Source organism: Denitrobacterium sp. (assembly GCF_056180635.1).
Window position 1 is genome coordinate 1 of sequence record NZ_JAZZJS010000045.1, and the last position, 57,671, is coordinate 57,671.

Annotated in this window: 45 protein-coding genes, 1 pseudogene and 1 riboswitch (1 of these 47 running past the window's edge); of the genes and pseudogenes, 19 read left to right on the forward strand and 27 right to left on the reverse strand. The window is 57.5% G+C overall.

The genetic code is table 11. The features are described 5' to 3' along the window. Nucleotides 1-137 precede the first annotated feature (137 nt). The 7 genes from AC04P6_RS04170 to AC04P6_RS04200 all read left to right on the forward strand — a co-directional run bounded on the left by AC04P6_RS04170 (nt 138) and on the right by AC04P6_RS04200 (nt 9,344). Nucleotides 138-3,509, forward strand: coding sequence for a RecQ family ATP-dependent DNA helicase (locus AC04P6_RS04170; RefSeq protein WP_475565340.1), 3,372 nt, complete (start codon nt 138-140; stop codon nt 3,507-3,509). Next, on the forward strand, nt 3,509-4,432 hold the full coding sequence (locus AC04P6_RS04175) for a hypothetical protein (RefSeq protein ID WP_475565341.1): 924 nt from the start codon (nt 3,509-3,511) through the stop codon (nt 4,430-4,432). Before AC04P6_RS04170 ends, AC04P6_RS04175 begins: the two co-directional genes overlap by 1 nt. 31 nt (nt 4,433-4,463) lie before the next feature. Next, the gene (locus tag AC04P6_RS04180; RefSeq protein WP_475565342.1) at nt 4,464-5,462 is read left to right on the forward strand and encodes a ComF family protein; all 999 of its coding nucleotides are present in this window, start codon (nt 4,464-4,466) and stop codon (nt 5,460-5,462) included. Between the two features lie 22 nt (nt 5,463-5,484). Next, entirely contained in the window at nt 5,485-6,066 is a 582-nt protein-coding gene (locus AC04P6_RS04185; RefSeq protein WP_475565343.1) for a hypothetical protein, read from the forward strand. 328 nt (nt 6,067-6,394) lie between these two features. Next, entirely contained in the window at nt 6,395-7,021 is a 627-nt protein-coding gene (locus tag AC04P6_RS04190) for a hypothetical protein (protein WP_475565344.1), read from the forward strand. 270 nt (nt 7,022-7,291) lie between these two features. Further along, entirely contained in the window at nt 7,292-8,512 is a 1,221-nt protein-coding gene (locus AC04P6_RS04195) for an LL-diaminopimelate aminotransferase (protein WP_475565345.1), read from the forward strand. Between the two features lie 238 nt (nt 8,513-8,750). Beyond that, the gene (locus AC04P6_RS04200) at nt 8,751-9,344 is read left to right on the forward strand and encodes a GyrI-like domain-containing protein (protein WP_475565346.1); all 594 of its coding nucleotides are present in this window, start codon (nt 8,751-8,753) and stop codon (nt 9,342-9,344) included. A 286-nt stretch (nt 9,345-9,630) separates the two neighbouring features. Here the strand turns inward: AC04P6_RS04200 and AC04P6_RS04205 are convergent, their stop codons facing one another. The 5 genes from AC04P6_RS04205 to ribD all read right to left on the reverse strand — a co-directional run bounded on the left by AC04P6_RS04205 (nt 9,631) and on the right by ribD (nt 14,083). Continuing rightward, entirely contained in the window at nt 9,631-10,302 is a 672-nt protein-coding gene (locus AC04P6_RS04205; RefSeq protein ID WP_475565347.1) for an HAD family hydrolase, read from the reverse strand. A 110-nt stretch (nt 10,303-10,412) separates the two neighbouring features. Continuing rightward, nucleotides 10,413-10,880: a 6,7-dimethyl-8-ribityllumazine synthase gene (gene ribH / locus AC04P6_RS04210; protein WP_475565348.1), complete on the reverse strand. Its 468-nt coding sequence runs from the start codon at nt 10,878-10,880 to the stop codon at nt 10,413-10,415. Between the two features lie 42 nt (nt 10,881-10,922). After that, on the reverse strand, nt 10,923-12,143 hold the full coding sequence (locus tag AC04P6_RS04215; RefSeq protein WP_475565349.1) for a bifunctional 3,4-dihydroxy-2-butanone-4-phosphate synthase/GTP cyclohydrolase II: 1,221 nt from the start codon (nt 12,141-12,143) through the stop codon (nt 10,923-10,925). A gap of 42 nt (nt 12,144-12,185) precedes the next feature. After that, entirely contained in the window at nt 12,186-12,854 is a 669-nt protein-coding gene (locus AC04P6_RS04220) for a riboflavin synthase (protein ID WP_475565350.1), read from the reverse strand. Next, complete coding sequence (gene ribD / locus AC04P6_RS04225) at nt 12,854-14,083, reverse strand: bifunctional diaminohydroxyphosphoribosylaminopyrimidine deaminase/5-amino-6-(5-phosphoribosylamino)uracil reductase RibD (protein WP_475565351.1); 1,230 nt, start codon at nt 14,081-14,083, stop codon at nt 12,854-12,856. Before ribD ends, AC04P6_RS04220 begins: the two co-directional genes overlap by 1 nt. Before the next feature lie 158 nt (nt 14,084-14,241). Further along, nucleotides 14,242-14,375, reverse strand: a riboswitch (FMN riboswitch). 166 nt (nt 14,376-14,541) lie between these two features. On the opposite strand from ribD, the pseudogene AC04P6_RS04230 reads away from it, so the two are divergent. Together AC04P6_RS04230 and AC04P6_RS04235 are read left to right on the forward strand one after the other, a co-directional pair. Further along, nucleotides 14,542-14,604 (forward strand): annotated as a pseudogene (locus tag AC04P6_RS04230) (zinc-ribbon domain-containing protein); the annotation flags it as partial. A gap of 174 nt (nt 14,605-14,778) precedes the next feature. Beyond that, nucleotides 14,779-15,591 carry a hypothetical protein gene (locus AC04P6_RS04235; RefSeq protein ID WP_475565387.1) on the forward strand — a complete coding sequence of 271 codons (813 nt, stop codon included), beginning with the start codon at nt 14,779-14,781 and terminating at the stop codon, nt 15,589-15,591. A 122-nt stretch (nt 15,592-15,713) separates the two neighbouring features. Here AC04P6_RS04235 and AC04P6_RS04240 read toward each other — a convergent pair whose 3' ends face one another. From AC04P6_RS04240 to AC04P6_RS04260, 5 genes are all read right to left on the reverse strand, one after another. Next, a complete protein-coding gene (locus tag AC04P6_RS04240) occupies nt 15,714-16,247 on the reverse strand; it encodes a flavin reductase family protein (RefSeq protein ID WP_475565352.1) in 534 nt (177 codons plus the stop codon). 176 nt (nt 16,248-16,423) lie between these two features. Next, nucleotides 16,424-17,302 (reverse strand): NrfD/PsrC family molybdoenzyme membrane anchor subunit, encoded by an 879-nt coding sequence (gene nrfD, locus AC04P6_RS04245; protein WP_475565353.1) that lies wholly within the window; start codon nt 17,300-17,302, stop codon nt 16,424-16,426. Between the two features lie 6 nt (nt 17,303-17,308). Continuing rightward, the gene (locus tag AC04P6_RS04250) at nt 17,309-17,848 is read right to left on the reverse strand and encodes a 4Fe-4S dicluster domain-containing protein (protein ID WP_475565354.1); all 540 of its coding nucleotides are present in this window, start codon (nt 17,846-17,848) and stop codon (nt 17,309-17,311) included. Then, nucleotides 17,848-20,007 carry a molybdopterin-containing oxidoreductase family protein gene (locus AC04P6_RS04255; RefSeq protein ID WP_475565355.1) on the reverse strand — a complete coding sequence of 720 codons (2,160 nt, stop codon included), beginning with the start codon at nt 20,005-20,007 and terminating at the stop codon, nt 17,848-17,850. Before AC04P6_RS04255 ends, AC04P6_RS04250 begins: the two co-directional genes overlap by 1 nt. Before the next feature lie 21 nt (nt 20,008-20,028). Next, nucleotides 20,029-20,742, reverse strand: coding sequence for a 4Fe-4S binding protein (locus AC04P6_RS04260; protein ID WP_475565356.1), 714 nt, complete (start codon nt 20,740-20,742; stop codon nt 20,029-20,031). 314 nt (nt 20,743-21,056) lie between these two features. Here AC04P6_RS04260 and AC04P6_RS04265 point away from each other — a divergent pair, with 314 nt between their 5' ends. Beyond that, a complete protein-coding gene (locus AC04P6_RS04265; protein WP_475565357.1) occupies nt 21,057-23,174 on the forward strand; it encodes an aldehyde ferredoxin oxidoreductase in 2,118 nt (705 codons plus the stop codon). A gap of 60 nt (nt 23,175-23,234) precedes the next feature. On the opposite strand, the gene AC04P6_RS04270 is transcribed toward AC04P6_RS04265, so the two are convergent. Continuing rightward, nucleotides 23,235-24,806: a response regulator transcription factor gene (locus tag AC04P6_RS04270; protein WP_475565358.1), complete on the reverse strand. Its 1,572-nt coding sequence runs from the start codon at nt 24,804-24,806 to the stop codon at nt 23,235-23,237. A gap of 206 nt (nt 24,807-25,012) precedes the next feature. Here AC04P6_RS04270 and AC04P6_RS04275 point away from each other — a divergent pair, with 206 nt between their 5' ends. After that, entirely contained in the window at nt 25,013-25,768 is a 756-nt protein-coding gene (locus tag AC04P6_RS04275) for a hypothetical protein (RefSeq protein ID WP_475565359.1), read from the forward strand. 13 nt (nt 25,769-25,781) lie between these two features. Then, nucleotides 25,782-26,372, forward strand: coding sequence for an iron-sulfur cluster assembly scaffold protein (locus AC04P6_RS04280; RefSeq protein WP_475565360.1), 591 nt, complete (start codon nt 25,782-25,784; stop codon nt 26,370-26,372). 27 nt (nt 26,373-26,399) lie between these two features. Here AC04P6_RS04280 and AC04P6_RS04285 read toward each other — a convergent pair whose 3' ends face one another. Genes AC04P6_RS04285 through AC04P6_RS04310 form a run of 6 tightly spaced genes read right to left on the reverse strand, consistent with a single transcriptional unit; the run spans nt 26,400 to nt 32,244 of the window. Next, nucleotides 26,400-27,173 carry an ABC transporter ATP-binding protein gene (locus AC04P6_RS04285; protein WP_475565361.1) on the reverse strand — a complete coding sequence of 258 codons (774 nt, stop codon included), beginning with the start codon at nt 27,171-27,173 and terminating at the stop codon, nt 26,400-26,402. Continuing rightward, nucleotides 27,173-27,958, reverse strand: a complete 786-nt coding sequence (locus AC04P6_RS04290; protein WP_475565385.1) for an ABC transporter ATP-binding protein — start codon at nt 27,956-27,958, stop codon at nt 27,173-27,175. Before AC04P6_RS04290 ends, AC04P6_RS04285 begins: the two co-directional genes overlap by 1 nt. 22 nt (nt 27,959-27,980) lie before the next feature. Then, nucleotides 27,981-29,576, reverse strand: a complete 1,596-nt coding sequence (locus tag AC04P6_RS04295; protein ID WP_475565362.1) for an ABC transporter substrate-binding protein — start codon at nt 29,574-29,576, stop codon at nt 27,981-27,983. Continuing rightward, nucleotides 29,563-30,471, reverse strand: a complete 909-nt coding sequence (locus tag AC04P6_RS04300; protein WP_475565363.1) for an ABC transporter permease — start codon at nt 30,469-30,471, stop codon at nt 29,563-29,565. Before AC04P6_RS04300 ends, AC04P6_RS04295 begins: the two co-directional genes overlap by 14 nt. Further along, the gene (locus AC04P6_RS04305; RefSeq protein ID WP_475565364.1) at nt 30,471-31,400 is read right to left on the reverse strand and encodes an ABC transporter permease; all 930 of its coding nucleotides are present in this window, start codon (nt 31,398-31,400) and stop codon (nt 30,471-30,473) included. Before AC04P6_RS04305 ends, AC04P6_RS04300 begins: the two co-directional genes overlap by 1 nt. 37 nt (nt 31,401-31,437) lie before the next feature. Then, nucleotides 31,438-32,244 carry a class I SAM-dependent methyltransferase gene (locus tag AC04P6_RS04310; RefSeq protein WP_475565365.1) on the reverse strand — a complete coding sequence of 269 codons (807 nt, stop codon included), beginning with the start codon at nt 32,242-32,244 and terminating at the stop codon, nt 31,438-31,440. A gap of 267 nt (nt 32,245-32,511) precedes the next feature. Between AC04P6_RS04310 and AC04P6_RS04315 the strand changes: the two genes are divergently transcribed. The 3 genes from AC04P6_RS04315 to AC04P6_RS04325 all read left to right on the forward strand — a co-directional run bounded on the left by AC04P6_RS04315 (nt 32,512) and on the right by AC04P6_RS04325 (nt 35,948). Further along, complete coding sequence (locus AC04P6_RS04315) at nt 32,512-33,702, forward strand: Fic family protein (RefSeq protein ID WP_475565366.1); 1,191 nt, start codon at nt 32,512-32,514, stop codon at nt 33,700-33,702. Nucleotides 33,703-34,009: 307 nt separating this feature from the next. Beyond that, the gene (locus AC04P6_RS04320; protein ID WP_475565367.1) at nt 34,010-35,356 is read left to right on the forward strand and encodes an AAA family ATPase; all 1,347 of its coding nucleotides are present in this window, start codon (nt 34,010-34,012) and stop codon (nt 35,354-35,356) included. Further along, on the forward strand, nt 35,349-35,948 hold the full coding sequence (locus tag AC04P6_RS04325) for an RloB family protein (RefSeq protein ID WP_475565368.1): 600 nt from the start codon (nt 35,349-35,351) through the stop codon (nt 35,946-35,948). Before AC04P6_RS04320 ends, AC04P6_RS04325 begins: the two co-directional genes overlap by 8 nt. A 475-nt stretch (nt 35,949-36,423) precedes the next feature. Here AC04P6_RS04325 and AC04P6_RS04330 read toward each other — a convergent pair whose 3' ends face one another. Together AC04P6_RS04330 and AC04P6_RS04335 are read right to left on the reverse strand one after the other, a co-directional pair. Then, nucleotides 36,424-38,280, reverse strand: a complete 1,857-nt coding sequence (locus AC04P6_RS04330) for a DUF6020 family protein (RefSeq protein ID WP_475565369.1) — start codon at nt 38,278-38,280, stop codon at nt 36,424-36,426. Nucleotides 38,281-38,489: 209 nt separating this feature from the next. Continuing rightward, complete coding sequence (locus AC04P6_RS04335; protein ID WP_475565370.1) at nt 38,490-40,349, reverse strand: DUF6020 family protein; 1,860 nt, start codon at nt 40,347-40,349, stop codon at nt 38,490-38,492. A 789-nt stretch (nt 40,350-41,138) separates the two neighbouring features. Here AC04P6_RS04335 and AC04P6_RS04340 point away from each other — a divergent pair. Continuing rightward, nucleotides 41,139-41,741: an AlbA family DNA-binding domain-containing protein gene (locus AC04P6_RS04340; protein WP_475565386.1), complete on the forward strand. Its 603-nt coding sequence runs from the start codon at nt 41,139-41,141 to the stop codon at nt 41,739-41,741. A gap of 3 nt (nt 41,742-41,744) precedes the next feature. Then, the gene (locus AC04P6_RS04345) at nt 41,745-41,975 is read left to right on the forward strand and encodes a hypothetical protein (RefSeq protein ID WP_475565371.1); all 231 of its coding nucleotides are present in this window, start codon (nt 41,745-41,747) and stop codon (nt 41,973-41,975) included. Between the two features lie 646 nt (nt 41,976-42,621). Here the strand turns inward: AC04P6_RS04345 and AC04P6_RS04350 are convergent. From AC04P6_RS04350 to AC04P6_RS04370, 5 genes are read right to left on the reverse strand one after another with little or no spacing between them, the layout of a single operon-like run. Further along, on the reverse strand, nt 42,622-44,214 hold the full coding sequence (locus AC04P6_RS04350) for a glycosyltransferase (RefSeq protein ID WP_475565372.1): 1,593 nt from the start codon (nt 44,212-44,214) through the stop codon (nt 42,622-42,624). Nucleotides 44,215-44,232: 18 nt separating this feature from the next. Then, complete coding sequence (locus AC04P6_RS04355; protein ID WP_475565373.1) at nt 44,233-46,734, reverse strand: glycosyltransferase; 2,502 nt, start codon at nt 46,732-46,734, stop codon at nt 44,233-44,235. Further along, nucleotides 46,652-47,776, reverse strand: coding sequence for a non-hydrolyzing UDP-N-acetylglucosamine 2-epimerase (wecB, locus tag AC04P6_RS04360; protein ID WP_475565374.1), 1,125 nt, complete (start codon nt 47,774-47,776; stop codon nt 46,652-46,654). Before wecB ends, AC04P6_RS04355 begins: the two co-directional genes overlap by 83 nt. Continuing rightward, the gene (gene glf / locus AC04P6_RS04365; RefSeq protein ID WP_475565375.1) at nt 47,769-48,893 is read right to left on the reverse strand and encodes a UDP-galactopyranose mutase; all 1,125 of its coding nucleotides are present in this window, start codon (nt 48,891-48,893) and stop codon (nt 47,769-47,771) included. The genes wecB and glf overlap by 8 nt, the downstream gene beginning before the upstream one ends. Beyond that, nucleotides 48,890-50,107: a glycosyltransferase family 2 protein gene (locus AC04P6_RS04370; RefSeq protein ID WP_475565376.1), complete on the reverse strand. Its 1,218-nt coding sequence runs from the start codon at nt 50,105-50,107 to the stop codon at nt 48,890-48,892. The genes glf and AC04P6_RS04370 overlap by 4 nt, the downstream gene beginning before the upstream one ends. Nucleotides 50,108-50,979: 872 nt before the next feature. Here AC04P6_RS04370 and AC04P6_RS04375 point away from each other — a divergent pair. Both AC04P6_RS04375 and AC04P6_RS04380 read left to right on the forward strand, forming a co-directional pair. Beyond that, nucleotides 50,980-53,583, forward strand: a complete 2,604-nt coding sequence (locus tag AC04P6_RS04375; protein WP_475565377.1) for an InlB B-repeat-containing protein — start codon at nt 50,980-50,982, stop codon at nt 53,581-53,583. A gap of 490 nt (nt 53,584-54,073) precedes the next feature. Further along, nucleotides 54,074-54,409, forward strand: a complete 336-nt coding sequence (locus AC04P6_RS04380; protein ID WP_475565378.1) for a cupin domain-containing protein — start codon at nt 54,074-54,076, stop codon at nt 54,407-54,409. Between the two features lie 99 nt (nt 54,410-54,508). Here AC04P6_RS04380 and AC04P6_RS04385 read toward each other — a convergent pair whose 3' ends face one another. The 3 genes from AC04P6_RS04385 to AC04P6_RS04395 all read right to left on the reverse strand — a co-directional run. Then, a complete protein-coding gene (locus tag AC04P6_RS04385) occupies nt 54,509-55,030 on the reverse strand; it encodes a ferritin (protein WP_475565379.1) in 522 nt (173 codons plus the stop codon). Between the two features lie 44 nt (nt 55,031-55,074). Further along, nucleotides 55,075-55,524, reverse strand: coding sequence for a VanZ family protein (locus AC04P6_RS04390; RefSeq protein ID WP_475565380.1), 450 nt, complete (start codon nt 55,522-55,524; stop codon nt 55,075-55,077). Between the two features lie 66 nt (nt 55,525-55,590). Continuing rightward, a protein-coding gene (locus AC04P6_RS04395) for a CDP-glycerol glycerophosphotransferase family protein (RefSeq protein WP_475565381.1) crosses the window boundary here: on the reverse strand, nt 55,591-57,671 show its 3' portion. The gene runs 283 nt beyond the window's last position; only the last 2,081 of its 2,364 coding nucleotides appear in the window; its start codon lies beyond the right edge, outside the window — the gene reads right to left on this strand; the stop codon is at nt 55,591-55,593.

Here is a 57,671-nt window from a genome sequence, read left to right on the forward strand (position 1 = left end):
GAGGAGGGCATCTGCCCGTCCTCTAATGCGTGGTTGCGCGTTTTAGGTTGTCTGGCGACTTGGGTGGATGTCCTCCTCTGTTTCCAGCGCGCGTGGCGTCTGCCCCTCAAACAGGGGAGAGGGACGGTTAACTCGCGATGGAACGCTTTTCTTCGTCTTACGTTTACAAGCAAAGCAACTTTGTCCTACTGGGGTGCGAGGAATTCAAGGGCGCACCCAACGATTGGACGCCTATCGCGTGTGTTGTAGAAAATCTGCTGCAAAGAGGCACGCCGACACATCCCCCCAAACGACTCGTTACCCTGCTCGGCAATCCAACGCGCATTGCCACACATCGACCCGTGCGAAAGCTAATCACCCACGAGCATATCTGGACTCACACGATCAAGGGAAGCCCAGATGGAAGGTACAACCCCGCCGCTGAATTCTTTACGCAGCTACTCCCAAGCGCCCTCCCGCCGGACAAGAAATATATCGTCAACTACATCCTGCCGGAGGCATTAATCAGCGACATCGTCCCTGAATGCAGCTCACGGTTCATTGAGCAATGCGTCGACTTCTATTGCCCGAGGGCGAATCTTGTCATCGAAATCGATGGCTCCCAGCACGATAGAGGGCCGCAATCGTTTCTCGACCGAGAACGTGATCTATACCTAAAAACAAACGGCATCGATAGCATAAGAATCAAAACCGACGAGCTAAGCGCCGAACGAGCCGCTCATTTGCTCTGCAAAAGGTTCGAAGAAGACGAGGAGTCCGAGGAAGATCGGGACGAAAGTACGTCATTCGCCTTTGAGATCGCCCTTCGTACCCAAATAGCCCTGGTCACCCTCATGAAAAGAGGGGCGCTATCCCCAAGCGCTTCGTCCTGGAACCTTGACTTTACCTGTGACAGACCCGACATCGACGCCGATGCCCTCATAACCGCCGCAGTTGAAGACATCTTCGACCTGCTAGAAAACATTTGCATTCTCCTGGATAAGCCATTCGTTCGCCCCAAGCTATCGCTTTCGAACGAACTTCCCGACATTAGGCTAGATATCTCCGCAACCAAGGCATGGTCGGAGCTCGAATCCGCACCCGCAACCGTATACGCCAGAAACGACTACTACGAAACTGAAGACTATTTTTCGGTTTCTCAAGCAGACCCCATTACGTACAACACGACCGACCTCGCTAGACGAAGCGAAGTCGACCGAGCATTGGACTTCTTCCTCAATTACCTTTTCGGCTATGACACATTTAGACCGGGCCAAGCCGGCATAATCAGAAAAGCACTTGCTAGAAGCGCCACATTGGGCATATTGCCAACGGGCTCAGGAAAATCACTGTGCTACCAAATGGCATGTCTGCTACAACCGTGCGTAAACTTTGTCGTATGCCCCATCATTTCCCTCATTCAAGACCAGGAACTTAACTCGCACGAATTCGGAATTGATCGCGTGGGTCGCATTGACAGCCAGATGGAACGCTCCGAAAAGAACGTCGTCCTGGACGCATTTGGCAACGGCAAACATTTCTTCGTCTGGATATCGCCCGAACGATTCCAGACCACCGACTTCCGACAAAGACTCAGTGAGATATCTGCGCATAAGCATTTTGCGTACGCCGTCATCGACGAAGTGCACTGTCTCTCCGAATGGGGACACGACTTCAGAGTGTCTTACCTAAAGCTATACGGGACAATTAAAAAATTCTGCCCCGAAGCAAAAATAATCGCCCTCACCGCAACTGCGTCAAGAAACGTACTTGAGGACTTGTTATGCGAGCTAGAGATAACAAAGGCGAATGTTCAGACCTCAACAAGTCTGGACAGACCCGAGCTCAAATACCACATCGTACGCACCGGCGAACAAGATCGAGAGGAAAAGCTCGACAGCATTCTCGATAGCATTAACCGGCATTTCCAGCAAACGGAAAAAGTCGAATCAATCTTCGAGCAACGGGGCAAAGACTCCATCTGTGGAATCATATTCTCCAACATCAGAAACAGCCCCTACAAGGCGTCTTCGAGCTGCGAAGGAACACTCGTTCACCTAAAGGAACGAGGCATACAGGCGGATTCGTATCATGGAGGCAGAAAAGACGAGCGCTCGCGCATACAGGAAGAATTTCTGGACAACCAATTCACGGTAATCTGCGCCACCAAGGCATTCGGCATGGGCGTCAACAAGAAGAATATTCGTTACACGATTCACAATGGCCTCCCCTGGTCAATCGAGGCGTTTTATCAGGAGGCGGGCCGCGCGGGACGAGATTCCGTGAACAACGATTCCGAATGCTACATTCTCTTTTCCGACGACAATGACGTCAATGACGTGCGGCGCCTATTCGAAGAGTCGACGTCAGTAGAAGAAATCATTGACCTGCAGCCCAACCTCAGCGGCGACTTAGACACCCTTTTCTTCCTCTGGAGCGGAAACCATGAAGACTGGCAAATCGAGCGCTACGCTATCATCGAAACGTTTAAGTGGCTATTCAGAAACAGAAATGCAAGCGGACACGCATTCCCGAAATTTGACCTCGTACATGAACTAACCTGGGAAAAAGCAGTCGAACGCATGAAAAATGGCAAGACGAACAAGGCCGAAGTGCGTATTGAAACCCAAGACGCCCTGTACAAACTGGCCATTCTCGGAATTGTCACAGATTGGACTATCGACTATGCAAAGAGAGTTTACGATGTTGAATTACGGGAAATCGATGGCGAAAGCGAGCCACTCGTAAAAGAGCACCTCGAGACGTACATCAGAAGGCATAACCCGACCTTTTCGTTCAATAATCCCTCCCCCGCGCATCGTAAATACGTGAATGCATACAATGAGGCTCCAGCAGGCAAAAAGCTCATCGGCCTCATTGACGCCCTTCTGCTTTGGACGAACGACAACATCGTCTTCAGCAGGCGCCGCGCGATAGGCAACATGTTGGAACTCTGCGAATCCAAACGCAGCGAGCAAGACATCCGCAATTACATCAACAGCTACTTCCGCCTCGACACCGAAAGCAACGACCAGCTAGACGTTATCGTTCGCGATTCCACGCACATCGAGACATGGCTAAAGCTGTTTATGACATACGAGCTAACCGACGACCCAACCATTCAGGTTGATAAATTAAAAGACGAAGGTGAACTTGCCTCTATCGCTGCACTTTGCGACCGCTATCGCGAGAGTTTTCACGCTAACATCGGCCTAGAATGGTCAACCATGATGGCGAGGCTTCTGTCTAACGGCTTCTCCGATGAAGACATCGAGAGTCAATTTGCATTCATCGCTTCAGAGATGCCTGAGTACGACGAGCTGGATCCCGACAAGCTCTTCGGGCAAACGCTCCGCCTTCTCGAGCGCGCAAGCGATGACGCTAAAGATGCGTTCGGATACGCGGTGATAAAGCACGCACCTAAACGCGTAAGGCAAACATACGACCAGCTTAACGACGCAGTCACATTAACGCGCCTAATCACAATGGCAGACACCAAACTTCGATCGGTCTGGAAAAGAGGAAGATAATGGGTTCAAAGAAGGCGAATATCGATCTACTCGACAGAGCCATAGAGACGCTCTGCGAAGACGCAGACAGCTTACAGGCGCTGATATCAAGCTCGACTAAACAGCTCGAAAACGCGACAACGGCGAGCGAGGAAGCAACGGCAACCGCCTCTCGGCTTCTTGAAACCCTTGACCCAATGGTACAGATTGTCGCCTCGCAACATCGCGCTTCAGCAGCAATGCTCGACAACGCTCAGAAGGCAGCAGACGAACAACGACTAAGTACTACAAAGCAGATTGAGCTGCTTTCAAGCACGGTTGAAAAGGGTCTAGAGCAGATGACCCTGAAAACCCAGTCCGCATGCGATGCCGCAACCGAAAGCACTCGCTCCGCTTCCGAAGAGATACGCCTGGAAACAGCAAAAAGGCTAGATTCGATTGCCAGCTCCGTCGACAGCGGCCTGGAGAAAATCACCGCTGGAAGCGAAGCTGCATGCAACGCGATGATTGATAATGCGAAAAAAGCCTCTGACGAACAGCGACTCGAAACAGCAAAGCAAATGGACGCCAACCTAGCATCCACGCAAGAGGCGCTCAGCGACACATGCGAAAAACTCCGCGGAATAGTCGACGACAGCTTCGCCTCCTTCAAAGAGTCGCAAGCCGCCACGCTGGACGAATTCAGGGCAACAATACAGGAAGACAACAATAAGACCCTGGCAACGACTAACGAAAAGCTATCCGAGCTCAAACAGAATCTTTCCAGTCAGATCGAATCTCTGGAATCCGCAACTACATCATCAATTTCCGAGCTGCAGCAAGCAGCAAACGAGTTCACCGAAAGCACGAATACGAACATCAAGAAATTGCTCATTCCGGCATACGCAGCTTTAGGGATAGGGGCCATCAACCTTATCTGTCTCGTACTGCTACTTGCACGATAGCGCAAGCTCGAAATCTCGGCAGGAGAAAACCATGGACAACGTAGACGGGCTCATAGAGCGCGGCATAACCTTTCTCGAAGGCAGAACAGGGACCAAGGATTACGAGCAAGCCTACTATTACCTCAACGAGGCACAGAAGCTGGGATCTAAAGCGGCAGATGAGCTGTTGACGACCATGAGGGAAAACAGCCTCGGAGTACGCTTCGAAGGAGACGGTTATGCGACATCGAACGGCGACAATGGCCTCGATGATGACCATCTAGTTTCTATTGAGATGGAATCCGCCCCGCAAAGCGAAACGGCAAGCGAGCCCCTCCTCGGCAATCCAAACCGGTGCATTGCGTGCGGTATGGAGACTCTCATGCCGAGCACGGTTATCCATGGGGCAAAATACTGCATTCCCCAGAAGGGAGGATGCGGATCGAACATCTTGCTCCCAATCGAAGAATGCGGCTTGAAGCGAGGCGTTGCGCTTCAGCCGTATACCGAAAAGCGCATTGGCGGCATGGGAAGCGCGTACTCAACATTCGGATCGTTCATCCACACCTTGAAGTACGGCATGGACATAGATGATTCGCTAAAGGAAAACATCCTGAAGGAAATTGCAAAAAGAATAACCGAATGCGACGTAATCAGCACGCTAACGGGAGGGAACACAAGCACGGACATCACAATCGTGCCCGCCCCGTCATCGAAAAAGAGAAAGCTGCAGCCAGTATATAAACTGGCGCAGCTGATCTCCGCATACGGATACCATTACAGCCAGGCACTCACTAAAAGATCTAACGTAGAATCGAAAAACAGACCGAGCGGAACCGAGTTGGCGCCGGGAGATGTTACCTGCAACGACAGCGTTAATGGCAAGATTGTTTTACTCATCGATGACACCTATGGCGAGGGAGCAACCCTTAGAGCCTGCTTGCGAGCACTCAAAGAAAAGAATGCGCATGAGGTATATTTCCTCTCGCTATGCAAAAACCTATACGGCGGAGTGAAAGGCAGCTCACCCAATGACAACGATATTCATTAGCGGCTCGCGAAACATTCCGGATTTGCCCGAAGAAGTCAAAACACGACTCGATAAAATAATCGAGTCAGGTTTTGACATCATCGTCGGCGATTCGGAACGAGGTGTCGATTCAACCGTCCTGAAGTACCTCAAGTCACAGTTGTACGAAAACGTCACCGTGTACACCGTTCGAGATAAGCCACGTGCAAAGAGCATGCTTGATGCATGGGGCATCCAAAAGATCGACCCGGGCGAAGAAGCGAAAACGGACAAAGCAGGAAACGTACGCAACCAGCGCGAATTGGAGACGGCGAAAGACTTCGCCATGGGGCAAGACGCCGATTTCGGTCTCGTAATGTGGCAAAGCACGTACACCAACCGATTTGGTAGGACCTCCGTCAGCAAGGGAAGCTTACGGAACATGCATCAGCTCTTAAGCGACGGAAAGCCCGTCGTTCTATACAAAACGGACGAGACAGATGATGGAACTCCGCGATTCGCTTGTCATCAGCTTAAAACCATCAGCGACCTAAGCGAACTCATATCGTCCGAGCCGAACATTGTTGCAAAGGCGTATGCCGAAATCGAAAAGAAGGCAGCTCGCGACACTCCGACGCTGTTCTAAAGCAAACCCCGCTTCCGAAAAGAGAACCATGGATTCGCATTCCCCAATCTCTATATGCCCAGCCTGCAATCATCCGGCTTCGGAACTCGCAACCGCTTGCCCCCATTGCGGATTTCCAATTGTACTCTACACAGGCGTGGCAAGAGACGTAGCGCCGCATTGCACCCCGCAAGAACGAGTCGCGCGAAATCCTCATACCCCACAAGCCACGCTTAAAGCTTTGTCCCAATGCGACAACGAAGACGTTCGGAGCGCCCTGTGCGATAACCCAAGCACAGATGAATCGATACTACTCCAACTGTCCCGCGACCAAAGCGCCAGCGTGCGGATGGCACTCGCCTCGAGCCCATTCCTCACAATTATACTGATGGAGGCGCTTGCGGACGACACAAGTACCGCAGTCAGGGATGCACTCTTGCAAAACCCCGCAACTCCTGAATACATACGTCGTGAACTCCGCTTCCAACAAAAGAGCATAGAGAATAGAGAAGACAATAGCGAAGACAGTGACGAGGATGAATTCGAGTTTGACATAGCCGAAGGTACAACTGAGGATACTAAGAAGCCCGTGCTGAATGGCGCTTCTGATGCTGCCAGAAAGATTGCTGATGCTATTGCAGCTGCTTACAGGAGGAACAATAGCGGTAATTCCTCTGCTTCCTCTGCTGCTCCTGTTGAGGAAGCTAAACCGGCGGCTAGCATTATTACTCCTACCAGCAATACTTCAGCCAATGTCGATAGCACCCATGGAAACGCTGCTCCCATGGGTGCGAAGACTATGGATGCAACGCCTACCGCTGCGATACCCGACCTTTCCACGGAGGGAATAGTAGCGGCCTTCGCTGCTATAGCCGCTCGTAAGCAAAGCGACCAAAACATAGCCAAAAAGACGATGGCTCAGCAACAAGCCGAACAAGAGGGCGTGTCTTTTCCAGAAGACCCAACAGCACGATAAGAAGGATGCCCACGTGTCCATGCCATAATTCAGCACGAATCCAACCATGCCATGTCTCTCGATTGCCGAGAATCAGTATTTACGCATGGAACAATTCGCTGCATTTGCCCCAACGAGAACACAATATACGCCGCCTGCATCTAGCCAAAGATTGCAGCGGCGTTTCCATTCCCTGTCACTTTGATGGGCTAAAGCGCGTGAGGGATTTACGCACGTAGCGTTCTCCTATAATGGGCGCCAACAAAAAGCGAACACGCGGAAGGAGCCCGCATGGCCAAAGTCAACGCAAATTACGCCAAGTTGCCCGGCAGCTATCTGTTCACCGAAATCGCCCACCGCACGGCGCGCTACATGGAAGAGCACCCCGACGCGAAGATGATCAAGATGGGCATCGGCGACGTCACGCGCCCGCTGGTTCCCGCAGTACTGGAAGCTATGCACGACGCGGTCAACGACATGTCCACCAGCGAGAACTTCCACGGCTACGGCCCCGAGCAGGGCTACGACTTCCTGCGCAACGCCATCGTGGAGAACGACTTCGCAGCCCGCGGCGTCGACATCGCCGCCGACGAGATCTTCGTTTCCGACGGCGCCAAGAGCGACTGCGGCAATATCGGCGACCTGTTCGACGTGGACAACGTGGTTGCCGTCTGCGACCCCGTCTACCCCGTGTACGTGGACACTAACGCCATGGCCGGCCGCGCGGGCGACTACGACGAAGCCGCCCAGAACTGGACGAACATCGTCTACATGCCCACCACCGCAGAGAACGACTTCTGCCCCGCCCTGCCCGAGCGCGACGCCGACATCATCTACCTGTGCTCGCCCAACAACCCCACGGGCACCGTCCTCAACTTCGACCAGCTGAAAGTCTGGGTCGACTACGCCAACGAGCATGACTCCATCATCCTATTCGACGCCGCATACGAGCGCTTCATCACCGAAAACAACGTACCCCACAGCATCTTCGAGGTACCCGGCGCCAAGACCTGCGCCATCGAGTTCCGCTCGTTCTCGAAGACGGCCGGCTTCACGGGCGCACGCTGCGGCTACACCGTCGTCCCGAAGGACCTGGTGCGCCAGGGCCAGAGCCTGAACGCCATGTGGAACCGCCGCCAGACCACGAAGTTCAACGGTGCTAGCTACATCATCCAGCGTGGCGCCGCCGCCATCTACACGCCCGAAGGCAAACGCCAGATCGAGGAAACGCTCGACTATTACCGCCAGAACGCACGCGTGATCAAGGAAGGCCTGGAAGCCGCTGGCTTCACCGTATACGGTGCCGTGAACAGCCCGTACGTCTGGTGCAAGACGCCCGAGGGCATGGGCTCCTGGGAGTTCTTCGACGTGCTGCTCACGCAGGCCAACATCATCACCACGCCGGGCGCGGGCTTCGGCCCCTCGGGCGAAGGCTACATTCGTCTTACCGCCTTCGGCGACGCCGAGGCCACCAAGGAGGCCATGCAGCGCATCGCCAAGCTGGAGCTGTAAGCTAGTTCGAGCGCGAACATCTCACAAACGCAAACCCCGCCTGCGCCAATCACAAGCGCAGGCGGGGTTTGTTTTATTCCCGACCGGCAAACAACAAAGAATTAAACAGCCAACGCCCAATCGTCAAGCAGGCATTATCAGCAATCGGACACCAACCACCGGCACCCCCATTGCCAGACCGCTCGGCACCTGATATACAACCTGTACGACGTAATCCACTCACAAGGGAGGGCACGCCATGGCATTCGACTTCAAGAAGGAATACCGCGACCTATACCACCCCAAGACGAAGCCAGTCATTATCGAAGTGCCAAACATGCGCTTCATCGCCGTAGAAGGATCGGGCGACCCCAACGAAGAAAACGGCGCATACTCAAATGCCGTGGGCGCTCTCTACGCCGTGGCCTACACGCTAAAGATGAGCTACAAAACCGACCACGTCATCCCCGGCTTCTACGAATACGTTGTCCCGCCGCTGGAGGGCTTCTGGTGGCAGCCCGGCATCGCTGGCGTCGACTATACCGACAAGTCGACGTTCCATTGGGTCTCGGCCATTCGCGTACCCGAATTCGTCGACGATACGCAGTTCGCCTGGGCAATCGAAACCGCCTCCGCAAAGAAGAAGCTCGACCTCTCGCATGTGCATCTCATCGAGCTAAACGAGAGCACCTGCGTCCAATGCATGCACATTGCTACGATAACGAACCCGCAACCATCGACCTTATGCACGAGTTCGCAGCATCACAGGGCTACGAACTCGACTTCTCGGACGATCGCAGGCACCACGAGATCTACCTCTCCGACCCGAGCAAGACCAACCCCGAGAAACTAAAAACCGTCGTACGACACCCCGTTCGCAAGGCGTAGTTCTAGGCGCTTCACCGTTCAAACGATTAGGGCCAGCGGCCATCGGATTCACGCCATCGCTGCGCACGCGCCGCCGTCACCACCCACCCACTCAAACGGACGGGATGCATCGCCATCACCCGCAAACGGCCAGATGAACAGTAGCGCGACTGCGCAGCGACCACGCACCTCGGCACCGCCGTTCGCGCGTGACCGCGCAGCGACTCCACACCTCAGCACCGCCGCTGTTCACGCACAGCTATGCCGCCCCGCTACGCGCGAGCAGCCTCAATGCGCGCCACGAGCGCGGGAATCTCCGCGGGCGCATGCGCGAGCTCGGTGGCATCCGCCAGCTCTTCGGGCGTGCCAAAGCCATACAGGCAGCCAATGCATGGCAAGCTATGCGCCGCTGACAAGGCAATATCCTTATGCCTATCGCCAATGGCAATAAACGGCCCCTCGAAATCACGCTCGATGGACTTGAAGATCTCTTCCTTGGGCGCGTAATCGAACTGCTGAGCGTTGTAATACCCGGAAAACCACCGATCCAGATCAAACGCCTTGCGCGCGACCTCCTGATACTCCGTCGCGCAATTACTCAGAAACACCAGCGTATGCCCTGTTGCCTTCACAGCATCGAGCATCTGAGGAACGCCATCGTACAGCCGTGCCTTGCCCGCCGCCACAGCCTGAAGCATGACATCCTTCACGTGCAGCGCCGCCGGCTCGGCCACCTCCCACGGAATCTCGGGCGCCAGGCGCGCCCAGGCCTCGAATACGTTCAAGCCCAGGTTGCGCTCCAATTCCTCGCGTGCAAACGTGCGCGGACGAGCCTTCCCCGCATCCACCAGCGTCTGGTATCCCGCGGGAAACGCATCGGCATACACGTACATGCTGTCATGCAGCGTGCCGTCATAATCAAAAACCAACGTGGAGGGCTTCATGCCCGCTCCTCTCGAACGCACGTAAGCAAACGGGGCAACCGGCCAGCCGATCGCCCCGTAGCTCTACCCTAAACGATGCAGCGCGCAAACAACGCCGCTACCGCAAAACGCTAGATTTGCCCCATGACATTACAGAGCTCGATGGCCCCCAGCGCGCACTCGCTGCCCTTGTTGCCCACCTTGCTACCAGCGCGCTCGATGGCCTGCTCGATGGTATCACAGGTGAGTACGCCCATCATTACGGGGATGCCCGCCTTCAGCGACACCTGCGCGATGCCCTTGGATACCTCGTTGCACACCACGTCGTAATGGCTGGTGGCACCGCGGATAACCGCACCCAGGCAGATAACGGCATCGAACTTGCCGCTCTCGGCCATACGCTGCGCCACCAGGGGAATCTCGAACGCGCCCGGCACCCAGGCGGCGGTGATGTTCTGCTCGGGCACGTTGTGGCGCACCAGTCCGTCAATCGCTCCATCCAGCAGCTTGCCCGTGATGAACTCGTTGAAACGCGCCACCACAATGCCCACGCGCAGACCCTCGTTAACTACCTTGCCCTCGATTACGTTGATTGCCATATCCGGCTCCTTTCCCAAATTCTTACGAACGAATGCCATTCCCTATGCCGTCACGGGTTCCTGCAGAATGCTCTCGAACACATGCCCCATCTTCGAGCGCTTCGTCTCGAGGTACGCACGGTCGTGCTCCTGCGGCTCGATCTCGATGGGCACGCGTTCCACAATCTCCAGGTTGAAATCGCCCAGGCCATACACCTTTTCCGGGTTATTGGTGAGCAGGCGAATGCTGCGGCAGCCCAGGTTGCGCAGAATCTGCGCACCCGACCAGTACTCGCGCAGGTCGGGTTCGAAGCCCAACGCCACGTTGGCTTCGACGGTGTCCATGCCCTGCTCCTGCAGCGCATACGCGCGGATCTTGTTCATCAGGCCAATGCCGCGCCCCTCCTGGCGCATGTACAGAAGCACGCCACGACCCTCGTCGTTGATCTGGCGCATCGCACTATGCAGCTGGTCGCCGCAGTCGCACCGATGGCTGCCGAACGCGTCGCCGGTTAGGCACTCGGAGTGCACGCGGCACAGCACGTTGCGTCCGTCGCCGATGTCGCCCTTCACCAGCGCGACGTGCTCCTCGCCCGTGATGTCGTTCACGAAGCCGTGAATCTGGAAGTCGCCATACTTCGTGGGCAGCTTCGCGGAACCCGCCGAGCGCATATGGTTGTCATGCGTGCGGCAGTAATCCTGCAGCTGCTTGATGGAAATGAAGCAGAGGTCCCACTCGCGCGCCTTTTCGACCAGCTCGCTCGTGCGCATCATCGAGCCATCCTCGCGCATGATCTCGCAGCACAGGCCGCACTGCCTCATGCCCGCATGGCGCAGCAAGTCGACGGTGGCCTCGGTGTGGCCATTACGCTCGAGCACGCCACCGCGCTTCGCCACCAGCGGGAACATATGCCCCGGCCTGCGGAAATCCTCGGGACGCGCATCGGGGTCGACGCACTTCATGGCCGTGAAGCTGCGCTCCGCAGCGGAAATGCCCGTGGTAGTGTTCACATGGTCGATGGAGACGGTGAACGCCGTCTCGTGATTGTCGGTGTTCTCGGAAACCATCTGCTGGAAGTTCAGCTTATGCGCAAGCTCCCAGCTCATGGGCATGCAGATGAGCCCCTTGGCGTGCGTAGCCATGAAGTTCACGTTCTCCTGCGTAGCGAACTCGGCCGCGCAGATAAGGTCGCCCTCGTTCTCGCGATCGGGGTCGTCGACCACCATGATGAGATGCCCCATCTGCAGCTCCGCAATCGCCTCCTGTACCGTGTTCAATTTCATATGCGTTCCTCTCTCCGTAAGAAGCCAGTTCCGAATTACGCGCTAGAAACCATTTCGCGCGAGAAATTCCATCGTGAGCCCCGCGGGGTCGGCCGCATGACCGGCCTGCGCCTCGGCCTGGGGTTCGCGCCCCAGCAGCTTGCGCACGTACTTGCCGAGCATGTCATTTTCCAGATTCACCGTATCGCCAGGTCGTTTGCCAAGAAGCACCGTCTGGGCGCCCGTATGCGGAATGATCGAGACCTCGAATTCGTTGCCGTGCACGCTCGCAACCGTGAGGCTAATGCCGTCGATGGCAATGGACCCCTGCGGCACCACCAGCTCGGCGATGCGCGCCTGCGTGCGAATGCGCACGCGCACCGCGTTGCCCTCGGGGCGTCGCTGCGTGATTACGCCCACGCCATCGATATGCCCCGACACGATATGCCCGCCGAAACGTCCGTCCGCCGGCATGGCGCGCTCCAGGTCGACGGGGCTACCCGGGGCAAGTTCCCCCAGGTTGGAGGCGCTCAACGTCTGCGGCATCACGTCAGCCGAAAACTCGCCTTCGCCCAGAGACGCGACCGTAAGGCACACGCCATTGGTGGCGATGCTGTCGCCGATGCGCGTGCCTTCCAGCACGGTGCGGCACGCGATGACGATCTTGCCCGCCTGCCCGCGCGGCGGCATGCGCCGTACCGAGCCCACTTCCTCGACAATGCCCGTGAACATCAGATGCTCCTCTCGACGTGCGAGGCCGCCACGCAGGGGCCTCCTCGCAGGGAATACACCAGCTTGACGTCGCCATCCAGCACCTCAAGCCGCGGGGTGCCCAGTTGCAGCGCATCGGCCATGCACTCAAGGCCCATCGAGCCCACGGGCGTCTTCGCATGCGAGCCGCCCACGATCTTCGGGGCCAGGTACACCACCGCTTCGTCGACCGCATCCAACTCGAAGGCCGTTGCCAGCAGCGACGAGCCACCCTCGAGCAGCATCGAATCGACCTCGCGTTCGCCTAGGTAGCTCAAGAGCGCCGCGAAATCCACGCGCCCATCGGCACCAGGTAGGCGCACGAGGGAAACGCCTGCCGCCTCCAGGGCAGCACACGCATCGTCGGCGCCATCGGCGTGCGCCACCAGCAGTGGCGTATCCTTCGCCGAACGCACGAGCGCGCTTTCAAGGGGGATACGCAGATGGCTGTCGACCACCACGCGCAGCGGCTGATTCGATGCTCCCGCGCGGCGGCACGTGAGCATGGGATCATCGGCAAGCACCGTGCCCACGCCCACGCAGATAGCCGCAAGACGATGGCGCAGGTCATGCACGTCGGCGCGCGACGCCTCACCAGAAACCCAGCGCGCATCACCCGACTCCGCGGCAATCTTCCCATCGGCCGTCATGGCCCACTTGGCAACCACGTATGGCTTGCGACTCGTGATGTAGTGGAAGAATACGGGGTTCAACGCATCGCATTCCGCGCACAGGCAATCCTGCTCGACCTGCACGCCCGCGGCACGCAAGCGTTCCACGCCGCTGCCGCTCACCAGCGGGTTCGGGTCGCGGCTGCCAATGACCACGCGCGCCACGCCAGCCTCCACGAGAGCATCGGCGCACGGAGGCTGATGTCCCGTATGACTGCAGGGTTCAAGGGTCACGTACACGGTGGCACCCGCCGGGTCCTCCCCCGCGGCAACGCAAGCGGCAAGCGCGTTGCGCTCTGCATGAGCCTCGCCGAAGCGCTCGTGGCATCCCTGGCCAATAACGCGTCCAGCCTTCACGACCACGGCGCCTACCAGGGGGTTTGGGTTCGTCCAACCCGCAGCGGAGCGAGCTAGCTCGATTGCCTGGCGCATGAAGCGCTCGTCAGCGGCGCGCTGCACGCCGCGCGCGATGCCCGAAGCGGCGTCGCGAGCTGCGGCCATCGCGGCTTCGAACGCGTTCTTCGGATGCTCGTTCGCCATCGCATATCCTCTCGTTGCCAGGTGGGCACGCGGCCCACCGCTCTCCCACGTGCGTATTCACGCGGGCCGGGCATGAAAAATGCCCGCCAGAAACCTGACGGGCGTAGCAACCGAAGACATGCGCACGGCATGTACAGCACGGCCCTAGGCCGCGCTTCAGTTCCGTTCTTCCATCCGGACTGTAACCGTTGGTTCTGGATTCGCACCAGATCAGCCGCTTGCGCGGGTCGCGGACTTGGGGCTTGCGCCCTTTACCGCCAGTGAGGAATTTCACCTCGCCCTGAACAGATATCATGCGCTGCACTATACCCCGCACCCCACTGCCGCGCAAGCCCCATTTTCACCCGTGTCGAATTTCTTGAGCGTCGTCGCGGCGCGTGCCATAATTGTGGGCGTATTGGTGCCGTTTCCCGGCGACGCCCGCCCACGGCACAGCTACCTGGGGGAAGGGAGTCATCATGTTTTGCCCGAACTGCAATGCCGAGGTTTCCGACGATTCTAAGTTCTGCCCCTCATGCGGCGAACGGCTGGATCCGCCATGCACAAGCCAGCAACCTGCGGAAACGCCAGAACCAAACCCACGGCAAACGCCTCCCCCGCCACCCGCGGAAGCCACCGCGGTAATGCCGCCGCAAGCAGGGCCCGCGAACCCCAACGCAACCTCGCCCCACCCCGGCTACACGCCTCCCGGCACCATGCCGCCCGCCCCTACCGGCCCCTGGGACGGCAAAACCTGGGTCGTCATCCTCTTCCTCATCTTCCTCTGGCCCGTGGGCATGATTCTCATGTGGATGAAGTCGTGCAAGTGGGAAAAGTCCGTGAAAGTGGTCGTCTCGGTGCTGTTCGCCCTCTACATCGCAGCCACCGTATTCTTCGCAACCGTCATGATGGGCACGCTCGTGAACCTCGCCGCCACCTCCACTGCGCCAAGCGCAGTAACGAATAGCCAGCCCAGCGCAAGCGACAAGAAAGACTCCGGCAGCTCCTCGAACTCGGGCAATTCCTCGGATAGCAAAAACTCCTCGAGCCCCAACGGCTCATCCTCGAATTCCAGCTCGAACGACGCAAAGCCCAATTCAGGCAGCTCCAGCACGGCAGGCATCGACTACGCTAACGCGCGCTACGGATTTAGCTGCACCCTGCCCGCCGGCTTCACGCTGCTGAGCGAATCGGCCAACGGCGACGGTGCGACGTACTTCAACTCCGAGTACAACATGACCGTGAAGGTGTTCGGATTCAACAACACCACCGGCATGGATGGCAGCCAGCTGGAAGAGTCCTGGTGGAACGGCGATAGCAATACGCAACGGGAAAGCATCGACAACTTCTGGATGCTCTACCAGTACGACAACTCGAAGGAGTACGTCTACGGCGCCTACGTGGGCACGGGCTGCATCGTGGAAGCGGACATCGACTTCCCCCTGCAGGCCGACAGCAGCGAGGAAATGGAGATCGCTTCGAACATCCTCATCAGCCTCAAGCCAGGCGATTTGACGGTTGCGCACTAACACGCGCCCGTAGCGGCTGCGCCAACGCGCAGGCCACGCAACGCCCGCACATGAAACGGGGTCGCCCGCACAAGCAGGCGACCCCGAACTATTCCCAGATAGACAGCGAAAAGCGCCGCGACCTACAGCAGATACGCGTCGACGATTTCGGCGTAGAACGCGATGTGCGTGTCCTTGTTGGCGCCCACGAACGTGCTGGGCTTGTCCTGCGGATACCACTGCTGCTCGTCGGGCTGCATGGCCGCGATGTCCTGCGCCTGCGTATAGAGCACGCGGCACTCCAGGGTAAGCGGCAGCTGCGCCACCGCGGGCACGCTCACCACGCGCGGCTCCACCAGCTGTAGGCCAGCTTCCTCCACCTTGTTCACGTCGCGCCCCGAACGCGAGCCGCAAATTTCCAGAATCTGCTTGGCGCCGGCCCCCTTCGGCACGCTGATGGTGAACTCGGGGTTCTTTTCGAGCATGCTCACCGTATGGCGACCCTCGCGAATGTAGGCGGTGAAGATGGGCTTGAACCACTCGAGGCCAATAGAAGCCCAGCCCAGCGTCATGCTGTTCACCGAGTCGCCGGCTTTCGTGGTAAGCAATACGCCGCCGGTGCTGAACGCGCGAATCACGTCGCTTGCGTAACCGGGAAAATCGAGAGTGCGAGCCATAGGGCCTCCTATTCAACTGCGCCGGAACGAGCACTTGCAGATATCAGGCACCAAGTATACCCGTCCCACCAGCGCTTAGACGCGCAATGGGCAACATGCGACGCAGAAAACGAAGACGCATGCGAACGTGAGGGAGATCCGCATGCGTCGGGAGGAACAATAGAGGGGTCGCCGCGCTATGCGAACGACACGACTATGGTGGCGGGGAGGGCCGCCAAGACGATGAGCGCACGAAGCGCAAAGCCGCCGATGAGCACGCCCGCTTCGCTGCCCATGCCCAGCGCACGCGAAGGTGCGCCCTTAGCCACGAACAGCTCGAACGTCTCGATGAGCGCGGGAAGCACAAGCCCCAGCAGCACGAACGCGATCCAGAAGGCGGGGGCAAACGGCCCAGCCAGCAAGCTGACCACCGTGTCATGCGCCGTTGCGTTCGCGGAGTTCACGATGAACAGCATGGCCGCCACCAGCACCAGCTCCACGATGGGAAGCCAATAGTGGGCGCGCTTGAGCGCCGGAAGCGACTCGGCTTCGGCGGGCGCGATGGCAAGCGACCCAAGCACGACGGCCGCCGCACCCGTGGACACGGCCGAGACCAGGAACAGCACGGGGAGAATTGCGTTGTTCCACAGCGGGTACGTCTTCACCACGCCCAGCAGGCAGCCGGTGTACGCGCCCACGCACACCGCGAACACGACGCCCACGATGTCGAGCCAGCGCGGAATGGCGATACTGCGAAATTCCATCACGGCAACCACCAGGGCAATCACCTCGAATACCGCGAGGAAGTAGACGCCCCAGGTCATCACCGAGCCCACGTTATGCACCAGCAGGGCGAAGCGCAGCGGATGAAGCAGGCCGCCCTTCGCGTCCACCATCAGCAGCACCAGGCCCACGGCCACCACCACGGGGGCGATGTAGTGCCCGATCTTGCGCGTGGTTACAGCATGCGGGTGCTTCCAAGCCACAAACGCCGAGGTAATGAACGCGCCGCCGCCCAGGCCAGCCAGGAAAAGGTACAGCGCGATGGGTATGCCCCATACAGGTTCGAATTGCATCTCTCATCACCTCACGTAGTAAATCTTGGCTTTGGTCAGGTCGCCCGCGATGGGCTGGGCCCCCGTTTCCGCAATGGTGCGGGAAATCTCGCTCTGGGGGTCGTCGAGGTCGCCGAAGATGCGCGCACCCGTAAGGCACGCCTCAACGCAGCTGCACATCGCCGTGCCGTCGGAAGCCGACGCCGTGCAGAAGCGGCACTTATCCACGGTGCCTTCCTTCTCGTTCACCTGGCGCACCTGGTAGGGGCATGCGGCCATGCAGTACTTGCAGCCGATGCAACGCCCCTGGTCAACGGCAACGATGCCGGCGTCGGTAATGTGCGTCGCGCCCGTGGGACATACGCTCGCGCACGGCGCGTCCTCGCAATGCATGCACTGCAGGGGAACCATTTCCCAGTTCAGGGATGGACTCGTGCCGCTTTCGGCCTCCTCGAACCTGATGAACTGCTCGCTCGGTTCCAAGCCATTCTGGCGCTGGCATGCGGTAACGCACGTGTAGCAGCCCACGCATTTCGTGGTATCGATTAGCATTCCAAAACGAGTCATTACGCACCTGCTTTCTGGACCGTAAGCGCCACGTCGCGCACCATGCCCGCGCCATATGCAGGCTCGATCGCAAAGGGCACCAGGTCGGCAACGTTCACGCCGGAAGTCGCATCCTGCGATTTCCCAAGGCCCGACGGCACAAACACCACGCCGGGCATCACGCACTCGGTCACGCGCACGCGAGCCGTGACCTCCGACTGCCCCGCAAGCTTCACCGTGTCGCCATCGGCGATATGCAGGCGTTCGGCGTCGCGCGCGTTCAGCCATACGCGGTCGAGCCCATACTTGGCCACGATCGCAGCAAGGGAGCCCACGCTGAACGCCAGCCCGCCGGATACCACGGGCAGCGAGCCCGAGGCCAGGGCGAACCCGTCGCCGGAAGGCATATGGGCAGGCTCGACCCACTGGGGAGCAGCGGAAAGCCCCGCCGCGGAGCATGCCGCGCTCGCGAACTCGATCTTGCCGCTCGGCGTGCCCCATGCAGGCATGCGCCCGTATTCCACGGCGCGGTCGTGAAGCGACACGGAGCCAACGCTCAGGGCGCCTTCGTAGCTCACGCCCACGCTTGCTAGCTGGGCGCGCGCAACGTCTTCCAGCGAGAAATCGAACGCATCGCCCACGCCACATGCAGCAGCCAGACCGCAGATGATATCTTGCAGTGGCTTCGTGCCTGCATGCACCTGGCCAATCGCCGCATTGCGCATCACAACGCTGGGCGTAGGCCCGCTCACGAACGCGGGGAGCTCGTCGCGCTCGAGATAGCTCACGTCGGGCAGCACGTACGTGCACGCCTGCGCCGTCGGGCTGAGCGCGATGTCGATGCACACCGAAAGCTCGCAGCCCTCGATGGCGGAACGCGCGTATTCGGGGCTCGAAGCATCCCCAACGTAGTCGTTTCCGCAGAACAGCAGACCCTTGATAGAGCCCTCGTGCGCGCCCTTCAACGCTGCGGCCGCAGATCCGCCCGCGGGAGCACCCAGCGGGTATTCGGAATCGCCGATACGCGCCGCACTCGGCTGGGTCACGGGGCTTATGCCCGCAAGCTCGCCGGGCTGAACATCGGCATCCACCAGGGCGCCACCGCGCTGGTTGTAGCAACCAAGCAGCGCGTTCAGCAGCGCCGTCGCACGGGCGAGTTCGCCGGAATTGCCATAGAGCGCCCCATTGCCACCGCGACGGTCGAGCGCCACGGAGCACGCGGGGGCCGCCCGCCAGAGCGACGCGGCCAGCTCGCGCACAACCGTCGCGTCGATGCCCGCCGTTTTCTGCGCCCAATGGGCGGTATACGGCGCCATCGCCGCACGATATTCCTCGAAGCCGGCACCTTGCGCAGCCACGAACGAAGCGTCGAAGTCGTTTTCCAGCAGCTCATGGGAAATTGCCAGCACCAGCGCAAGCTGCATGCCGGGCTTAACGGCAATCCACTCGCCACCCAGCTTGGCGTCGCCCACCATGCAAGGGCCCGCAATCACGATGCGCGCGCCGTTTTCGCGGCCCGCCTGCAGCGCGGCAAACTGAGCCGGATACATGCCGCCCAAAGCGCCATCGCACAGGTAGAGCACCATCTTCGAATGGGCCACATCGGGGGTATACCCCCCGCAGCCCAGCGCGGCACGCGTTCCCGCCTTGCGGGCAAGCACCCCCGCGGAAGCGCTGTCGAACACGTTCGCGCTACCCATCGCCCACATGAGGCGCTTTCCGTAGAAATCGCTCGTGGGGCGCCCATTGCCAATGTAGGCAAGCTGGGAAGGATCCATTCCGCGCATGGCGGACCCAATCTCGTGAAACGCCTCGTCCCAGCTGACGGGCTCGAACTTGCCCTGCGCGTTCTTGCGCAGCGGTTCCACGACGCGCTCTTCCGCCTCGACAATCTGGGGGTAGGCATACCCGACGGCGCACAGCTTGCCACCCGAAGCGGCATTGCCGGCGTCGCCGATGACCTTGCCCAGCTTGCCCTTATTTACATATGCGGTGAACCCGCAGTTGTTATCGCAGCCCGCACACGAAGAGTGAACGAGCTTCGCGGTGTCGTCCGTTTCATAATTTGCGGCAATGGCCCAATCCATGGACGCATTCGCCGCCGTTGCCACCGAAGCGGCTCCTAGAGCGCCCGCCGTTGCGGCCAGAAAGCCGCGGCGGGTTATCGTTGCATCTCGCATAATCTCATCCTTCCGCATTGCCTACGGACGAACGAGCACGCCGGCAACTTCGGCCGTATTCACGACGCCCGCGTCGATGCACTCCTGGAAGATATCCTGCCAGTCGATGAACTGAATGGCCCCATTCGGGCACTGCTCGGCGCAGCGACCGCACGAAATGCACTTCGTCGACTTGCCCGTCACGCTCGAGACCTGAGGCATGTTCCAGGGGCAGGCCTCGTGGCACATGCCGCACCCGATGCATACGTCTTCGTCAATCACGCGCGCACCCGTATTCGGGTCGCTGGAAATGGCATGCACAGGGCAATTGTCCACGCAGGCGGGATCGCTGCACTGCTTGCAGCTCTTGATGGTGAACTGGCAGTTGCTAAACGCGCCGTCGAGCGTGTCGGGCGAAGAGCCATAGTTGTAGTTTTCCCACACGCGCACGCGGGACGTTTGCTGGCTAACCCAACCGTCGTTGCGCAGCGAGCACATCATCTCGCAGCGCTGGCAGCCGCTGCAGCGACCACGGTCGGTAACGATGAACTTCTGCGGGGTCGTGGAAATCTCGATGCGCCCGGCGGCGATTGCGCGCTCCGTAACGCCCCATTTGGCGAGCACGCCGCCCACGACTAGACCCGCAACGCCGCAACCGCACATGGCAAGCACGTCGCGACGGGATACATTCCTGGGCTTGCTGCCGCCATCGCTCTCCTGCGCGGCGGCATCGGTATTCAGATGAACCTCTGACATACGCGTTTCTCCTCCTCGTTGTAAGAAAATCTCGCCTCGGACGCCCGAAAGCGTCCGCCTCCCTCGTTTTCTCACCTGCGCAACTCGGGGAGCAGTATCCCGCGAAGCCGCGTACCCCCCTTCCCCTCTTGCGGGGTAATAATCACAAATTGCCTGATAGTTTGGTTATTACCCGAAAAGAGGGTACGAGGGGTAGCGGCCCTTGCCCTATCCTCTGCGCAGAACGGCCAACGCAGACGCGCCGTTCGATATCGCTCGCACGTTCCCACATTCACCGCGCAACGTGAATTCGACCTGAGGATTTGGAGAGTGATATGGCAGACGAGAAGTCATTCGGCTGGACCGGCAAGATGCTCCGCGTGAACCTCACCACGGGCAGCATCACCACCGAAGCCACCGAGCCGTACAAGGCCTACATCGGCGGCATGGGCCTCGCCAACAAGATCATGTACGACGAAGTGCCCGCGGGCACCGAGCCGTTCGACCCCGAGAACAAGATCATCTTCGCCGTGGGCCCGCTCACGGCAACCGGCGTGCCCCTGGCCGGGCGCACCACGATTTGCAGCCTTTCCACGTTCACGACCGACCACCTGGTTATCGACGCCCACTGCGGCGGCATGCTGGGCGCCAAGATGAAGATGGCCGGCTACGACGCCATCATCGTGGAAGGCGCGAGCGACAAGCCCGTATACCTTTCCATCCATAACGACACCGTGAAGATCAAGAGCGCCGAAAAGGTGTGGGGCCTGGGCACCCGCGCCACCACCGAGCTGCTCACGCGCCTGGAAGGCACGCGCACGTGCGTGGCCGCCATCGGCCCCGCCGGCGAGAACCTGCTGCCGTATTCGTGCATCATCAACTCCCGCAACCATTCCGCCGGCGCCGGCACGGGCGCGGTCATGGGCTCGAAGATGCTGAAGGCGCTGGTCATCGAGGGCGATAAGCCCGTGTACGTGGCCGACCCCAAAGCCGTGGCCGAGCTTTCCGACTACATGCTGCGCGAGATCGTGGGCTCGAACAACAACCACGTCGTTCCCAGCACGCAGCAGGAATGGGCGGAATTCTACGACGCCGATTCCCGCTGGACCGCCGCGAAGGGCCTGAACTGGGAGCTGGCCGAGGGTGGCCCCATCGAGACCGGCGAGCCGAAACCAGGCGAGCTGAACACGGTGGGCTACCGCTGCATGAAGTCGACGAAGGACCTGGGTCCCGCCGCTTCCGCATACACCATCAAGATGAACGGCTGCCACAGCTGCCCGATTCACTGCTACAGCGACCTGCGCGTTGAGGCGTCGGCCGAAGCAGGCGGCTTCGAGACCTCGGGCAACACCTGTGCCGCCAACTTCCCCTGGCGCTACGCCGAGACCATCTTGAAGACGGGCATCAGCCAGAAGGAAATGCCCGACGAGTACATCGCCTTCAACGCGGCCATCGGCACCACCATGGATGACCTGGGCCTGTGGTGCAACTACGCCAGCCTGCACCGCGACATCGCCCACTGCATCAAGGAAGGCATCTTCAAGCGCGTGCTTCCCGCCGAGGAATACGCGCTGTTCGACTGGAGCAAGCTGACGCCCGAGAATGCCGACCCCAGCGTGGCCGTGCAGATCCTGCGCCACATCGCCCAGAACGACAACGAGATGAGCTACGTTGCCCATGGCGACGTAGTGTGGTGCGAGCGCTGGAACGACATGGCCTGGTTCGACGACAAGGCCTCGACCCTCATCAACTACCGCGGCTGGCCCGTGCATCATGCAGCCGAATGCTTCGGCCAGGTTGGCATGCTGTACAACATGGTGTTCAACCGCGACGACATGATTCACTCCGCGGTAAACTTCCAGGGCAGCGGCCTGCCGTTCGACCTGAAGAAGGCCATCGCAGCCGAGGTCTGGGGCGGAGAAGACGCCATCGACCCGCCGAAGGCCTACACGCCCATGAACGAGCACAAGGCGAATTTCGCCTGGTGGAGCGTGGTCACCGACGTACTGCACGACAGCCTGACGCTGTGCAACTGGGTATGGCCCATGACCTGCAGCCCCACGAAGGCGCGCGACTACCGCGGCGACCTCGATCTGGAGGCGAAGTTCTTCACGGCCGTAACCGGGCAGGACGTTACCACCGACGAGCTGTACGCCATCGGCGAGAAGATCACCACGCTGCAGCGTTGCAACACCATGCGAGGCATGGGCACCGACGACTTCCGCAACGTGCATGACATCGCCACCAAGTGGACGTTCACCCAGGACCCCGACATTCCCGCATTTTCCGAGGGAACCGTGAAGCTGGACTGGGAAGACTGGCAGAAGGCGCTGGGCATGTTCTACAAGCGCTTCTCGTGGGATGAGCAGAAGGGCTGCCCCACGGCCGCGTACCTCGACGCGCACGGCATGAGCGACGTCAAGGAAGACCTGCAGGCCGCAGGGCTGATGTAGCACAAACGGGCCGCGAGAACCTCCCCTCGCGGCCCGTTTTCTCGTCTTGTTCGCCAAACGCTACTTGGCGTATTCGCTCAGGTAATCCAACACGTCCTGGCGCGAATGAAGGCCCGTTTTCGCATAGATGCGCTTGATATGGGCATGCACGGTTCCAGGACTGATGAACAGCTCTTCGGCCACGCGCTGCTGCGTCTTGCCCAACGCATAGCGCACGAGCACTTCCTCTTCGCGCTCGGTAAGCAGAAACTGCTGGCCAAGCGTGTGAATTCCCTCTTTCATGGCCATGCGCATCGCATCTTCGCGCGATGCCGGCTCGGCCTTCTTCTCCAAGCCCATGAGGCTCTTCATGACCCGATGGTTCGACGCGGGCTGCTCGCTGGGGGTCTCTTGGCTTTCCTCTTCCGACTTGTTCCCCAGGCCATCCATGTACACGAAAATGAGCTGGCCCAAAATGAACTGCGCAGAAATGACCATCGCGACGCCCATGATGGCGATGACCTGGATGGAATCGACGCCAATCATGGCCAGGCCGCCTTCCGCCATGCGCGCGAGGGCGCGAGGGCCCAGGAACACGGCGAAACCGCTGAGCACGTAGTACCAAGGGTCACGGTAGCCATAGCTCATGAAGGCCACGATGATGTACCAGTCGAACACCACCATGAGGGCGTTCGTGGACGTCGTGAAGCATCCGCCCAGCCCCAGGTTATCGGGCCACAGCACGTACGCCAAAATGGCCAGGCACCCCAGCGCCTGCATGATCTGCCAGATGGCGACCGTCATCACGCGCGTGCGGCCGCGCATCACGGCGACCACGATGATCACGCATATCGCCATGACGATGAGGGCATACAGAACGCGATGGAACCCGCCCAGGGAAATGCCCTCGCCCGCGGGGTAGCCACGCAGCAGGCCGATGACCACCGAAAGGAACGCGATGCCCAGGCCCGTTACCATGAGGAACTTGCTGCTGGAAACGGTGTCTTCCATGAAGCCGAAGTAATCGTTGCCCAACGTGGGGCTTTCAATTTCGAACGCCTTCTTGCGCTTGCGTGCGGCGCGGATGAGCGGGAACTGCGCCAGTGCCAAAAACAACGCGCACACGTTGTCGGCCGGGTCGGGCATGAACGCAAACATCAGCAAGATGACCTCGCTGAAGGCCAGGCCACCCACGGTAACTACCACCGCCGTGGTGGTGCTGCACCCGCGCACGCGGCGCAGCCAGTAGCCAATGTTCATGTACGCCAGGAACTCGTTGGCGGCATGGGCCACCAGAAGCGCATCCACCGATACGCCCGGCGTATGCTCGAGCACGCACAGAAGCACCAGCACGAGCGCCTGGGCGGCGATGAGCGCATGCCCCAGCGCATTCGCCTGCCTCTTGCTTAGATTCGAATCACGCAGGGCGAGCCATGCAGCAACGAACAGTACCGGGATGAGCGACACGAGCGTGGCACCATCGGTGAACAATCCCTGATCGGTTTCGATATAGCTTCCGTAGCTTCCCACGATCAGGCAGTCGCGGGCGCACACGAGGCCCGCGATCGTTGGAATAAGCGGGGAATACACGCGTGCGATTTCGCGCACGCCCCCACAGGCACCCGTACTTCGGGCGTCCTTACCCTTTTTCATAACACTCCCTCAAACGGATTCGCTCGCCCCTCGTCTGCGGCAAACGACTCCCCCAACTCTACCCCATAGCCTAGCGAATCCAAAACGCCACGCTATGGAGCGATAAGCGCATTTAACCAGCTTATAACGTCGTTTTCCAAATTACCCCCTAAAAGGGTACAGCCGCGGCGGGGCATGTTCGCATAATGGGGCGCAAGGAGGAGCATATGGAGAACATCGAGCAGGAACAAACGGAGGAGCGCACGCTCGCGCAGCAGGCCGAGGAGCTTCACGCCGCCGTTGGGCGCGCGCTGGACGACGTGCGCGTGCAATCGAGCGACAGCGCCCTGGTTACGCCCGACCGCTGGGAGAGCAAGGGCATGGCGCCCGATTGGATGACGCCCAGCGAATTCGCGGACGTGCTTATGGCGATCATTAGCGATGACCCCGTGTGGTGCCAGCCCGAGGAAGGCGGGGCGGAAGACGAGGCGACTGCCGAAGGCGACGGAACGAACGAAGAGGCGGACGCCGAGTCCAGCGAAGCACTAGCCAAGCCCGCAACGCTCGCCGAAGCATTCGCGCTTTTGCCCGCCATTGCGCACGACGACATCCAGGTGCTGCACGGTGCTTCCACCGACTACCTGTATTCCGATGCGCGCATGACGGACGCGTACGCTAACTGGGCGTTTCTAGCGCAAGAGGACGATAAGGTGCGCACGTTCGTGTACGTGGTACGGGAGGATTCCCGCGTGTACCCGCGCCCCATGGTGTACCGCTCGCTGCTGAACCCGCCGTTCAGCATGACGGAAGACGACGTGCTGCGCTGCTGGCAAACCGTGCAGGAAACGGGCGAGTTTCCCGATATCGCCAGCTGCGAAGCCAGTAATGGTGACGTCTACTTCTTCTCGACCGATTACCTATCGCCCACGTACGCCCAGTCGCTCGCCGAATACGAATCGGTAGAGCGCCTGATGAATCCCTAGGAAAGAGAACGCCATGGCTAGCGACGAAGTCCGAAACGTTTACAAGGAAATCGAAGACAGGCGCGTGATTCGCACCGCCGACGTGTACCAGATGGCGAATGAGAACGGCGTGCGCGGGTATTCCGACAAGCTGCTTTCCGTGGTCGCCGACTTTTGCAACAGTGGCATCCCCGAGGGATGCAACGCGCGCGGCATGGCAGGCAAGAGCAAGCGCGGCGAAGTGGCATGCCAACTATTCGGGCGCATCGACCCCGAAACGCGCGTTATCGAGCAGGCGGGGTTCCGCAGCAGGGGCTGCATCGCCATCACGGCATCTGCGAGCATGATATGCCAGATGATCGAGGGCAAAACGATTGAGGAGGCGCTCGCGGTTACCGATGCCGACATCGTACGCGCGCTCGACGGCGTGCCATCCGACAAGCGCGACACTCCCCTATTCGCCCAGGAGGCATGCCACGCCATGATTGGCGACTGGCTCATGGCCCAAGGCGGGCTTGCCGCGGCCGACGAAGTAGCACCTTGCGACATGGGCAGCGTGACGTGCCTCATCTGCGAGCACTGCAGCCTGCGCGACCTGAGGTTCGATGCGATGCTGGAAGGCTAGCAGCGCAAACGACAAAGCCGAAGCGCTCTAGATTCGCACCACGGCGCTCACGAGGCGCTGCGCGGCGGGCGACGCGGGATGCTCGAACACGCGGGTCGTGGGACCTTCCTCTACGATAGAGCCCGCATCCATCACGTACACGCGATGGCAAAGACTCTGAACGAGGGCAAGGTCGTGGCTGATGAACAGGCAGGCCATATTGCGACTCGTGCATATGTCGCGCAGCAGACGCACGATCTTCGCCTGCACGGTCACATCAAGAGCGCTCGTGGGTTCGTCGGCAACGAGCAGCTGAGGATCGCCGATGATGGCGCGCGCGATGGCGGCACGCTGGCACTCGCCACCGGAAAGCTCCCATGCATAGCGATCGGCATAACCACGCGGAAGCTCAACCGCCTCGAGAGCATCGAGCACGCGCGCCGCATGCTCGCTCTTGGGAACCCCCGTGTACGCGATGCCCTCCGCAACGCCCTGGCCCACTTTCATACGCGGCGAAAACGACGACGCAGGATGCTGGAACACCATCTGCATTCCGCGTTGCGCCTGGCGAAACTCACGAGGGCGTCGGGCGGGGCGTACGGACGCATCGCATTCCGCATCGCGGAAACGCAACGTGCCCGCATCAGCGCGCTCCAGGCCAAGCAGCACGCGCGCCATGGTGGATTTGCCCGAACCGCTCAGCCCCACCAGGCCAACAATCTCGCCTTTCCCCACGGAAAGGCTCACGCCATTCAGGGCATTCAGGCCATCGACGTGCTTGCGATACGACTTCGAGATGTCGCGAGCTTCCAACAGGGCCATTAGCACGCCTCCGCATCAGCCGATGGGGCAACGCGCCCCGGAATGGCGGCAATGAGCTCCCTCGTATAGGGATGCTCGGGCGCATAGAGAACCTGCTCGCGAGAGCCCATCTCCACCAACTCGCCCTTGCACATGACGCCGATTCTGTCGGCGACCAGGGAAAGCGCCGCGATGTTGTGGCTCACCACGATGATGGAGCACCCATGCTCCTCGCGCAAGCGCACGAGCAGGCTCGCAACTTGCTTCTGCGCCATCACATCCAAGGCGCTCGTGGGCTCGTCGGCCAGCATGAGCGTGGGCTTCAGGGCCGCCGACATGGCCAGCACCACGCGCTGGCACATGCCGCCCGAAATCTCATGCGGATACGAATTCAGCACCCGCTCGGGATCGTCGAATCCCATCTCACGCAATAACGCGCATTCGACCTCGCGATACTCCGCGCGCGGACACGCATCGTGCACGCGCAGGCATTCGTCGAACTGCTTGCGAATGCGAAAGAGCGGGTCGAGCGAGGCGGTGGGATCCTGGAACACATAGGCAATATGCTTGCCACGCAGGCGTTCGAATGCACGGGCAGGCTTGCTGGTAATCTCCGAGCCCTCGAACAAGACGCTTCCCTCGCTCACGCGCCCCGACTTGCCCAAAAGGCCAGCCAACGCGCGCAGCACGGAGCTCTTCCCCGAACCGCTCTCGCCCACGATGCCCAGAATTTCCCCCGAGCGCACTTCGAACGAAACGCCGCGCACGGCCTGGGCACCCCCATAGGAGATGCCCAGGTCCCGCACGGACAAAATTGTCGTAGATTGCTTAGGCAACGTCGGTATCCACCGTGATGAGATAGTACTCGCTGGGGGCAACCGCAAAGCCCGTCACGCCATCGCGCACGATGTAGGACGTTTCGGAATTGCCAAAGAAGATGAAGGCGTTGTCATCGAGCACCTTCTGGGAGAGCTGCGTGATGACGTTCAGGCGAGCGTTGTCGTCGAACGAAGCCTCGAGCTCATTGACCAGGCCATCCACCTCGGCATTGCTATAACCACCGAAGTTGCTGGAGCCCGTAGAGGCAAAGCACATGCTTGCGAAGTAGGCGGCGTCGCCCGTGGGGGCCATGCCGTAGCTATCGATGGTCATATCGGGGTCGGCCGCATTGTAGGTCTCGGCGTCCTGCAGCCAGTAGTCGACGGAGACGATGTTCAGCTTAATGCCAATGGAACCCAGCTTCGACTGCAGGTCATCGGCCAGACGCACGAAGCGCTCATACGTGGAGCAGTTGTACAGCGTCAGCTCGGCGGCAGTGCCATCGGGCAGCTCGCGCACGCCGTCACCGTTGGTGTCCACGACGCCCGCGGCGTCCAGAGCAGCCGCAGCCTTTTCCGTGCTGCAGCTATCGACCGTCACCTGCAGGCCCTTCGTACCGCCATAGGGTAGCTGAGAGCTGTACACGCCATAGCTGGGGACTTCAGTGCCCACGTTGATGACGTCGGCGTAGTTCTCACGGTCGATGCACCACGAAACGGCTTCGCGGATGGCGGCGTTGGAGGGCACGGGGTTCGTCATGTTGAAGCGAACGAAGTCTGCGCGCGTGGAGGTCTGGGAGGCCTTCTTGAAGTCGCCGTTATCTACGAGCGTCTTGTAGGCGGAAGCGCCCGGCATAGCCAGAAGGTCCAGCTCGCCGTTCTGCATGGCCAGGATCTGGGATTCGTTGTCGAAGAACGTGTACAGGTTCACCTTGTCCAGCTTCGGCGTGCCATTCCAATAGTTCTGATTGGGAACGAGCGTGGTGTGGTCCTCGTACACGAATTCGCTCATCACATAAGGGCCCGTGCAGGGCGTGTTGGCAGCGTAGTCAATGCCATCGCCCACGTAATAGATGCTGAACAGCGGGTCGCACATGCAGTTCTCGAACGAGGGAACGGGCTGCTGCGTCTTGATGGTCACCGTCTGGCCACTAGCCTCGATGGAGGCAATCGCCAGCGTCTCGGCAGCACGCTCGTTTTCCGCGTAGGTGCGATCAAGGCACGCCTTCACGGCCTCGCCCGTCATCTTCTCGCCGTTGGTGAAGTACACGTCGTCACGCAGCTCGAATTCCCAGGTGAGCTCGTCGATATTCTTGACGGACTTTGCCAGCCACGGTTCGACGGAGAAATCGTCGTTGAGCTTGAGCAGGTTTTCGGTGATGCCAAAGTACTGCATTTCCCAGCCATCCCAGCCATTCGCGGGGTCCATGCTCTCGGCGTAGAAATATGCCGTGGAGCCCGCGTTGAGCACCTTTTCCGCGCCCTGGTCGGCGTTTGCCGTACCCACGGATTCACTCGAGGCGGAGCACCCGCACAGCGCAAGCGAAAGCGCGAATGCCGCAATACCTGCGACAATCGCACCAGCCTTCAATTTACCTACCTTCATTACCAACCCTTCCTTTTCGATTCCCCACCAGGAATCCCCTTACTACTTTCCCATCGCCTTCAGGCGCCACCCGACCATCACGCCCATCCATCACGTCGCGGAGGGCATCGCCGAGCAGGTTGAAGACGGTGACAACAATGAACAACGCCACGCCAGGCACGAGGATGCACCAGGGGGCGAATTGGAAGCTACTCGCCGCCTCGCTCATCATGGCGCCCCATTCGTTCGTGGGGCGACCGAGCCCAAGACCCAAGAACGACAAGCCGGCCATGGTAAGCACGGTGTCACCAATGGAGAGGGCGGCCATGACTGCTAAGGGGGAGAGCATATTTGGAAGAACGTACTTGCGGGCAATGGCCACGATGCCCGCCCCGCACACGCGAGCCGCACTCACGGAATCGGAGCTTTTCAGGCCCATGGCAAGCGACCGCGAAAGGCGCGCAAACTCCGTCCACTTCACGGCAACGACGGCAATGACCATGTTGACGATGCCCTGCCCCAGAATGGCGGAAATCGCGATGGCAAGCACGAAGCTGGGAAACGCCTGGAACATCGTGATGACCTTATCGATGACGGCATCGACTGCACCACCGGAAATGCCGGCGATAAGGCCCAGCACCGTGCCAACGGCAAATGCCAATAGCACGATGACGAACGCCATCATGACCGACTCGCTGCCGCCAAACAGCGTGCGAAGGGCTACGTCGCGTCCCACCGAATCGCTTCCCAAGAGGAAGCCATCCTGGCCGGGAGCGCAATACGCATGCGAAAGGTCGGTGGCATTGGGGTCGAACGGCAGCACGAGAGCAGCGACCACGAAGCCCACCGTTACCACCAGGGCCACGGCAGCGGTTATCGCCAGTTTCGTCTTCGCTTTCGTCCAGCGCGTACGCATTATCGCTCCCCCTTCACGCGAGGGTCGATAAGCCGGCTGACGATGTCGACCGCATAATTCACGATCAGGTACACGAGGGCCATGAGCAGCGCATACCCCTGCACGACGGGATAGTCGCGTGCGCCAATGGCCTGAACGGAGAGATTACCCACGCCCGGCCAGCTAAAAATGCTCTCGACGATGGCGGTGCCGCCCAGCAGGGAGCCCACGGACATGCCGACGAGCGCCAAGATGGGCAAGGCGGAATTGCGCAACACATGGCGGAAGAGAATCGAACGCTCGGAAATGCCACGTGAGCGCAGGCCCTCGACGTAGGGGGCGCTCAACTGCTCGAGGGCGATGGTGCGCACCTGACGCACGTACCACGCGGATAGCGGCAAGGCCAGGGAAAGCGTGGGCATGATGATTCCCGCCACGTTGGCAGAAGAGCGCACGGGCAGCCAGTGAAGCTGCACGCTCATGACGTAGAGCAGGACAAACGCCACCACGAATGCGGGCAGCGAGCAAAACGCGTACGAGATGGGACGCACGATGTTGTCGACGATCCCATCTTTCCGATACGCGCACAGCAAACCCAAGGGCAGCGAGATAAGCAACGTGACCAGCATCGAGGAAGCCGCGAGCGAAAGCGTGTACGGCAGGCAGGACATAAGCGAACCCGACACCGAGCGACCATTGCGATACGACTGCCCCAGGTCGCCTTGGAAGAGCGACGCCATCCACGAGGCGTACTGTTCCAAGAAGGGACGGTCGAGCCCCAGCTCGTGGCGCTTTTCGGCGAGCTCCGCCGCCGTGGGCACCACACCATGGTCGGTAAAGTACTGAATGGCGGCATCGGTTGGCGACAGATAGGAAAGCAGATACGCCAGAAACGTAACGCCCACCACAACGACAATGGCACCTACGACATGCGACGCAAAACGAGGCACGCGCGATGAAAACACAGTTCGGGAGACCATTGGAGAGCTACTTCGCTGCCTTCACCATAAACATGGGCGATGAGCCATAGAACGACTTTTCGCTATCCGTCCAAAGCTCTTCCCAGATGGATGCGTCGGCAGAAACGCGGGAAGCGCCCAAGCTTTCGAGCGTACGGATATCCCAAGCGGGACGCAAGACGGGAGTGAGCGGCAGCTGAGCAGCCATGGCCTCGCAGCGCTTCTCTTCCTCGGAGGTGGCCTGAGCCTCGACGTCCCAGCCATCGAGCGAATTGCCCACCTGATCGGCAAGGCGCGCGGCATTAATGACGGGGTCGACCAGGTAGCGATACCAATTCGCATCGAAAACGAGCAGCTTGCCACCCGGACGGAGAACGCGCAGCCATTCCGCATAGGCCGCTTCGGGCTCGCGCATCAGCCACGTAAGGTTGCGGCTGATGGCGAGGTCGAAGGGAGCATCCTCAAACGGCAGGGAGGTGACGTCGAGGCAATGGAATGTCACGTTTTCGGGGGAGGCAAATTCGCTCACGTTGAGGCGTGCGCGCTCGATCATGTTGCAGCTAGTGTCGACGGCATCGACCTTGCAGCCGCGATTGGAGAACAGCACGCTGAAGAAGCCAGGGCCACAGCCCAGGTCGAGCACGCGCGGCTTACGACCCTCGGCATTAGCCCGAGCGAACAATTCCGCCGTTTCGCGGTCGATAACGCGCTCCCACACGTCACGGCGCTCATCGGACAGCTCGCCAACCACGCCGTTGTAATAGCTTTTCGCACGCTTATTCCAATACCCGGTGATGACTTCTCCCGTTAGCGTGGCTTCGCAAACCGCTGTCACTGCCGCAACCTCCATGCAATGTGACGAACTACTACTTCGTAGCACTGCATTCTAGCGGTAGAAGTAACACGATTCAATAGTTCGTAATACCCCAACGGTTACATCGAGGTAACCGGCGGTTGCAAGGATAGATTTGCCGCCGTTTGCGGAAAATAACGGAAGTGAAATGAGTTTCACTTCCGCAAGGAGTGCGCTAACGGAAGTGAATTGCGTTTCGCTTCCGTAAGACTATACTAAAAGGAACGATAACGGCGATAGCGAGGAACCATGTGGCCACCAGTCGAATACGAAACCCTTCCATGGCACCGTGACGACGATGCGCTCGCCTACGCGTCAAAAACGCAGCGCCGAAAGATACGAGCTACGTACGAAGCCGCACTACCTGCGCGCATTTCCGAGCTCGACGTCCCCCTCAACGCCGAATTGAGCCGGCGCGCAGAAGAGCTCATGGCATCCATAGCCCGGTACGACCAAGAGCAAGCTAATCGCGCTTACAACCTGCCCGCGCTCATGCTCCGAAGCGAATCGTCCTCGAGCTCCCAGATCGAGCGCCTCACCTCGAGCGCGCGCAACGTGGCACTAGCGGAACTCAGCGACAAGACATCCCAGAATGCACAGCTCATCGCAGCGAACATTGCGGCCATGCGCGAGGCCCTTGCGCATGAGGGCGAGATTGACGTTCCTCTCATCATCCGCATACACGACACTCTCGTTGCAGACACCGACGCAGCAGCCGGCATCAGAACCGAACAGGTATGGATTGGGGGCGGCTTTTACAGTCCGCACGGGGCCGTTTTCGTTCCGCCCCATCACAGCCGCATTTCGGCCTGCCTCGACGACCTAGTAGCTTTCAGTAACAGAAACGACATTTCGCCCCTGGCAAAGGCCGCCATTTTCCATGCGCAATTCGAAACCATTCACCCCTTCACCGATGGCAACGGACGCACGGGACGGGCGTTGCTGCACGCCATGCTCGCTTGGGATGACGTGCTTCGATGCGCCACCATACCGCTTTCGGCAGGGCTCCTGAGCAACGTCGACGCATACATGGCTGCGCTTGACGCATACCACAACGGCAGCATCGAGCCCATCGTCGAGCAGCTACTCGATGCGCTCGAACTATCCATTGCGCTTGGGTCAAAAATGTCGGCTCGCATCGATAGCACGCTCAGCGCATGGTGCGAATCGTTCACCGAACGCAAGGGTTCGAAGATCCACGAGCTACCGGCGCTGCTCGTGGAACAGCCCGTCGTCAATGTAACATACGTCGCCAACAGGCTTGAAATATCCGATAGGGCCGCGCGCGACCTTATCGCCAAGGCCTGCGAATACGGTATCCTATCCAAAATGGGCAATGCACATCGCGGCGCATTTTACCAAGCCCCCGATCTTATAGAGGTCATCGAGGAGGCATCGAATGCGAAGGGATTACTGCGGGCAAGGGAAAGTCATGCATAAACCGACAATAGGTAGCATCCGAACGCCTTAGGGCTCCGCAACGAAAATGATCACGCACTCGATGCAACATTCCATACGAATACGTTGTATCGACTCTCGTCGGTATTCTTCCTCAAACTTGCGGTGCGCAAATACAACGAAAACGATAAATAGCTTTTTCGTTGTAACGTTTTACCCCAAATTTGTCTGCTTTTTGTGCAACGAAGGAGCTAATTAGCTCCTTCGTTGCATTTTGACGTCATTTGGCGTCGCACTATAATAGACAACGAATGTGATATAATCTCTTTCGATGTAAAAGGAGATTGCCATGCTGCTGAATTTCACTGTAGAAAACTGGATGTCCTACAAAAACGAAGCATCACTCAACATGACTTCGTCGCTCGAGCGACAGCATAAAGAAACGCTTACGCGCATTCCCGGATTCCGAAGCAAGAAAGCCCTTCCGGTCGGAGCCATCTACGGTGGAAATGCCGCAGGCAAAACGGGCGTATTCCAAGGAATCGCGGCACTGAAGAACATGGTCCTTTCCGATTTCGGAATAGATGGCGTGCTCCCCGTAGAGCCCTTCAGTCTCGACGCCGATTCCCTGTCGAAGCCCACCACTTTCGATATCACGTTTCTCGTCAATCAAACGATCTATCGCTACGTCCTCGAGGCCACATCAAACGCCATTTCGTACGAGTCGCTCGAAACGATCTCTGAAAAGGCTTGCATTGAGCTCTTTGAACGAAGCGGCGAACAAGGCGAAGACGATTATTCTTTCAACCCGGAGCTTGGCGACCCTGATTTCCTGAAGTTCGTGAGCAAAACCACCCGCACGAACCAAACATTTCTCGGAAACGCTGTGGCGCAAAATGTCTCCGGCCTACTCGAAGCCTATAGCTGGTTTTCCGAAATACTCGAATTGGTTGGCGTCGAGTCGCAGGCATGGTCCTTTGCAACAGCGGCGGACAGCAAAGAGGGCTTCCTCGATTACGCCTCTTCCACCCTTTCTCGCCTCGACACGGGAATCGTCGGATTGCAGGGCGAACGCGTTGACCCAAATATCTTGCCCAAAGACGCCCGACTTCGAAAGCGAATTGCAGAGTTGAAAGGCGACGACCTAATCACGGCAGTGATGGAGAAGAAAGCGGGCGACTACGAGTTCGAAATGCTCACCATTCACGCCGATGCTGGAGAACCTCGCGTGGAGCGCATGCGTACACTGCATTTGGGCCCCGATGGCAATACCCACAGCTTCGACCTTGGAATGGAGTCGTCGGGCACGCAGCGCCTCATGGGTCTTTTGCCGATGCTCTTCGACCTGCAAAACGCAGATGGGTCAGCACAGGCGAAAGTCTACATCGTCGACGAACTCGACCGATGCCTGCATACCATGCTCACTGCGCAGCTCATCCGCGACTTCCTTTGCACGTGCGGAGAGGATACGCGTAAGCAGCTGCTATTCACCACGCACGACCTCCTGCTCATGGACCAGTCCATCATGCGCCGCGACGAAATGTACATAGCCCAACGTGGCGTCGATGGCTGCTCGGAGCTCGTAGGCCTCGCCGAGTTCAATGGCATCCGCTACGACAAAGACCTTGTGCGAAGCTATCTAGACGGTCGCTTTGGCGGTATTCCAATGTTCGGGGGAGCTGGAACACGTGGCTAGGAAAAAGAGGGACCCACTTCAAAGAAAGAAAAACACACGCGAATACAAGAACGTGTGCTGGGTTAGCGCAGAAGGGCAAACCGAAAAGGATTATCTTGGGATGAATGCCTTTAGGAACTGCGAGGTTTCAATTAGATTCCCAAAGGACATTCATCCCGGCAGGCGCAACCCAAGCCAGGTCCTAAAGCGCTTCAAAAAAGCCATGCGCACAGAAGACTTCCGCCAAAACGACGAGGCATGGGTCGTCGTCGACGTGGATACCTGGAGCGAAGCCGAATTCAAAGAGCTACTCGAATGGGAGAAAGCCGATCCGCGTCACCATCTGGCCATCAGCAATCCTAAATTCGAGCTATTCATTTTAATGCACTACGAACGCGCCAATGGCTGTACGACGCCGCAAAAGGTCGATGCAAAATTGAAGAAGCATTGGCCCCGTTACGATAAAAGAATCAGCCCAACCCAGTTCTCTGATGAAGAGATCAAACAAGCAATCGACCACGCCCGCACCAAACGCGCGTGCCATTCGGAACCCGTTCCCGCTCCCGGCATGACCGACGCGCACTTGCTGGCAGGAAGGTTGATAAGCCAATAGCCGCCAGAAACTCCTAACGCTCCGCTCATTCAATTCGCAGAAAGAAGCCTCATGGATTGCCAACAAATCACAGGCCTGATTACCGCACTCGCAACAGCAGCCGCTGCAATTTGCGCAGCAATCGCGGCAGGGCAAACGCGCAAGCAAACCAAGATTGGAGTAAATGAAGTGAACCCCGATAGTTGGACTGGAAACAAAAGTTTCCAGTCCAACTATCGGGGTTCACTTCACCGCAAGGGGAAACCCCTTAATTTTTCTTCTCGACCATAGTCGCCTATTAATTCCCCGCCCAGAACGACGGCCCGTAGCGCACCTACCGCTCGCGAGACACCCCGCTCGAGCTCTGCGCCATACCGGCCGAATAACACGCCAGGGCCAACATGAGGGGCATGCAATACACGAGCGGCAGCAGATATCGCGGGCTCACCGCCGGGCATGCAAATGCCGCAGCTACGCTCAACGCAACAGAATGCAATCACTTATTCCGGCTCGTCGCAGCTCGCAGCCCTTCAACTGGTTTCGATAGCAAACCAAACAGAAGGGGCGCGCCAATCATTACAGGAGCCACATAACGGCAAAGCACAACGGGAGCAAAGGCAACCGTTATGACAACCCCCCAAAAGAACGTGCAGATGAATAGCTCCGCTTTTTGCCGCCTAATCCAAAAGACCAACGTTGCCGCAAGCAGAAAAATGGTATACGTCCCAGGCTTAATCAAGAACGAAAACGGAAAACTCGAGAACGCCTCATCCCCACGTTCGCCAAACTGACATCCGCCAAAACAATGATTGACCAATGCGTCCAAATCGGGAAATACGCTCGCCGACCTAATGTCTATGTAATCCGGATTGCACGCTGGGCCTTGAATATCTTCGGTCTCTATAAACGGATGGTACATTCTTGTATCTGGATATGATTTAAACGGATACCAAAGACCAAGATTCAGCATCCCAAACGCATCCAGGTATTTCTTTGGATGAGCTATGCCAATTCTCACGTACTCATAGAAAAAGCGCGCAGGATCTCCTTTCACCTTTTCTACATCGAGCCCGCCTTTCATCGAATCAGAGATTTCGGGCTCTAGCGAATAGAGACCCATTCCTTCGGAATCAAGATATTCCTCAATCGCGGAACGCTCCTCCGCAAGCTTGCTAGACTCGTGGACCCTACTAAGCTGCATCACAGGAACACTCAGAGATTCCCTAATGGACTGGCTTGGCTGAACATTCAGTAGAGAATAAATCGGCCCCTGAACAACTAGGGTAAGCAAGATTGGAACAATAAGACAAAGAGCAACCCCAGCCCGAAGCCGCCTCGATTCACCCCTAAGCAAAAACACTGAAAGAAACAAGGAAAACGCTACGACAATGATTCCGTTATTGCGAACCAGGGAAAAAACGACAAGGCAGAGCACCAGCCTTATTGCAGCCAACCGCGCGTCCGAACGACAACGAAGCAATTCGATTGCGTTCAATAAAGCCAGAACGAACATAGCCATAAAAACCGCGTCTTGGGCACTCGATACCGACAATATAGGAAGCCAAGGACAAACAACAAAGTAGACTCCAGCAGCAATAACGACGATTGCGCTGCAATCATTCTTGTACAGGAATAAAACAACCCGAGAAACGCTATAGAGCACAAGCGCCATTTGCAGGGCAGCAAACAAAGCAAAACCCAGCTGAACACTGCCAAATGCCCAGCTTCCTATGCGAATCACTTCATAATAGAGCCACGTATAAAGAACGGAATAGTGCGAAACAACCGGGGTATTGGGGTTATCCCACTCGAGATAGAAAAAGCCGCCATCGTAGCCATAAACCCCCGGGAATAGCGTCAGGTACCAAACAACCCACGCAACCCATATCGCAAGAACAAGCGACCGGGCAAGCGGAGCCGAGCAGCTCTTTCGGCCCAGGACGAATCGACTCTTCGCGAGAAAGAACCGACCAATCTTAAGAACCGCAAACGCCATAGCGAAAAATGCAACACTCAAAAAGGGCACTGTAACAATATTGATGTACCCAGTGCGCCCAAATGCTTCTAGAGGCTCGCCAAGCGCAAAACATGAGGCTACCAAAAACGATGCAAAGGCAAGCGCAACGTAATCGCCAGCGCTTCGCAACTTATAATCGCTTCGCACAATAACCAACAGCAAAAAATAAGCAGCAGCAATCAGAATCGAAAAAGGGACACTGATGCGATACGAGCCCATTGCACACAAAAACACGCCAACCGCACCAACGAGGGCCAACAGCAATCTCTTCGGATGTCGCAGGGCAGAAAATGCCATACGCGCCTCAGAAATGTCATGATCACAAATTGCAAGCATGCTCAATTGCCCCTACTGCCATCTCGATAACCCCACCCGACGCATACAAGAAACACTACCCAGCACGGTAGACCGAACCCGCCCAAAAGAACGAGATGTAATGTCGGACCAAATGGAATCGACTTACCGCTGCTAAATCACGTATTGCCATTCCCCACAGCGCTTCATTCGTCTAGATAAAGATGATACCGCAATACGCATTCGCCTAATCAACAAGAAGCTCTCAACGCATCGCACCTATCGCTCACGAGGCGCCCACTCGGGCTCTCTGCCGTACCAGCCGAATAGCACACCAAAGCCAGCATAAGGGGCATGCAATACACGAGCGGCAACACGTATCGCGGGCTTACCGCCGGGCATGCAAATGCCACGAGCATGCTCATCACAATCGGGATGAAGAAGAGCATGTTCCGACGGCGGAAGAACCCAACCAAGACGAAGCATATAAGCGGCAACCACCCGCCATAGAAGCCGCGTGAGAGGAAGATGCCCAGCAATGGGGTCTTGGCGATTTCCCTCCATGCACCCGCAACGTCTTCTTCGGCCGATTGCAAATACTTGGGCTTGAAGAACGTCGTCTTGAAGTCGGGATTGTCAATCTTGGCGATGAGCCAATTCTGCACGTTCTCGGTCTTGTACGTCTCGAGCGTCGAGCCGTACGTAAAGGGAAGAGCGGGGGCCAAAAGCGCCGAAGCGATGTTCAAGGACGATTTCGCGTACTCAACGGGATGCCGCACGCCTATGCTCGCCCATGCCCCGAAGAAGCGCATGATATCCCCCGTTGAAGCGTCTAGCCTGAATTGCCTCTTCACCGGGTCAACGAGCGTAGGCGAATAGGCAGACGTGGCCTTATCGACGTCAAGCACGCCTTCCAGCGCTTCGCGCTCGTCAGCCGAAAGGTCATCACTCTCCTTGACGACCGTAATCGCCTGCTGAAGAAACACGCCCAGCGTTTCCTGCTTGCCACCTGGCGCAACGCCCCCAATAAGCGGATATACAATCGCGGGGACGAGAACGACCGCAACGGCAAGCGGAGCCAGAAGCTGCACGACCGACTGCCAACGATACCCACTTCGCCAGCAATAGACCAGCAGAAAGAGATTAGAAGCGGCAACGATATACAGTCCGGGCTTCTTCGTAACCATGGAGAGGAGCGAAACAAGAACAAGCGCAACCATAAACGCCTTGCTCTTGCAGCACGCACCTTTCGAACGGACAACCTCGACGAAGCAAATCATGTACGCGAGGAAGAAAATCGAGAACAGCGAATCCTTGCCCATATACGTTGCCCACTGCGGGAAGAGGGGGCACAACGCGCATATGGCCACCCCAATCTCAGCAAAGCGCTGCGAAATGGCGAGTCGGTCGGCCGCATAGCAACACGTGATCGCAAGGACCACCGCCGTTAGGGACGATTGGAATAGGCTGTAGGCGAAGAGCCCGTAATTCTGAGAACCCAGCAAGTCGCCCAGCGACAGAAATGCGCCGTATAGAAGCGTTACGAGCACGGGATGGTGGTCGATATATTCCGCGTCAACGAACACGTTCATCGTCGTGTAGTACGTGGGGGCATCAGTAAGATACTGGTAGAGCTGGTTATACGTGTCAAACGTATTGGAAATGGGATACTGCAAGAACATCCACGGCAACCAGCAGGCCAGTATGATAGCCGCACAAATAAGCACCGGCTTAGGGGAAAGCCGCAGATTCCAGCGTGCAGGCTTTTCCTGGCTCCTTCGCACCCAACCCGGAAGGCGTTTTGCCAGTTGAAGCATGATAATTGCAAGCGCAACTACGCCCAAAAGCAACGTAACGACAAAGACGGCCTCACGTGCAGGAAGGTCCTTCAGGTATTTGATGCCGCTCGGTCCCTTCGAATGCACGCACAGCGCAATGGCGCTCATAGCCACCATCACGCATGACGCAATCGCAACGACAACAGCAAATCGCTTATGATCTTTTACCCATTTCATGCAGCCAATACGCCCCCGCAATATCACCTGTAAGCTGCCCAGACAAACGCACCCATAACAATACACGCCGTCCTTAGAACGTTTCTGAATATACATGGCGGCGTCATGTACTCCTTGCTAACTAAGCCGCATCCGCCATGCTCGCCCACTCAAACGAGGCTGAAAAGCCAGCACTAGCGAAACTAAAGCAGATGCAGCATTCCTCACTGCAAATCTTAATGATCCCACTCAAAGAGTTCTGCACATTAACGAAGGACAGCATCCCTTTCAAACCCTGCAATTGGCTTACTACACCAATGGAGTAAGCATCAGCAGGTCCATTGAAAATGGAGGATACACACTGGATGGTTACACGTGGATTCTCGACAACGACGAAATGCTTGCCCTCCTACAATCAAACAAATACTTATTCGTAAATAACGCTACAGACTCTTTCCGTTCGAACTACCAGTGTCTTTTCGACACTCCCATCGAAAATGGAACACTCTACAAACTCACTCCGCTATCTGACTCGGTTGAACTGACTAAAATAGCGCAGGAATAATCTTAGAGGACGCCAACAGGAATTTTGCCCAGAGAATGGGAGATGAGCTCAATAGGAATTCTCTTATGTACGGAATGTGCCGTCGCGATATTGCACGTACAATCTATCTGAGTTTGGCCATGCTGCCGCCCACCAAACGCTTGGTAGCGGCAACTTGAGGCACAAGGAGCAGCGTGCTCGATTCCGCATTGGCTCAAGAAATCCCTCGTTATTCTCCGAATTGCCCTACGACTGCTTACTGTTGCCGCATACGATTGAAGGCATAACGCTGCTAGAACAATCAACCGGGGAAGAAACGGAGGATAGATGCAGCAACCTATCGACACCTATAATCCGCAGGTATTCGCCACCGAAAAGAAAATCAGTACTTCGATCGAAAGAGCGCACGCAAGGACGCCGATGAGATAGCGAAGCATATTATCGCCTTTGCCAACTTCGCGGGAGGAAAGCTTGTCATCGGCATAGAGGACGACGGCGAATTAACCGGCTTCAAGCGCGACAAAACACACGACGTCGAGGATTTCAAACAGGCTGCAATAACGTGCTGCGATTCGATTCCCAAGGCTGAGGTGGTTGAAGTTCCCGTAACTAACTCCAAAGGCGAAAACGACTTGATTCTCGTCATCGATATCGAAGCCTCGGCTGAACGCGCCATCACGAGGCGCCGGGACAAGGCGGTCTTCTTACGACAGAAAGACAAGAGCGTAACCCTCGACCGAGAACAGATGCTTGCACTCGAATACGACAAGAATCAGCGACGATACGAAGATGAAGTTGACGAGCGTTCCTCCATCAAGGATATCGATCCGGAGGTGATGGCCCGCTACAAGACTGCCATAGGAACGGATGTCTCTGACGAACAGATTCTCCGCAGCCATGGATTCATGAGAAACGGCCACCTGACCAACGCGGGCATCCTGCTGTTCGCAGAATATCCGCCATAGTTCATGCCCTGGGCCCGTGTTCGAGTGCTGCGCTATGATGGCGTAAAGCGCGAGACAGGCAAGCGAATGAACATCGTGAAGGACAGAACATTCGATTGCCCTTTGCCAAAAGTGATAGACGACGCCCATGCGATAATTGCCGAGCAATTGCGCGAATTCCAGTTCCTTGGCGACGACGGGCTATTCAAGGTGGTTCCCGAATATCCGGAATTCAACTGGTTCGAGGGGAGGTGATCAACGCTGTAACCCACCGTCATTTTCCGAGCCGAATAACGCCGCCGTACTTCTCACATTGGAAAACAATATCGGCGCAAGAACATTGCGTCAGCAAGAAAACCTCGAGAATCGCATAGGGTCGAACGTTATGGACGTCCTAAACGGATACGAGATAGAGGCCATCCGATACGCCATGTCTCGCGGCAGCGTTACAACCAAAACGCTCGCGAAGCAAATTCGCAAGAGCTCAAGCCTGTGCGCTAAGACATTAAAGGAGCCAGCCGAGAAGCGCGTGCCCGAATGGCACGGAAGCAGCAAGAACGACCCCTCGCAGCACTATACACTCGCGGAGGAACGGAGCAAATTCGGAACGGGCGGCCACTGGCAGTAAATTTCCCGAAACAGCATTTCCGAATCCGTGGGGCCAAAACGTCGGATCATGAAGTAAAACGGAGTAGCAGATTACGCAACCTTGACCCCGGACGAACGCACCCACAACAATGCGCTACCTCATGTACAACGCTCTCGATTATACATGGCACAGACCCGGACGGTCGCATCAGCAAAGCACACACAGCGTACTTGGTCGATTTGTATTTCGCGTAACGCCGACGACCCAGGACCACATCGCCACTCAATCAGAACGCACAGATGAAGGCACGTGCTATTTTCGCAACAATCGCTTGCACGTTCGCTTAACCCATCGAGGAAAAGCGGTTATAAGCCTGCCAATACGCCACGAATGCGACGTCAGCAATGCTCGATTTCGCTCAATTTCCTTCGTTAGAAAACCATCCAGCTTTTCATTTTGCAAGCGAAGCTGTTCCATTTGAGCAGTCTGAATTTTAAGCCGCTCTGCGAATTTAGCATTTTGCTCGACTACGCCATTCAGCGCCTCCGAGTTGCTACGAACCAGAGCAAAAACTTCATCGATCGATTGGCCCATCACATTCCGGACGGTAGCAAGCTCCCCTCCAATCTCTTCAATGACAGCGCCGTAGTGACGCGCATTGCCTTCCGACAACGCAGAAATAGCCGACGTGTAAGAGATGGGAAGCCTCATCCTGCGCAAAAACGCGTCAGAGAACACTTCGAAAACCCTCACATCGCTGAAAAACAAAGCGTCCCGATCGGCTTCTCGAAGCCTTGAAACGTACGAACGCCATAGTGCATCCGATGAGGCATCCACCCCCTCAAACGCCGCCTTAATCACTCGCGAGCTCTCCCGCTTCGAAAAGAGCTGGCATACGCGCTCGGAGAATTGAAAACGACCAGGCTGGGCATATACTTCCAGTAACTGAGAAGAGAGAGCCTCCGAAGAACGAAGCCTGCTAATCCCCGTTGTCGCAAAATTAGAATCATGCGATTTTTCAAACAAAGGCCCATCGACAACGCCGCACGGATTGCTCTCTTGACTCAAAAGAATGACAGGACGGTTCAGCGCCAAACCCTCCACGGCGACACGGCCCAAGCCAACAACGCCGAAAACGTTTGTGGCGATTTCCCTCTCCCAGCAAGCTTGATAGCCGTGAAACGTAACGCGGTCGCTTACGCCGACCGAAGCGCACAACTCCTCTAGCTCGCTTTCGCTATTGCCATTTCCATAAATATGAAGGTGTTCTATGGGCAAATCGGGCAACCATTTTATGAAGCAAACCAAGCCGCCCATTTTATCTTCGTCGAGGCGGGAAACGAGAGCCCATTCTCGGTTCTGCGGAAGAGCGTCATCCACCTCAGCGGAAACACTTAGATCAAGGGGGTTTCGCAACAAGGAAACGGGGCTTACAACCGATCCACCCACAGGCATCAAATGCCAGCCGACAACAAAGATATGGTCGACCATCTCGCGGAACAAATACTGGAAGTAGGCATTCTCGATGGGAGTCCACGGAAACGTTGAGCTAGAGAAGCCATGCAGAACGTACGAGACAGGCACGCCGACGATCTTCGCCGCAATCACAGCTGGGTACAGCGAATAAAACGGATGCGCGATAACGGCATCAATGTTATAACGTCGGATAATCGATGCGAGTTTTTCAACGCTCTCCAGAAACGACACAACCGTCGCATCGAAAAAACCATAGCAATGCCACCCTCGTATTATTCTCTCATCGGGCAGCGAGCATGCGGCTTCATCGACGGCATTGGCGACCAGAAAACACTCATCTCCCTGCTCTTCCAACGCGGAAGAGCAGCCATTAATAAATTTCTCTACGCCGCCAGAGCCAAACGACTCGGCTACATGAAGGAATCGCATGCCGTTTCTCCTATACGGTTACTTATTCCGCTTCTTAACCTCCGCCGCAACAACATCGCCCATGCCGCCACCCATTAGCTTGCGAACGAACTTACGACCAACCCTCTGCATGGCTGAAGGATGGGATTTCTTAAGCGCAAGCTTCTTAGGAGCTCGCTCCGGATCGAACGCACACTGTCGGAGGTCGGGGAGCATCGTGTACATCTCCCCTGCTTTTCGATACCATTCCGGGCTCAAGGACCGCAAGTACTCATCAAACTCTTTTGCCCGACGCAAACCGCGTTCCCTATCACGATCGAACACGAGCGAGATCGTATAGTGCGTCTTCAGGAAGTTATTAAGAACAAGGTGCTCATAATAGCGCGCAACAGACGGCTTCATTATGTCGCGCACTTTGAAGTAATACTCGAGCGCACCCCTCATAACTCGATCATGGTTGTCGTATCGATTCACGAACGAACGGGGATTGACGCTCTGCTCGGCATCACCAATAGCGTAATGGTACAAATTGCCATCCAAAAAAACGAGTTTTTCGATAAAGGGCAATGGTTGCATTTGAAACTGAACGTCAACGTAAAAACAGTGTTCAAAAAGGCAGAGGCCGCATTCACGCAGCAATTCCGTTCGGTACGCGCTATTTCCCAGAGAAAAGTATTCCTTCGTAAGATCAAGGTCGCCAATGTCATACACACGGTTGTAGCAAATAGATTTCGATTTCTTAGTAATGCGCGTTATGGCGCCGCTCGTCATATTGATTTGGCAATAATCGGAGACAACAAGATCGACCGTCTCGTCCATATTGCGTAGACGATTCAAAAGACGAGTTAGCTCATCGGGATCAAGCCAATCATCGCCATCGACAACGCGAAAGTACTTCCCCGTGGCCCGCTTGAGCGCCTCGTTGATCGTTGACCCATGACCACCATTCTCCTTATCGACAAGTCGAACAATGCCCGGGTACCGCTTTTCATATCCCCGGCCAATCTCAGCGGTACGATCACGAGACCCATCGTTAACGACGATTACATCCAGCGCTTCAGGGCTTCCGCAGGCAAGCAGCGAGTCCAAACAACGACCCAACGTGTACTCCACGTTGTAAGACGGAACACAAATCGACAGCAATTTATCGCACTTGCAAACAGGATTGGGCTCACCGAAAACCCCAACAGTATCCCCTTTGCCGTACAGACGAGCTATCCCCTCATCAAGTAATCGAGCTTGCTCTGACGAGGAATACCACTCCGCATAACTTTCGTTGATTTGCGGAACATACGTCCCCAGAGCAATACGCTCCAAAGCATCTGCGATTCCAGCAATATCCCACTCGGCAAACGTAAGCCCGCCATACTGCCGGATGAGCCTATCCGCCGGAGAGTGCTGCCCCGTAATCGCAAGAATGGGTTTACGAGCACCCACATAATCAGCAAGCTTCCCCGCAAGATACACCGAACCGCCGGCAGAACTAAACGCCTTGAACCAACCATCGACATGAAGTAACCAATCCGCTCGCTTCATTATCGACAAACTATCGAGATAGCTTACGCCATCTTCAATGCTAACCGCATCATTCAAGTAGTAATTCCAAATAAGACTACGTGAGTTATCAGTAACCGACCCGACAAAACGTAGATGCAGCTTTTCAAAAGCGTACGGATTATTATCGCGAAGGAGATTAAGAGCATGAATAAATGGCTCGACTGATCGATCTTTATACGCTTGTCCCAAAAAAACTAATTGCACGCGCGAGTCAGCGCTCTTCGAAAAGGCCTCCGTTGGGTATAACGATTCATCATACGAGTGAGAAATAACAGCAACGTTATCCCGCCGAAATCCGCACAGCATATATTTTGCCTGCGGAGCATTGGGGAACACCAGCATATCCGCCTTCTTAACAGCGGTTATCTCGTACCGTTTATATTGGCAAAGCAGGTCAACGCCAGCATCGCCCCGACCCAACCATTGGCTGCAATCAGATAGCTCGTTTAAATCCAAACGCAATTCTTGCTTTTCGCTCTTAGTAAGCGATTTCGTTTTATCAAGCAAATCGCGCATCATATGAGGAACACGCGATATGGGGTCCCCCAGAGAAGCAATCCATGGGATATCAGGATGCCTCTGCTTAATCTTCTCGCCAACGACAATGCTTTCCGGAGGCATACTGCGCGTCATAACGAAGTCGTAAGGCTCTTGCGCGTGACGCTTTTCAAACTCCGCAACCGCGGCCTCAACCCAAACGCTTATCTCATCCGTATCGACATGAATGGGCGTGATGTTGTCCGACTCTAAGGGAAGTTGCGCGTCATACCCCCATTGGTTACTCAACGAGGAACAAACATCGTAATGATGCACAGAATGACTGAGCAACTTAAACGCAACGATTCCCTCCGAAGAAGTTGACGGAGGGAAAAACCAACTTGCCACAAAACCCTTCAACGTATTATTCTCCCCACTCAATTGACGCTTTATCAGCGTTGCCCAAAAGGCACTGGACAATTCGCATGCTCGCACGGCCATCGCCATACGGGTTAGACGCCTTGCTCATGCGCTCGTACTCCGCTTCATCGACCAAGAGACGATTGCACTCACGATAGATATCTTCTTCAGCGGTTCCCACCAGCTTAAGCGTGCCAGCCTCGATTCCTTCGGGGCGTTCCGTCGTATCGCGCATCACCAGCACGGGAACGCCTAGCGAAGGGGCCTCTTCCTGGATGCCGCCACTATCCGTGAGGATGACAAAACTCCTGGCAAGGAAATTATGAAAATCGAGCACGTCTAGAGGGTCGATAAGCCTAATACGGTCGCATCCATCGAGTTCCGCATGCGCAGCCTCTCGCACCTTAGGATTGAGGTGGACGGGGTAAATCGCCTTAACATCGGGATGCTCTTCGACAATGCGCCTGATTGCGCGGAACATCGAATGCATGGGTGCCCCTAGATTCTCACGACGATGCGCGGTGACAAGCAGCAGCCTCGAGTCGCCCACCCAGTCCAACTCGGTATGCGCATACGAGGGATTGACGGTCGTATTCAAAGCATCGATGCCAGTATTACCCGTTACGACAATGCGCTCGGAATCTCGCCCCTCTTGCATGAGGTTCTGCGCCGAAGCCTTAGTCGGCGCAAACCACCAGCTCGAAAGCACATCCACGCATTGACGATTGAACTCCTCCGGAAACGGGGAATACAAGTTATGGGTACGCAGACCCGCCTCGACATGGCCCACGGGAATTTGACGATAAAATGCAGCGAGCGCCGCCGCAAAGCTCGTCGTAGTATCACCATGCACCAATACGATGTCCGGTTCGACTTGATCAAGCACCGAGCCCATTCCCAGCAGAACATCCGCAGTGATATCCGACAGCGTCTGATTCTGCTTCATAATCGACAAATCGAAATCGGGAACCACATCAAATGCGGCAAGCACTTGATCGAGCATCTCGCGATGTTGTCCCGTTACGCACACCACGCATTCGATGCCCGATGACCTCTTAAGCTCCAGCACGAGCGGGCACATTTTGATTGCCTCAGGTCGTGTTCCAAAAACGACAAGCGCCTTATTCATGATCATCCCCCCAGAACAAATGATCGCTCAACGCTAATGCAGACTTCACGGTATCCTGCATATCGTAATAACGATACTCACCCAGACGACCGCCAAACACAACCTGCTTATCCTCATCCGCAAGTCGCTTATAGGCGTCGTATCGAGCGCGATTCTCGGCATCCTCCATAGGATAGTAGGGTTCCTCCCCTACGTGCCAATCCGCCGGGTACTCCCGAGAGATGACCGTTACGGGCTGGGTCCCGAACTCGAAATGCTTATGCTCGATTATGCGCGTGTAGGGAGTTTCGCGGTCGGTATAATTTACCACCGCAACGCCCTGATGGTTCTCCTCCTGAAGCACTTCGTGCTCAAAACGCAAACCTCGATAGCCAAGCGCCCCCTTGTCGAACTCGTAATACTCGTCGATAGGTCCCGTGTACACAACGGTGTCAGCCAACGACAAAAGCTCAGCGCGATTCTCGAGGAAGTCCGTATTCAAGCGCACTTCAGCTCCCTCAAGCAGCTTTTCGAACAATGCAGTGTAACCTCCGACGGGAATGCCCTGATACGCCGCGTTGAAGTAGTTATTATCGAACGTAAAGCGAACGGGAATACGACGCATAATCGATGCGGGCAGCTCCGTGCAAGGGGAACCCCATTGCTTCTCGGTGTACCCTTTAACCAGCTTTTCGTAAATATCTCGGCCAACAAGGCTCAGGATGTGCTCCTCGAGATTCTGAGGATTGGAGCAAGGAACGCTCTGCTCTGCGATTTTCGCCTTAGCCTCGCTTGGCGTATTGACGCCCCACAAGGCATGGAACGTATTCATATTGAACGGCAGGTTATACAGCTCGCCCTTATAGTTCGCAACGGGGCTATTCACGAAATTGTTGAAGCGACAAAAACGTCGCATATAGTCCCATATCTCCTCGTCATTCGTTCGGAAGATATGCGCACCATACACATGAACTTGGATACCCTCGACCTGCTTGGTATAGCAGTTGCCGCCAATATGATCGCGCCGCTCAACGATGAGAACGCGCTTGCCCGCGTCGACGGCTTCCCTCGCAATAATGGAGCCGAATAATCCGGCGCCGACAATGAGCACGTCATATGGAAGTTGCCGAGGCATCATTTACCGCCTTTCTTGCGCATCATTCGTTTCACTGCCCGCACGGGCGCCGTAATAGCACGCCCTATACGATAGCTATTCGATTTCTCAAGCTTACGAACACGCTCCCTAAGCACGTCGTTTTGGCGCTGAAGCACGTGCGCCTGGCTATCGGCGTTGGCGATTCGACCCTTCAAGTGCATTACCTCCATACGCGGATTTGCCACCCCATCTTCCACGGGAACAAAGCAAAAACGCGCGTAATACTCCATGGGATTTTCCAGCAGCAAACGCAGCCTCCCCCACTGAGCCTCAGTGAAGTAGGATTCGTCTACCTCGCCTTCGTCACGCAAACGTACGAAGTCCTCATGCGCACGTTCGACAAAACCAGAAAGCGCGGCGGGGGCCAATCGAGATTCATTCCACACGTAACCATCGAAGCGCATCGCAGCCGCCGATTTCAAACATGCAGCACGACGCTCCTCGGGAACCTTCAGGGCCATACTGCGGACAAAGTCATACTCGTCGCATATGCAATACACTTTCGAAGCGTCGCATGTAGAGCGTCCCGGATTATCCTCGCGCACCAAATACGTTTCATCCTCAAGCAGCATCACGCGGCTTCCCCAGAAAAGCACCTGAGCGTAAAAGCCCGTATCCTGGAAAGACGCCCCCGGCGTTTCGTTATGCCTAATACCGTGGTCACGCAAAAACTGCAAACTATAAAATCCTGGCTGGCCAGGCTTAATGGATGACCTCCAAGGGTCAAGCGATGGGTTCAGAAGAACCTGATAATGCTTTTTGTCGCGAGAAATGGGAGCACGACGAAACGAACGTTCCGCATTCCCATCACGAAAATACGCGCGATCGGTCTTCAGAAAATCAAGGTGATTCTCCTCGGCGACGGCAAGCATGCGTTCGTACGCATAAGGAGCCACGTAGTCATCGGCATCAACGCTCGCCAGCCATTCACCACGAGCCGCATCCATACCCACATTCATGCTATGACCGTACCCACTATTCGGCTTATCGAGAACGCGAACGCGAGAATCACGCTTGCAATACCCATCAAGAATCACAGCCGTTGAATCGGTCGATCCGTCGTTAACGCAGATGATTTCGATATTGCCTAGCGACTGAGCAAGAAGGGAATCAAGACATTCTCGTAGGTACTGCTCCGCATTATATGCAGGCACGATAACCGACACTTTAGGACGGTCCGCCATGTGCTCTTCCATTCCCCTCCGCCAATGCCAAATACAACATATTCGGCCACTACTGTGTATATGCTGTATTTAGGATAACACCACCAACGACTAGATGCCCAGAAGCCTTCAAGAACTCACGCGCTGGCCGCCTAGAGACACGCAACACCCAGCCCACGATATCAGCCCCCCCCTTAATCCCGTCACCAATCCTCCGGAAACGCGTCCAAGCAAAAGTGCAGATGAGTCATATCGTGGTGGGCAATCTCGCTATACTTGGGCAAAAAAATAATCACCCAATACGCTCAACAACAAGCGGGCCGCCTTAACGAAGAACCAGAAGGGGAAGAACTATGTCGCCAGAAAGCGTCAACAGGGGGAGACGCATCAAGTGGGTGGACTTAACCAGAAGTATTGCAATTACGTGCGTCGTCTTCTGTCACGCAATTGAACACGCTTAGCACCTAACGCCCCAAACGATAACCACAATGAGCGACAGTAGCAAACTTATCGCTCTAACTGGGTTTTCAATCGGCCGACTGGGTGTGCCCCTCTTTCTCTTATAGGGTGGTTTCTGTCGCTATAGCCCATCCAGCACGCATTATGCATAAGGCCAACTAAACCCGCTTAACCCTACCAAAAACAAACGCCCCGCAGCTTGTGCGAGAGCTGCGGGGCAGGTGCAAGGTATCAGCGGAAGGAGGGAAGGAAGGGATGTGTGGGGAGGGAACCTTCCGTTGATGTGCTTACAGTATGCGGGCGCGCCCTTAAACCTTCCTGAAAGTAGCGTGACGCATCTGTAACGCGAAATGCTATGAAGTACGTATCAAAATGTGAGAAAATAGGAGGGCTATAGACAAAGCGCGCGGCACAGCTCCACACCGCGTGCGGGATTGGGGGTTCCCATGGCTTGCGCTCGCATTCGATTCGCACTCATCGCGCTCGGCATAGCGTGCGCAATCGCCTGCCTTTTCACCCCCAGCACCAACGCATGGGCTGCCACCAGTTTCACGGTTTCCTACACGAACGACGGCGGCGTGCCGCACTCCCCCACCGTTATCGACCCCACGAACGAGCTTGATGGAGCGGCGGTTACGGGCGTGCCAGTCTCGCCCTCGCAGGCAACGTGGGGAACGACAGGGCAAACGACCTGGTACGTCGTGGAAGCCATGACGAACGTGACCATTTCCGGGCGCGTTGCAACCGCAGGCGACGTGCGCCTCGTGCTGCTCGACGGAAGCACGCTTGCCATTCAAGGCGGCATCGCCGTGAACGAAAACGCGAGCCTCACCGTCTATGGGCAGGGCAATGGCACGGGCCGGCTGGTAGCAACCTACGACACGCCCCAAGATGGCGCAGCCATCGGCAGCGACGCAGGGCACGCACCTGGCGACATTTCCCTGTTGGGAGGCATGGTAAGCGCCACGACCAGTGCTCCGGGCGGCGCAGGCATCGGCGGTGGATACGAATGCGCGGGCGGAAACGTCTACATCGCACGCGGCACCGTTCTCGCGAGAACCGGCAATCAGAACGGCGCCAGCATCGGCGCGGGCAGTGGCGCCTCCAACGGAGGCTCGCTCACCATCACCGGTGGCAACGTCTACGCCACCACGAACGCGCAGGCCACGAACGGCGATGCGAACGGCGGCCTTCCCATTTCCATGACCGCATGCCCCTCTTCCACGGAATTCCTGGCTGTAAGCACGCGATTCTCGTACTATGACACGGCCGCGGCCGGCTCCTTCGACGGCTTCTACCACGCCTGGACGCCCGACTGCGCCGTCACCTTCGACGCCAACGGGGGCGAAGGTACGATGCCCACCCAGCCGTTCACGGCAAACGAGGCGCGCAATCTGCAATCGTGCACGTTCACCTGCGACGGAAGCGTATTCGCAGGCTGGAGCCTCGAGCGCACGGCAACGCACGCCGATTACGCAGACGGCGCATCGTTTTCAACCGCGAGTGACGTGACGCTCTACGCCATCTGGAACCACATCATCGACACGCCAAGTCCCGTAGAGGGCCTGCACTATAGCGGGCTATCGCAAATCGGCGTGCCCACCGGCCGCGGCTACGCGCTTGCCAACGCATCGGCCACCAATGCGGGCACTTACACGGCCACGGCAACGCCCTCCGAGCAATACTGCTGGAGCGACGGGAGCACCGAGCCACGAGAAATCACCTGGTCAATCGAGCCCGCACCACTCTATGTGCTGGGAGCCCAGGCAACCAGCCGCGTCTTTAGCGAAGACGACACGCACGTCGACGTTTCGGGAGGCACGCTTTCCGGAATCATCGCCGGCGAGGAAGTCGCCCTCGCAGGCACGCCCACGGGCACGATGGCAGACGATTCCGCGGGTACCAACAAGCCCGTCACCGTTTCTGGCTACGCGCTCGCGGGAGACGCCAGCGTACTTGCCAACTATTGCATCGTGCAGCCCACCGACGTGCTCGTGAACATCGAAAAGGCGCCCGTCGAATACACCGCGCCCACCCCCGCATCCGACCTTGTCTATGACGGATTGCCGCACGCGCTCGCGGAACCGGGAACCGTGAAGGGCGGCGTAGTGCTGTACAGCCTGGGTGACGATTTTTCCGAAGCCATTCCCGAACGCACCGAAGCCGGAACCTATTCCATTAGCTACAGCATCAGGGGCGATTCCAATCACAAGGCCGGAACGAGCGGAGCGATTGTGGGAGTTTTCACCTCCACGATCGTTCGCGCCACGCCCACGCTCACGCTGCAGGGCCTGCCACAAAGCACCTTCCCCAACGCATTCACCATCACGTACGCCGCGGAAGTGGAACCCACGGTAAGCTGCCGCGGCGCAAACTTCCAGGCAAGCGTGAGCGATGGCGTTATCACCATCACGCCGAAGGAAACGGGCACGGCAACCGTTACCGTGCGTACGCCCCGTACCAGCAACTACGAGGCGACCATGCAAGTATTCACGCTCTCGTCTACGACGGGCGCCATTCAGGCGACGGTGAACGCGCCAAGCCTTACCTACACGGGGGCGCCGCAGAGCCTGGGTAGCGTGTCCACCGTGCCCGCAACCGCAACCGTGCGCTATGGCGTGAGCGCCGATAACTGCATCTATGCCAACGCGCCGATGCGCAGCGAACCCGGCACCTACACGACGTACTACACGGCAGAGGCGCCGTTCTACGAGAAGATAACCGGCTCGTGGAAAACGACCATCAAGTCCCCCGACAACCCCAACCCGCCCGTGGTGGACGCGCAGATAATGCATCGACTGTACAACCCGAATTCGGGCGAGCACTTCTACACGGCGAACACGAGCGAACGCGACCATCTGAAGCGCGTGGGCTGGCGATACGAGGGGCAGGCGTGGATTGCGCCCTCCACCAGCAAAACGCCGGTGTACCGCCTGTACAACCCCAACGCCGTTGCGGGAGCGCACCACTACACCACCAGCACGAGCGAACGCGACCATTTGCGCGGCGTGGGCTGGAGCTACGAGGGCATCGGCTGGTACGGGCTGTAAGTTTGCCCATTCGCTCCGTCCCGGGGCCGGCCCGCGTTCCCCTGCGGGGCACCGCTCCGCTGTTCGCTCGGCATTCGCCCCTCAACGGGGCAAATGCCATCGCTCATGCGCTGCGCTGGCTCATGCTTCTACTTGCGCTGTTCGGGATTGGCCGCGGATTTGCGTGAGGCTTCGCCTCCCGCCCTCCGCGGCCAATCCCGAACGTAGCGCAATTTGAATGCTTTCGCAGTGCCCCCGCAGGGGAGCGTGGGCCGGCCCAGCAACCGGTAGTTGACTTACAGCCGCCCCATCCGCGCAGGTCCTCTTGGACGACCGGGACGGGTCGATGGGGTTGCCCTACGGGCGCTTTGCTTCGCTCGCGCCCTACCGCGAGGGGGTGCCACCCGCTGGGTCGCGGGGGCGTCGCACGGGCGCGCACCTTGAAAGCGCCTAGCGGCAAGGTATGCTATCTGCAGAGATTATTGGCGCAACCCGCATGAAGGAGAACCGCATGAAAAACGATCGTTGGATATTTCGCAAAGACACAGTGCCCGAGCAGGCCGATGGAATCACCCGCCGCATTCTCGCATATTCGGACGACCTGATGTTGGTTGAGAATACCTTCGAACGCGGCGCCGTGGGCGCGTTGCACAGTCATCCGCACACGCAGATTACTTATGTGGTGAGCGGGAAGTTCGAATTCGAAATCGACGGTGAAAAGCGCGTGGTGCAGGCTGGCGACACCATGCTCAAACGTGATGGCGTCATTCATGGCTGCGTATGCCTGGAGCCCGGCATCTTGCTCGACACGTTCACGCCATACCGCGAGGACTTCGTGCAGGATTAGCGCCCATATAGGCGGGCGTCCGCAACCGCACGCGGCGAGTCGTAAAACCAAAAGGCTGGCAGGGAATCTTCCCCACCAGCCTTCCTTGTAGGTCGCCGCTTATTCGGCAACCAAGGGCGAAGGCACGTGATACGTACGCGCCAGATACTCGCGATCAAGATCGTACAGGCCCTTCGGGTCGCTCCCGAACAGCTGCATGTTCGAAATCATTTCGCTGGCGTTGGCTTCCTCTTCCAACTGTTCGTCCACAAACCAGTTCAGGAAGTTCATGGTGCGGAAGTCGCGGGCATCATAGGCCGCGGCATAAATGTCGTTGATCAGGCTCGTCACGTACTTTTCATGCGCCAACGCGGCCTCCAGCGGGCCCATGTGGTCACCCGCTTCGAAGGTTTTGTCGGGCTCGCTAATTGCCTTCATCTTCACCGGGCAGTCGCTGTCCAGCAGGTACTTGCGGAAAATCATGGCGTGATCGCGCTCTTCCTGCGCCTGGATCATATACCAGTTGGCAAACCCCTTGAGGCCTTCCGCTTCGTAGAAGTCCGCGAAGGTCAGGTACAGGTATCCGGAGTAGAGCTCCTTGTTGATTTGATCGTTGATTAGTTCGTACACCTTTGGATCCATGCGTGCTCCTTTCGGCGGAAACGAAATAGATTGGACGCTTTCCCTCATCGAAGGTCCAAGGTCGATGATACCTTCAATGCGCGACTGCGGCAAAGGCGAACAACCAGGTAGAAAACAAGGACACCCAGTGCCGCTCCGCAGGTATCGACCACCCAATCGGCGGGGTCGCAGAAGCGCCCAGGCACGAAGAGCTGGTGAATCTCGTCGGTAACGCCATAGGCACTGGCAATGGCAACGCCTACAAGGCAGGCGATGCGCAGGCTTTGCATGTGGGCACGCAGGGCGTTGGCCAGAAGACCGCCCAGCACCGCATACTCGCAGAAGTGGCAGAAGGGCGAAACAGGGTCCTCGTGGTAGCCGAGCAGGGCGTTCAGCGCCGCAGCAAGCACCTGCTTCACCTGCTCGAAGAAGCCTTCGGAAAGCTGCGTGGCATCACGACTCGACATGAAGAAGATGAAGGCGACCCAAAGGACAACGGCAAGCCAGCGCAGCACGACCCGCCTGCTCCCCAACTTCCCTTCCAAGATCACCGCTCCGCCCCTCGTTTACGCTCGGCAAGACTAGTAATCGAACGAATCGCGGAGCGTGCCAACCGTCTTCTTGGCGCCCGCGCATCGGGCCAGATTCACCGTCAGACCAGGGCAATCGATGATATTCGAGCACGTGAGCACACCCTCGGACATCGAGAACTCGCAATGGCGATAGAGATCGTCACCCAACTTGGCGATCGAGCGAACGCCGTCGAAATGCCCGGCAAAAAGAGCCTCGAGCGTGATGCGGATGTTCCACGGAAGCGTTTCGTACATGCTGGGACGCCAGAACTCTTCGCACAACCCCTTCAGCTTCTGGAAGCATTCGTCCGTATGCGCATTTGCCTCGCAAAGCCCCAGGTGGAACGCCGTACGATACACATCGCGACGGAAGAGGCGCCTCATGAGCGCCCAGTCGCGCTCGCCATCGGGAACGTTCTCTCGAATGAAGCCAAGGACATCCTCGTATGCGCGCATATTGCTGTCGAAGCGATCCCACGTCGTAACGGACTGGTGCCCCTCCTCCTCGCGCATGGTTACGTGGTAGTAATCGTAGTCGGAAGCCACCGAGACCGTGCGCGCACGGCAAAGCGCACGCAGCACGAAGGAAATATCCTCCGGCATGAATGTCTGCGGGAACGAAAGATCGCTCACCAGGGAGCGTCTAAAGAGCTTCAGGGGAGCAAGAGACCACATCACCTTGGAGCGGTAGATGTCAACCGATGGCTGGTTCCGCCCGAACATTGACTGAGGCACCGAACGCCCATCTTCGCCATGCATCTGAATGTAGAGCACATCGCTGTCCCATTCGGCGGCATGCGCCATCATGCGCTCCAGGGCCTCGCGACCCAGCCAATCGTCTGCATCGACGAAGAGCACGTATTCGCCTTGCGCAAGACGCAGGCCCTCATTACGCGGCTTCGCGGGCGTGCCAGACGCCTCGGGAAGGCGATGGAGCGTGAAAAGCCCCGGGAACCGCTCGTCATATTCCCGCAGCAACTCCCACGTCCCATCGGTCGAGCCATCATCAACGACGACGACTTCGACCAAAGAGAGGTCGATTGACTGCGTCACAAGAGAATTGAGGCAATCCCTTAGCTCAGGAAGAGCATTGTGAGCTGGAACAACGACAGAGACCAACGGCCCGTTCGGGGCAGAGCGCAACGAATCATACGCCTTCGGAAGCCTATGGTCGTCGAGCGAGTCGCCGAACACCACGCGCATGATCGCATTCGTGGAACGGCCATTGCAAGCCGCCATGTACTTCTCGCGAAACGCCCTGACTTCAGACGCATCGAAACCATGCTCGACCGAGCGCAACCACGCGACGAGCTCGTCGGTCGTAGAGCAAATGGGACCCGGAGTCAGTTCGCTGTAGTCGTAATAAAACCCACGCCAATCATCATAGTCGGCCTTGTCATACGCAAAGAAGGCCATAGGACGCTCGAAAAGCGAGTACTCGAAGATGAGCGACGAGTAATCGGAAATAACCGCGTCGGCGGCGCACATGAGCGTATCCACCGCAAAGAGCCTGCTCACGTCGAACGCGAAGTCCTGGCACTCCTCCGGAATGGCGGGAGGCGTTTTCACGAAAGGATGATGCTTCGTTAGAAGCACCCATTCCTCGCCGAACGCACGTTGGAGCATTTCGATATCGAGCTGATCTGGCGCCTTGGCAGACGCGACCCTACCACGGAAGGTCGGCGCATAGAGAAGGATCTTCTTCCCGCGAATTTGGGGAATCGCCTCGTCAATCGACCGACGCGCTCCGTTCACGAATTCCGGCACGAAGAACTCATCGGTACGGCTTACGCCCAGGGCGCGCACGACAGAGGGGTCTTCCTCCAAGTGCATAGCCTCAATGTACGCCCAGTTGACCTCCTCGCTACTCGTCGTAACCAGCGAGAGATTCGAGTAATAGGGATGTCGCAGCTTCTCGCGCCGCGAGCCGCCGAACTTCAGGTCGGCTGTGCTCATTCCCCATTTCTTGAAGGCGCCACACCCATGCCACAACTGGACGACCCGAGAGCCCTCGCGCAGGGGCACGCAGCTCACGACGTTCGAGGCATCATTGAGAAACACATACGATGCGGTGGCAATTTCCCGAAGCA

Coding starts and splice junctions, on each gene's coding strand:
- AC04P6_RS04215 (WP_475565349.1), bottom strand. CDS start 12,143: ATGAAATTGAACACGGTACAGGAGGCGATTGCGGAGCTGCAGATGGGG.
- glf (WP_475565375.1), bottom strand. CDS start 48,893: ATGATGCCTCGGCAACTTCCATATGACGTGCTCATTGTCGGCGCCGGA.
- AC04P6_RS04170 (WP_475565340.1), top strand. CDS start 138: ATGGAACGCTTTTCTTCGTCTTACGTTTACAAGCAAAGCAACTTTGTC.
- AC04P6_RS04320 (WP_475565367.1), top strand. CDS start 34,010: ATGCTGCTGAATTTCACTGTAGAAAACTGGATGTCCTACAAAAACGAA.
- AC04P6_RS04220 (WP_475565350.1), bottom strand. CDS start 12,854: ATGTTCACGGGCATTGTCGAGGAAGTGGGCTCGGTACGGCGCATGCCG.
- AC04P6_RS04285 (WP_475565361.1), bottom strand. CDS start 27,173: ATGGCCCTGTTGGAAGCTCGCGACATCTCGAAGTCGTATCGCAAGCAC.
- ribD (WP_475565351.1), bottom strand. CDS start 14,083: ATGGCGAACGAGCATCCGAAGAACGCGTTCGAAGCCGCGATGGCCGCA.
- AC04P6_RS04255 (WP_475565355.1), bottom strand. CDS start 20,007: ATGCGAGATGCAACGATAACCCGCCGCGGCTTTCTGGCCGCAACGGCG.
- AC04P6_RS04270 (WP_475565358.1), bottom strand. CDS start 24,806: ATGAAAAAGGGTAAGGACGCCCGAAGTACGGGTGCCTGTGGGGGCGTG.
- AC04P6_RS04190 (WP_475565344.1), top strand. CDS start 6,395: ATGGCACTCGCCTCGAGCCCATTCCTCACAATTATACTGATGGAGGCG.
- AC04P6_RS04300 (WP_475565363.1), bottom strand. CDS start 30,471: ATGCGTACGCGCTGGACGAAAGCGAAGACGAAACTGGCGATAACCGCT.
- AC04P6_RS04195 (WP_475565345.1), top strand. CDS start 7,292: ATGGCCAAAGTCAACGCAAATTACGCCAAGTTGCCCGGCAGCTATCTG.
- AC04P6_RS04375 (WP_475565377.1), top strand. CDS start 50,980: ATGGCTTGCGCTCGCATTCGATTCGCACTCATCGCGCTCGGCATAGCG.
- ribH (WP_475565348.1), bottom strand. CDS start 10,880: ATGGCAATCAACGTAATCGAGGGCAAGGTAGTTAACGAGGGTCTGCGC.
- AC04P6_RS04295 (WP_475565362.1), bottom strand. CDS start 29,576: ATGAAGGTAGGTAAATTGAAGGCTGGTGCGATTGTCGCAGGTATTGCG.
- AC04P6_RS04180 (WP_475565342.1), top strand. CDS start 4,464: ATGGACAACGTAGACGGGCTCATAGAGCGCGGCATAACCTTTCTCGAA.
- AC04P6_RS04250 (WP_475565354.1), bottom strand. CDS start 17,848: ATGACTCGTTTTGGAATGCTAATCGATACCACGAAATGCGTGGGCTGC.
- AC04P6_RS04275 (WP_475565359.1), top strand. CDS start 25,013: ATGGAGAACATCGAGCAGGAACAAACGGAGGAGCGCACGCTCGCGCAG.
- AC04P6_RS04280 (WP_475565360.1), top strand. CDS start 25,782: ATGGCTAGCGACGAAGTCCGAAACGTTTACAAGGAAATCGAAGACAGG.
- AC04P6_RS04260 (WP_475565356.1), bottom strand. CDS start 20,742: ATGTCAGAGGTTCATCTGAATACCGATGCCGCCGCGCAGGAGAGCGAT.
- AC04P6_RS04355 (WP_475565373.1), bottom strand. CDS start 46,734: ATGGCGATGGCCGTGCGAGCATGCGAATTGTCCAGTGCCTTTTGGGCA.
- AC04P6_RS04370 (WP_475565376.1), bottom strand. CDS start 50,107: ATGGAAGAGCACATGGCGGACCGTCCTAAAGTGTCGGTTATCGTGCCT.
- AC04P6_RS04175 (WP_475565341.1), top strand. CDS start 3,509: ATGGGTTCAAAGAAGGCGAATATCGATCTACTCGACAGAGCCATAGAG.
- AC04P6_RS04235 (WP_475565387.1), top strand. CDS start 14,779: ATGCCGCCCGCCCCTACCGGCCCCTGGGACGGCAAAACCTGGGTCGTC.
- AC04P6_RS04385 (WP_475565379.1), bottom strand. CDS start 55,030: ATGGATCCAAAGGTGTACGAACTAATCAACGATCAAATCAACAAGGAG.
- AC04P6_RS04205 (WP_475565347.1), bottom strand. CDS start 10,302: ATGAAGCCCTCCACGTTGGTTTTTGATTATGACGGCACGCTGCATGAC.
- wecB (WP_475565374.1), bottom strand. CDS start 47,776: ATGAATAAGGCGCTTGTCGTTTTTGGAACACGACCTGAGGCAATCAAA.
- AC04P6_RS04380 (WP_475565378.1), top strand. CDS start 54,074: ATGAAAAACGATCGTTGGATATTTCGCAAAGACACAGTGCCCGAGCAG.
- AC04P6_RS04350 (WP_475565372.1), bottom strand. CDS start 44,214: ATGCGATTCCTTCATGTAGCCGAGTCGTTTGGCTCTGGCGGCGTAGAG.
- AC04P6_RS04240 (WP_475565352.1), bottom strand. CDS start 16,247: ATGGCTCGCACTCTCGATTTTCCCGGTTACGCAAGCGACGTGATTCGC.
- AC04P6_RS04330 (WP_475565369.1), bottom strand. CDS start 38,280: ATGCTTGCAATTTGTGATCATGACATTTCTGAGGCGCGTATGGCATTT.
- AC04P6_RS04335 (WP_475565370.1), bottom strand. CDS start 40,349: ATGTATATTCAGAAACGTTCTAAGGACGGCGTGTATTGTTATGGGTGC.
- AC04P6_RS04315 (WP_475565366.1), top strand. CDS start 32,512: ATGTGGCCACCAGTCGAATACGAAACCCTTCCATGGCACCGTGACGAC.
- AC04P6_RS04345 (WP_475565371.1), top strand. CDS start 41,745: ATGCCCTGGGCCCGTGTTCGAGTGCTGCGCTATGATGGCGTAAAGCGC.
- nrfD (WP_475565353.1), bottom strand. CDS start 17,302: ATGCAATTCGAACCTGTATGGGGCATACCCATCGCGCTGTACCTTTTC.
- AC04P6_RS04200 (WP_475565346.1), top strand. CDS start 8,751: ATGGCATTCGACTTCAAGAAGGAATACCGCGACCTATACCACCCCAAG.
- AC04P6_RS04265 (WP_475565357.1), top strand. CDS start 21,057: ATGGCAGACGAGAAGTCATTCGGCTGGACCGGCAAGATGCTCCGCGTG.